The following is a 53,051-nucleotide window of genomic DNA, read 5'->3' on the forward strand; positions in this document are numbered from 1 at the left end:
ATCGGGGCCCCGACCTTCAGCGCCTGCTCCTGCACCTTGACGATCTTGCGGGCGTGGGCGTTCGACAGCGAGCCGCCGAACACCGTGAAGTCCTTCGAGAACACGAACACCAGCCGGCCGTTGATCCGGCCCCAGCCGGTCACCACCCCGTCGCCCGGCACGCGGTTGTCGGCCATGCCGAAGTCGGTCGCCCGGTGCTCGACGAACATGTCGAACTCCTCGAACGAGCCTTCGTCCAGCAGCAGGTCCAGCCGCTCGCGCGCCGTCAGCTTGCCCTTGCCGTGCTGGCTCGCGATCCGGCGCTCGCCCCCGCCCAGACGCGCCTCCCCACGGCGCTTCTCAAGCTCTTCAAGGATGTGCTTGGCGCCCGTCGGCGCGAGGTTTCGGACGATGGAATTCACGGGCCTGGCCTCAGGTCTGAGCGCCATCGAAAGCAGGCGCGACCCTGCGATAGGCGCCCTGGCAGGTGACGTCATGTGAATAGAGGCGCTATTGTGAAAAACACGCTTCACAAATTCACATTCTGCGAAGTTGCAAATGTCGCAAAAGCTGTTCGTCGGACCGAAGGTGCGCCGCCTGCGCGAGGCGCGGGGCTGGAAGCTGGAGCCTTGCGCGGCAAGGCTTGGCGTCTCGGTCAGCTATCTCTCGCAGATCGAGGCCAACCAGCGGCCGGTCACCGCGCGGGTGCTGATCTCGATGATGCGAGTGTTCGATGTGGACGCCGCTTCGCTCGACGCCGACGACGACCAGCGGATGATCGCGGACCTGCGCGAGGCGACGGCGGAATCGGCCGCGGAAGCCCCTGCGCCGTCGCTGGCCGAGCTGAAGCTGGTGGTGACCAACGCCCCGAGCTTCGCGCGGCACTATCTGGATCTGCACAGGGCGCACCGGCGAGCCGGCGAGCGGCTGAGCGCCACCGACGAGGCCCTATCTCTGGACGAGACCGTCGCGGCCAGCGCGCAGCTGCCATACGAGGAGGTGCGTGACTATTTCCACTACAAGAACAACTACATCCACGCCTTGGACGTGGCGGCCGAGCAGCTGCACGCCCAGTGCGGGCTGGCCCCCGAAATCCCGCTGGAGAGCGCGCTGGAGGCCTATCTGCGCGACAAGCTGCAAGTGACCGTGCGGCGGGTGGCGGAAGGCGACCTGATGCGGCGCTACGACCCCGGCAAGCGTGAGCTGACGCTGAACATGGCCCAGCCCGCCGAGACTCGAACCTTCCAGATGGCCTGCCATGTGGTCGCCGCCGAACTGGGCGAGATCATCGAGGCGGAGCTGGCGGCGTCCGAACTGCGCAGTCCGGCTGCGGTCGACATCTGCCGCATCAGCCTGACCAACTATGCGGCTGGGGCGCTGGTGCTGCCCTACGAGGCGTTTCGCCAGGCGGCGCAGGAACTGCGACACGATATCGACGGCCTGACCCTGCGGTTCCAGTCCAGCTTCGAGCAGACCTGCCACCGCTTAAGCACCCTGCAGCGGCCGAGCGCGCGGGGGGTGCCTTTCTACTTCGTACGGGTGGACCCGGCCGGGAACATCACCAAGCGCCACAGCGCCACCCGGTTCCAGTTCGCGCGGTTTGGCGGCACCTGTCCGCTGTGGAACGTGCATGAGGCCTTCGGGCGCGACGGCCGCATCCTGACCCAGGTGGCAGAGATGCCGGACGGCGCGCGCTATCTGTGTCTGGCCTGGAGCGTGCTGAAACGTTCGGGCGGCCATGGCACGCCGGACCGACGCTACGCCCTGGGGCTGGGCTGCGAGGTCGAGTACACCGAGGCCATCGTCTATTCCGACGGCGTCGACCTGAAGGGGCCGCCGGCGCGGATCGGGGTCAGCTGCCGGATCTGCGAGCGCGACGACTGCCTGCAGCGGGCGTTTCCGCCGGTGGACCGCAGCTTCCGGGTGTCGCGCACCGAGCGCTCGATCGTGCCTTTCTCGCTCAGCTAGCCGTGGCGGGCGAAGACCCGCGTCTTCCCGGACCGGTCGAGCAACAGCAGGGTGGCGTAGGCTTCGGTCGCGCCGTTCGGGCTTTCCATGCCGGGCGAGCCGATCGGCATGCCAGGGACGGTGAGGCCGATCGCCTTTGGGCGTTCCTTGAGCAGGCGCAGGACGTCGGCCGGCGGCACGTGGCCCTCAACGGCGTAGCCGCCGATCAGGCCAGTGTGGCAGGAGGACAGATTGAACGGGACGCCGTGTTTCTCGCGGATCGGCGTCAGGTCCTCCACCTCGTGCACCGTCGGCTTGAAGCCGGCGCGGGTCATGTGGGTGATCCAGCCCTTGCAGCAGCCGCACCAGGGGGTCTTGTAGACGACCAGATCGAGGGGCGGCGCGGCCTGGGCGCAGCCGGCCATCAGCAGCAGGGCAGGCGCCGCCAACAGCAGGCGCCGCCGATCGGGGGCCGGGTTCGACGAGCTCATCTACTCAACACCGTACTCAAAAGCGTGTCCCGGAAGGCGTAGGAGGTCCGCCTATAGGTGGATACGCACAGGGGCGGCCCGGCCCTCACAACAGCCAGCTGCGGATCAGGTAGCTGACGGCGCCGACGGTCAGAACGCCGGCCAGCCAGAGCCCGACAAACCAGGCCAGCCGCCGCCAGGACGAGGAGGGGGCGGCCATCAATGATAGCCCTCGTGCCCGACCTTGCCGCGGAAAACCCAGTAGGCGTAACCGGTGTAGGCCAGGATGATCGGGATCAGCACCGACGCACCGACCAGCATGAACAACAGGCTGGAGTCGGGGGCTGCAGCCTGCCAGATGGTCACCGCGCCCGGAACGACGTGCGGGAACATGCTGATCCCCAGGCCCACGAAGCTCAGTCCGAACAGGGCGAGGGCCAGCAGGAAGGGCCAGCGCTCGTGGCCCTTGCGCAGGCTGCGGAAGAACAACACCGCGCCGATGAGCACCAGCAACGGCACCTGGGCGGTCAGCAGGACGCTCGGCCAGGCGAACCAGTTCTCGTAGTAGGCGCCTTCAAGAAACGGGGTGGCGGCGCTGACCACGGCGATGAGCAGCACCGTGCCGGCGCCGAGCCAGGCCGACATGCGCCGCATGTGGGACTGCATGGCGCCTTCGGCTTTCATGACCAGCCAGGTGGCGCCGAGCAGGGCGTAGCCGACCACCAGGCTGACGCCGGTGAGCAGGCTGAAGGGTGTCAGCCAGTCCCACCAGCCGCCGGCGTACTGGCGGCCCTCGACGGTGATCCCTTGCAGCAGCGCGCCCAGGGTCACGCCTTGAGAGAACGCGGCGACCACCGAGCCGGCGGTGAAGGCGAAGTCCCAAAACTTGCGGTGGCCTGGGTCGCGCCAGCGGAACTCGAAGGCCACGCCGCGAAAGATCAGCGCCAGCAGCATGGCGATGATCGGGGCGTAGAGAGCGGGCAGCACGATCGCGTAGGCGAGCGGGAAGGCCGCCATCAATCCGCCGCCGCCCAGCACCAGCCAGGTCTCGTTGCCGTCCCAGACCGGGGCGACGGAGTTCATGGCCGAGTCCCGTTCCGGGCCCGGCTTGAAGGTCGGGAACAGGATGCCGATGCCAAGGTCGAAGCCGTCCATGACCACGTAGGCGAAGACCGCGAAGGCGATGACGAAGGCCCAGATGAGGGGGAGGTCGAGGCTCACGAGGCGTCTCCCTGGCTGGCGCGGTGAACGGCGATGCCTGGGGCAGGGGTGATGCCGGCGGTCCGCACCGGATGGTCGGGCGCGGGCTCAAGGCCCGGCTCGCCGGCGTGGGGCGCGTGGCTCATGAGCTTGAGGATGTAGCCAGTGCCGGCTGAGAACACGATGAAGTAGACGACCACAAAGGCCAGCAGCGAGGCGGCGACGGCCGGCGCGTCGAGCGGCGCGGCCGACTGCGAGGTGCGCAGCAGGCCATAGACCGTGAACGGCTGGCGCCCGACCTCGGTCGTCACCCATCCCGCCAGGACGGCGACGAAGCCGGACGGGCCCATGACCAGGGCGAAGCGGTGAAGCCAGGTCCAATCGTAGAGCTTGCGGCGGGCGCGGGCGAGCAGACTGACCGCGCCCAGGGTGAGCATCAGCATGCCCAGGCCGACCATAATCCGGAACGACCAGAAGACGATGGAGACGTGCGGCCAGTTCTCGCGCGGCACGGTGTCGAGACCCGCCAGCGGCGCGTTCGGGTCGTGCTTGAGGATCAGCGACGAGGCCTTCGGGATCGAGATCGCCGAGTGGACGGCGGCGGCCTTTTCGTCCGGGATGCCGAACAGGATCAGCGGCGCGCCGTCGGGATGGCTCTGGAAGTGGCCTTCCATCGCCATGACCTTGGCCGGCTGGTGCTCAAGCGTGTTCAGACCGTGCATGTCGCCGGCGAAGATCTGGATCGGGGCGGCCACGGCGATCATGCCCATAGCCATGTTGAACATCACCCGCGCGCCGGCGTTGCTCTTGTCCTTCAGCAGGTGCCAGGCCCCCACCGCGCCGACCACCAGGGCGGTGGTCAGGTAGGCGCCGAGCACCGTGTGCGCGAGCCGGTATGGGAAGGATGGATTGAAGATGATCGCCAACCAGTCGGCCGGCTCGAACTGGCCGGCGGCGTTCATGACGAAGCCCTGCGGCGTCTGCATCCAGCTGTTGGCCGATAGGATCCAGAAGGCCGAGATGAAGGTGCCGATGGCGACCGCCAGAGTGGCCACGTAGTGCAGCTTGGGGCCGACCCTGTTCATCCCGAACAGCATCACTCCGAGGAAGCCGGCTTCCAGGAAGAAGGCGGTCATCACCTCGTAGGCCATCAGCGGGCCGATCACCGGTCCGGTCTTGTCGGAGAACACCGACCAGTTGGTGCCGAACTGGTAGGACATGGTGATGCCGGAGACGACGCCCATGGCGAAGGCCAGGGCGAAGATCTTCAGCCAGTACTTGAAGAGGTTGAGATAGACTTCCTTGCCGGTCTTCAGCCACAGCCCCTCGAGCACGGCGAGATAGCTGGCAAGGCCGATCGAGAAGGCCGGGAAGATAAAGTGGAAGGAGACGGTGAAGGCGAATTGCGCCCGCGCCAGGGTGAGCGCGCTGATATCGTCAAACATCGGCCAGGCCCTCGGACTTGGGCCGGCGGCGCGACTTGCCGCCGGCGACGACCTTCAGACGGTCCTTGATTTCGAAAACCTTCTGCACCTTCGAGCCCACCTCGAGCAGTTGGATCAGGGTCTGCGTTTCGAGCTTCTGGATGTCCTCCGACCAGCGGGTGACCAGTTCGATGAGCCCGTGCATTTCGGCCATCCGCGCCTGGGCGTGGCGTTCGCCTTCGGTGGCCGGCGTCTCGACGAGCGCCTGACGCAGCATCGACAGGGTTGGATCGATCTCCCGCTTGCGCCGTTCCTCGGCCAGGATGCGCACGATCTCCCAGATGTCCTCCGGCGTCGAGAAATACTCGCGCCGATCGCCGGGCTTGTGCTGCAGCTTCACCAGCCGCCAGGACGAAAGCTCCTTAAGTCCCATGCTGACGTTCGAGCGTGAGAAGCCGAGCTTCTCGGTGATGTCGTCGGCGTTCAGAGGCTCTTCAGCGAGGAACAGCAGTGCGTAGATCTGGCCGACCGTGCGGCTGATGCCCCAGCGGCTGCCCATCTCGCCGAAATGGAGAACGAAGGCCTGAGTGAGCGGAGGGAGATTCATGTTCTCGAACTTTCAGGAATTCCTGAAAATTAGAAAATCAGTGACGCTGGGTCAATGGCCCGCGGGGCGGCTGAACGCCGCGGAGGTGGAAAGTCGCTGGACCAAGGCGGCGCGCGAACTCCGCCGCCTGAACGCATCCGTCAGGGCAGGGCGGTTTGTCGACGCCTATCGCTGGACTGTCCCTCAGCGGCACGCGGCGACGCGCCCAAGGCAAGAGGGCGTGCAGGAGCACGTTGGGAAAGCGATTGCGGGGTCCGCCGCCCGGCCTGCGCGGCGGACCGGCTCTCCAGATTCTAGCCGCGGCTAGTAGCCGCCGATGATGGGCAGAATTTCGCCTGTGATGTAGCTGGAGCAGTGCGGCGAGGCGAGGAACACGTAGGCTGGGGCGATCTCCTCCGGCTGCGCCGGGCGCTTCATCTTGCTCTTGGCGCCGAACTGGCTGACGTCCTGCGCCTGCTTGTCGGCCGGGTTCAGCGGGGTCCAGACCGGACCGGGAGCGACGGCGTTGACTCGGATGCCCTTGGGGATCAGGTGGCCGGCGAGCGCCCGCGTGAAGGCGTGGATGCCGCCCTTGGTCATCGAGTAGTCGAGCAGGTCTTTGCTGCCGTCGATGCCGGTGATCGAGCCGGTCATCAGGATCGCCGAACCAGGCGCCATGTGCGGGACCGCCGCCTTGGCCAAGTAAAAGTAACCGTAGAGATTGGTCTTCAGCGTCCGGTCGAAGTGTTCGTCGCTCAGATCTTCAAGGGCCGGCACGTGCTCCTGGAAGGCTGCGTTGTTGACCAGAACGTCCAGCCGTCCGAACGCCTCGAGCGTCTTGTCGACCGCGGTCTTAGCAAAGGCGGGTTCGGCGACGTCTCCGGCCAGCAGGATAGCGCGCCGACCTTCCTTTTCGACCGCCGCGCGGGTGGCCTCTGCGTCCTGGGTCTCGCTCAGATAGGCAATGGCCACGTCGCAGCCCTCGCGCGCGAACAGCACCGCCACGGCCCGGCCGATGCCGGAGTCCGCGCCGGTGATCAGCGCCACCTTGTCCTTCAACTTGCCCGACCCTTTGTAGAACGGCGCGTCGTACATCGGCGCCGGATCCAGCGCCGCCTCGACGCCGGGCTTCTTCTGGTGCTGCGCGGGGAAGGGGGGCGCGGGGTATTCGCGCGCGCCGGCCTGCATCGCGCCGTCGTCCTCGTCGTTCTGGAACGAGCGCGTCTCCTTCGCGTCGATCTTGCTCTGGATGTCGCGTTCGGCCTGCGCGGCGTGCTTGGCCTTATGCGCGAAAGGCTCTCCCGTGGAGGGTTGGGTCATGTCGTCTGGTCCTCCTCTTTGCGTGAGTGGGGGCAATGAGCGGGCGCAGACGCGGTTCCGCCGCCGGGTAGGCCCGCCCGAGGCGGAACCCTCGTCGCCGCGCCCCCGTTGCCTCGGGACGACAAGGAAGCGCTGATGACCAAGACCCCAGAGCCCCGCAAAGGAATGCCGAGCCCCGAGCTTTCCGAGAGCGAGTTCCGCGACCGCTATCTCCGGGCCTTCGCCGACCCGGCGTTCGAGCGGCTGGCCGTCGAACTCGACAAGATCATGACTGCGGCCTGGGACGCCTATTCGAACGCTCGCAAGGCGCCGCGCACCCGCAAGGCCGGCCCCGGCTACTCCGATCCCGAATACGACCTCTCGACCGACTGGCTGGCCGCCAAGGCCGAGATCGAGGCGGCCCAGGCCAGGCACGACGAGCAGGAAGGGCCATGCCGCATCCTGGTGATCAACTGCTCCTCTCGCAGCGAGCACACATGTCCCGGCGAGATGTCGAAGTCCTACCGGCTGGCGGACCTCTCGCGCGAGGAGATGGAGCGCGAAGGGGTCTCGGTGAATCTGCTCGACCTCTCGCGCCTAGCCTCGGAGTTCGGCCGCGAGATCCACCCCTGCAAGGCCTGCTTCTCGACCGCCGCGGCGCTCTGCCACTGGCCGTGCTCCTGCTATCCGAACTACGCGCTCGGCCAAGTCCACGACTGGATGAACGACATCTATCCGATGTGGGTCGAGGCGCATGGCGTGATGATCATCACGCCCGTCAACTGGTATCAGGTGTCCTCGCCGCTCAAGCTGATGATGGACCGGCTGGTATGCGCGGACGGCGGCAATCCCGATCCGACCCTCACTCACGGCAAGGACGCCAAAACGGCCAAGGAAGAGGAGTTGAAGGGCTGGCCCTATCCGAAGCACCTGGAAGGACGGGTGTTCTCGGTCGTTGTGCACGGCGACGTCGAGGGCGCCGAGAACGTCCGCCGCAGCGTCTCCGACTGGCTGCGCTTCATGGACCTGATCCCGGCTGGGGTGAACGCTGAACTGGACCGCTACATCGGCTACTGGGAGCCCTATGCGACGAGCCACGAGGCGCTGGACGCCGACCGCGCCATGCAGGAGGAGGTGCTCAACGCCGCCCGAACCCTGGTCGAAGCGGCCAAGGCCCGTCACGCCGGCAAGATGCTGGTCGCAGGCCGGCGGCTAAGGCCGGCGCGACAGAAATAGACTGTCGGCCTAGTGGATCGTGTCGACGCGATAACAGGTGAGCACCCTTCGCGCGCCGTGCCAGATCACGACCTTCACCGCGCTCTCGTGCTGCTCCAGCAGGAGCACGGCCTCGACAAGCGCCTCGGAGTCGTTGTCGAAGAATTCGACGGAGAACGTCGGCGAAATCCCGTCGGCGTTAGTGGGGTAAAATGTGTAATTTTCCAGCTATATGACTCCCATTTGGCGGGAGCACGTGGATTGTCACCCAAACTTCCAGTCGCGAAGCGCCATAATAAACCCTCATCGCGATGAGTTAATATTACGCGTCATCTGTCAGGCTGTCCATGAATTCATATTGCCTGCCATAACGATGTCGGCATTTCTCGAGAAGGGGCCTGTAAATATTGTGACGCGCGATGCGCCACTACGTTTAGGCGGCGATCGATTCCAGCAGGCCAAGTCCGGTCCTCAGGCAGGCGAGGCGCACTCGGGCCCGGCTGGCGTCTCCGAAGCGGCGCACCTCCACCACCGGGGCGGCGCCGCGCCGCTGCAGCCCAAAAAAGACCAGCCCCGCTTCCTCCTCCGGCGCCCCCGGCCCGGCGAAGCCGGTGACCGACAGCGCCAGATCGGCGTCCGACTGGGCGAGCGCCCCCTCGACCATCGCCGCCGCCACCGGCTCGGAGACTGCGCCGTGCCGCGCCAGCAGGTCGTCCGGGACGCCTAGCTGGCGGGCCTTGGCTGCGTCGGTGTAGGTGACGAAACCGCGGTCGAAGCCGTGCGCGCAGCCTTCGATGTCAGTCAGCACCGCCGCCAGCAGGCCGCCCGTACAGCTCTCGGCCAGCGCGACGGTCCAGCGTCGTCCGCAGACCCCCGCCATCACCTGCTCGGCAAGCCGATGGACGTCCGTCGGCAGGCCATTTTGGAACGTCTCGATCATATTGCTACGCCGCCCTAGCTGCTCCGTCCCGGCGGGATTTGACGATGAACCTAACCGCCGGCCTTCCCAGCGGTTCCGCTCCGCTCCGCACTGCGCCATGAGCGCCAGCGCCCCTCACGTGGAACCGACCCGCCGGCCTCGCGCTGATCCTCTTGGCCATATGGTTGCGCGTGCGCGGATCGCCTGAGAGCAAGGCCGTCGCTGACCCGCACACGAAGACTGGAAACGACTAGCAGGGCCAGAACGTCCGCCAGAGCGGTCGACGTCACGCCTGCGAATATCAAATGTTGATGCCGGCGACGGGCTGACGCGCCTAGCTTCTCCGGCGTCGGACCGACGACCCCTCCTCAATCCCTGGCGTCGTGCCGTGACCCGCTCCCTAACGGGGGCGGGTCTTTGCGCCGAATCCGATATCGGTCAGCCGGACATCGCCGAGCACCCGACGGCGACACCGCCTATTTCGGAGGCGGCGGTAGCCGCTTGCGGGCCCGATATGCCAACACTGTACTTCCCAAGCGTCGAGCGCGGGCTACGCGCGGGGAACGCAGGCGGGCCGCGGGAGTTTGAGACCGGTCGGGATGTCCCTTCCTGGCGACCCGTGAAAGCGCCCCGCTCCGCAGATTAGCCCCATTCGGAGCGGGGATATTTCAAAGGCAGGCTCATGTCCGAGGACAACGGCGATGAAGCCGCCCACCGCCCGGCGGCCAGCGAAGACAGCGGCGAACTGCAGTACCTGGCGAGCAAGCACAAGATCACGACGCAGCAGGCGCAGGATTTGATCCGCAAGCACGGCGACAATAGAGCGGCGCTGGATGAGGCCGCTGCGCGCCTGCGCAGCACCTGAAGCTCTCCCCCGCGGACCATAAGCCGCTTTGCCAGGCGGCGTTTTGGACCGGAAAGCGGACCCACTCCATCAAATGCGAACGCGCTCGCGCCGCGCCGAAACCATTCTTCGGCCGTGGCGTTCTCGGGGGCCATCTGGAGGCTGGAACGATGCGAGTGGAGTTTACGGTTTGCGAGTCGGCAGGCCGCTGGCGCGTAAAGTGGGGAGCGACGAGTCCTCTGATCTGCGGTGACTTCGACAAGGCCGTGCGGGCCGCCGAAAACTTGGCGCGCGCCGCCGCCGAGCGGGGTGAGAAGGGCGTCGTGACCATCTTGCGTGACGGTGATCGCCGGGACACCAGGATTTTCGCCCCGGAGGGGAGCCGCGGCCCGCCTCGGACCGTCTACGAACCCGAGCAAGACTGGAGAAACGTGCCCCAAGCGCGGCCGGCCTAGGCCTTGGGCGGGGGCGACGCGGTCGCCCCCGTTTCTAGAAGACGCCGGCGCGCTGGCCGATGAAGATGATCGCAAGGACGATCAACACGACCTGGATGATCCAGTTCAGGGGGGAGGGGATCGGCATCTTCTGCAAGGCGAAGAGCGCCAGGGCGAGGAGAACGACGACGACGAGGATCAGGATCAGAATGGACATGACACCCAAACCTGCACCGTGATCGGAGGTTCCATTCCACCGAGTTGGCGCGCGAACTGGCCGCAAAGTGCGACCAAACTCTCCGCCCCGCGTTTCCGGTCCATCACCTCACGCAAGGACCGGTTCCCATGGCGACTGCCAATGAACGCGCCGCGCGCGCGCCGACGACCGCTGTCGGCGCCGGCGGCGAAACACACCAGAGCGCAAGCGCGCCCGACGCCCGACTGACCACCAACCACGGCGTCCCGATCAGCGACAACCAGAACTCCCTGAAGGGCGGGCGGCGAGGCCCGACCCTGCTGGAAGACTTCGTATTGCGCGAAAAGATCCAGCATTTCGACCATGAGCGTATCCCCGAGCGGATCGTCCATGCCCGGGGGTCGGCGGCTCACGGCTTCTTCGAACTGACGGAGTCACTGGGCGACGTCACCCGCGCCAAGGTCCTGACAGAGGTGGGCGAGAAGACCGAGGTGTTCGTACGCTTCTCGACCGTCGCGGGCGGGGCCGGGTCGGTCGATACGCCGCGCGACGTGCGAGGCTTTGCGGTCAAGCTCTACACCAAGGAGGGCAACTGGGACCTCGTCGGCAACAACATCCCGGTGTTCTTCATCCAAGACGCCATGAAGTTCCCCGATCTGGTGCATTCGGTGAAGATGGAGGCCGACCGCGGCTATCCCCAGGCCGCGAGCGCTCACGACACCTTCTGGGACTTCGTCGGCCTGATGCCTGAGACCACCCACATGATCATGTGGGCGATGTCCGACCGCGCCATTCCGCGCTCGTTCCGGATGATGGAGGGGTTCGGCGTCAACACGTTCCGACTGCTCAACGACGCCGATGAGGCGACGTTCGTGAAGTTCCATTGGCGCCCCAAACTTGGGCTGCAGTCCACCTGCTGGGATGAGGCGGTGAAGATCGCTGGCGCGGATCCGGACTATCAGCGGCGCGATCTCCATGAGGCGATCGAGCGTGGCGACTTCCCAGAGTGGGAGTTCGGGGTCCAGCTGCTGTCGCAGCAGGAGGCGGACGCCTTGCCCTTCGACATCCTAGACGCGACCAAGGTCATCCCGGAGGAGTTGGTCCCGATCCGCGTGGTCGGCCGCCTCGTCCTCAACCGCAACCCCGACAACTTCTTCGCCGAGACCGAGCAGGCCGCGTTCCTGCCGACCAACGTGCCGCCCGGCATAGACTTTTCAGAGGACCCCCTGCTGCAAGGACGGCTGTTCTCGTACCAGGACACCCAGCTGTCGCGTCTCGGCACCGTCAACTTCCACCAGATCCCGATCAATCGCGCCAAGGGCTGCCCGTTCCAGAACCTGCAGCGCGACGGCAAGATGCAGACCCAGGTCCCGCAGGGGCGAGCGAACTACGAGCCCAACAGCCTGGCCGAGCACGGCGAGATCGGCGGTCCCCGCGAGGATCCGGAAGGAGGCTTCCGAAGCTTTGCGCTCCCGCTGGAGGAGACCAAGGTGCGCTTGCGCGCCGAGACGTTCGCCGACCACTACAGTCATGCGCGGCTGTTCTACCGCTCGCAGAGCGCCGTCGAACAGGCGCATCTGGCGAGCGCCATCGTCTTCGAGCTCTCGAAGGTGGAGATCGAAGCGATCCGGGTGCGGGTGATGGCCAACCTGCGCAACGTCGACGAAGACCTCGCAGCGCGGGTGGCGGCTGGGTTGAACATGGAGTTGCCGCCCAAGTCCAAGCCTGCGGCCGAACCGACCGACATGGCGCCATCGCCGGGACTGCGGCTGATCGACAAGTACCCGGCCACCCTCAAGGGGCGCGCGGTGGCGATCCTCGTCACCGACGGAGCGGACAGCGGCGTAGTGGACGACGTGCGCACGGCGGTCGAGGCGGCTGGCGGAGCGGTCAAGGTCATCGCCCCCAAGATCGGCGGCGTGACCCTGAGCGACGGCGTCGCCCTCAAGGCGGACGGCCAGTTGGCCGGCTCGCCGTCCGTGCTGTTCGACGCCGTCGCCCTGGCGCTCTCGGAGGAGGGCTGCGCGGAGTTGCTGAAGGAGAGCGCGGCGACCGACTTCGTGCAGAACGCCTTCGTCCATCTAAAGGCGATCGGCTTCACGCCCCAGGCTAAGCCGCTGCTCGACAAAGCCGGGGTCGAGCCGGACGCAGGCATAGTCGAACTCGGCGCGGCGAAGTCCTTCGTAGTGCCGGCCAGCACCCGGCAGTGGGATCGCGAGCCGAAGGTACGGTTGCTGGCCTAGGCGTTCTCATGCTGGCTCTCAAAGCGATAGGGGGAGAAATCAGCCAACATCGGGCTGGGCGCTCCCGCTATCGCGCCCGCGATCAGTTCGGCGGCCAGACGCGCGAAGCTGACGCCGTTGCCGCCGAACCCCGCGGCGAGCCAGATCCGCTCGAAGCCCCGCACCGACCCGATAGCCGGCAAGCCGTCGGGGGAAGACCCGAACGTCGCGCCCCAGGCGCAATCGGGTGAAAGCGGCGGACCGCCCACAAGGCCGGCGCCCCTTCGCGCAAGCGCGACGGCCTTGGCCTCGATCGCATGGTCGCGGGCCTCGGGATCGGCGGAGGGTTCATCCTCGCCGCCGATGACGAGGCGGCCGTCACGCGTCGTGCGCGCATAAAGATAAGGTTGAGCCGCCTCCCAGATCAGCGCGTTCTCCCGCCATCGCGGCAAGCTTCCAGGCGCTGTCGCGATCGCAAAGCTCGAGCTGAGCGTGAAACTGCTTGGGAGCGCGGGTCGGGCGGCCTCATAGCCCGTCGCCAACACCACGTGTCTGGCCCTCAGCGTGGCGTTCTCGGTGACGAGGCGGACCTCGTCGGCCGCCGATTCCAAGGCAAGAACATCGGCGGGGTAGGTCGCCGTCGCGCCGCGACGGCGGGCCGTGGCGAGCAGCCCGAGGGTCAGCGCCATGGGGTCCACCTCGAACGCGCCCTGCGAGAGGATCGCCGGTCGTTCGGGAATGCCGAAGCGTTCAGCCACCGGTTTGGCGGGGAGGTAAGTCGACGGCAGGCCGGCGCGGCGCCGGGCGGCGGCTTCCGCGCGCAGGCCGTCGTCATCGAGCAGGTCGCCGGCGAGGTAGAGCTCAGGGCGCTCGAGCCAACCACAGTCGATGCGAAGGGCCTTCAGATCGGCGCTCAGCGATTCTACCGCCGCCTTGACGCTGCGCCACCGGCGCACGGAGGGCGCCCAGCCGATCTGTTCCGCCAAGTGCGTCAGCGGGGTGTCGGCCCCCCACATCACCAAAGCTGTCGAGGCTGACGTGGCGCCGTGGCTGGGGGCGCGCCGATCGAGGATCGCAACGCTCAAGCCTTGGCGCGTCAGACGTTCCGCCAGCATCGCCCCCATGATCCCGGCGCCCACGATGGCGACGTCATGGACGCCGTCGTCGACCGCGTCGCTCGCGCCGGCGTCGGCGTCGGAGGTGTTCCAGCAGGGGCGCCCGCCGCGCAGGTCCAGTCGAGCCGTCAAACCCATCAAAGCCCGTCCTCGTTCACCACGAGGCCGTGTTGCGCCTCAGGAATCCCTCAACGCGCAGCGCCGCGAACGGTCGCAAGCGTCCGGTCGCACGCATGCGCCCCCGATCGCTGGGATCGGAGGCGCGCCTGTGCAGGCGGCTGAGCGCGGGAGAGGCGTTCGCCCACCTTCGCGGCAGGCGAAGGGTCAGTGAGCGCCAGGCCGACCGAGCTCGGCCATGAGCTCCTCTTTGCGAGCCTTCAGCTGCTCGCCCATTTGCTCAAGGTCCTCGTCGCCCTTCTTGGCCTGGGAGAACAGCCCGCCAGGCTGCTCCTCCTCCTTCACGTGGTGCTTGATGTACTCGCCCAGCACCTTGACCTTGGCGTCGTAAAACTCGTCGGACGGCTTCATCGCCTCGATTTCGGCGATCATCTTCTTGGCCGAGTCGTGCTCGACATAGGCCTCATCGAGCAGATCGTCCTCCACCTCTCCCCGCTCGGCAGGATAGAAGATCTCCTCTTCGATGCGGGTGTGGACCTTGAGCGCCAGGGCGATCTTGTTGAACAGCGCCAGGCGGTCCTTGTCGCTTTCCAACTGCTCGTACTCGTCGAACCACTCCTCCACCTCGCGGTGATCCTGCTTGAGCAGGCTGATCGCCAGGGGATCGCGCCGACCGGTGCGGCGCGTGCGGCGCGGGGCGGCGCGCGAAGCGGTTTTGGACTTTGCCGTGGATTTTGCAGCGGTGGCCATGACCTTCCTTTCGATAGGTTTGGACGGGGCGGGTGGCGGAACGGAAAAGCCGCTCCGCCGGAACTCCCTCAGCGCGGCCCTGCGCCGCGCTCAACGTCGTCGGCGCCGCGATCTTGGCGCTCGACCTGGGCGTCGCGGTCCTGGCGCGCGTCGTCCTGGCGCTCTTCCGGACGCTGTCCGTCCTGACGGAAGCTGCGTTCTTCGCCCTGCGACTGCTGACCGTCCTGGGGCCGCTGGCCGTCCTGTTGCGCGGTGACGTTGGCGGGATTGGTGTCCGGGTTCTGCTGGTTCATCGTTGTCTCCTTTTGGGTAGGAGCCCAACGGCCGCGGGCCGAGCGCGTTCCTGTTGCCAAGCTATAATGATAAATAAATACAGTGTACTATTATCATATGTTAATTCACGGGCGGTCGGGTGCGCGCGCGGCGCGGCGCATGGCTTGCGGCGGTGCCATGCGCGAGCCCGGCGCCTCGATCCGCGCGCGTGTCTTTCGGGTGCCGGGTTATCAAATGTGGAGATGTCCGCGCGCAAGGCGCGATAGAATGCGCCTGGTCGGCCGACCAGGCGCCGGAATGATGAGCGCAGGTCGGATTTGTCGCGCGCGACGCGCAATGGCTAGAGGGCTTGGGATTGCGTAGCAGCGCATTGAACGTAGCCAACGATTCCGTCGTGGCGGAGGCGCGGGCGGAATTGGCGATGGAAATCGCCGGACTGGGAACGTTCGAGCGCGATCTGCAATCTGGTTGGATGAGCTTTTCGGACCGGGCGAGCGAGATCTACGGGGTCGGTGCGGCCATGCCGTGGTCCGACTGGCTTCAAGGGGTGCATGTCGAAGACCGCGCTGGACTGCTGGCGCTGAAGGAACAGATCCTCGTCGACGCCAGCCTGATCGACTGCGAAGCCGCGTTCCGCTATCGGCGCCTGGACGGGGCCGAGCGCTACATCGTGAAAAGGTTCCGGGTTTTACGCGACGGCGCCGGAACGCCCGTGCTTGTCGTAGGCGTCATCGCTGACGAAACGCTCCGTAGGGCCGAGGAACTCCGCGGCGCCTGGCTTCTCGCCCAACTCCAGCATCGGATGAAGAACGTGATGGCGATGGTCCGGTCGCTCGCGCGACGGACGCTTGAGAACTCGAGCGATCTGGCCGGCTATTTCTCGCACTTCGATGGCCGCCTGAACGCGCTCGCGCGCGTCCAGAGTGCGCTGGTCCGCCGGGTCGACGAGGGATTGGACGTCGAGGAGATGGTCCGCGAGGAACTCCTTCAGGTCGCCGCGGAAGATGCTCAAGTCGATGTCAGCGGCCCAGCGGTCCGCTTGCATGGCCCGGCCGCCGAGTACATGGCGCTGACCCTTCACGAACTGGCCGTCAACGCCATGAAGTTCGGCGCGTTGGCGGTGCAGGGCGGCAAGGTGCTGGCCACCTGGGAGGTCTCACGCGAGGCGGATGGCGAACGTCTTCGGCTGAGCTGGTGCGAGAGCGGCGTCCCGGCCCTGGCGGCGAACCACACCCGCGTCGGCTTTGGCCGCCAGCTTGTGGAGCTGGGGCTTCCCTATCAGCTGGACGCCAGGACGGCCTTCAAGCTCGAGCGGGGCGGGTTGCGGTGCGAGCTGGACATCCCGCTCGCAACGGGGGAGGTGCGCGCGTGAGCCTCGTCCGGAGCCGTCCGCCCATCGCCCGCGCGGATATCGTCATCCGGCGTTTGAAGGCCATCGCCCACCTCGGCGACGACGCCGAAGCGTTGTTCGCAAGCCTTTCGGATGTCCATTCGCTCCCCGCCGGGGCCGAACTGGTCACCGAGCGCGATACGATGGAACGGCCCCGCTATCTGCTCAGCGGCTGGGCCGCCAAGGTGCGCTGGCTGCCCGACGGGCGCCGCCAAATCTTCAACTTCATGGTGCCGGGCGAGGGGCTCGGCGTCTGCATGCGTCCCAACCCGCTCGCGCTGTCGACGGTCGTGGCGCTGACGCCCCTGCAGTACGTCGACGCCGGTCCCGTGCAGCGAGCCCTTCTCAGTGACGACGACCGGTGGAACGACCTGCGCGAAGCCATTCACGTCGCTTCCAGCCTCGGCGAGGCCTACCTGCTTTCCCAGATCATGCGACTGGGCAGACAGACGGCCTATGAGCGACTGTGCCATCTGCTGCTGGAGATTCGCGACCGGCTGCTGCTCGTCGGCATGGCCAGCGAAACACATTTCGCGATGCCGATGACTCAGGAAACGCTAGCCGACGCGACGGGGCTCAGCATCGTCCATGTCAATCGCATCCTCCAGCAGCTGCGCCGCGAACGCCTCCTCGAATTGCAGGCCGGCAAGGCCCACCTTCGCGATCCCGCCGCTCTCGCGGCGATCGCCGATTACAAGGCGCCGCAGCCTTCCGAGGCGGCTCATCGATTCCGTCATTAACATGGGTGAATGCCGCCGTCCGGCTTAGGCGGCAAAGGTCCCGACGTGTGCACGGACGGCGGGGGAATTTGGCGGAATCGACAATCGGCGCTCGCCGGGCTGGCGGGGCGGCGCGTGCTCGTGGTCGAAGACGATTGGCTGTTGGCTAGCGAGATCGTCAGGCTCCTGGAATCCGCCAACTGTCGGGTGATCGGTCCGGCGCCCACTGTGGCGCTGGCGATCGCCCACATCGAGGGCGGCCAGCCTTTCGATGCGGCCCTTCTCGACATCAACCTGCAGGGCGAGCTGAGCTACGAGGTGGCCGACGTGCTGCTCGCGCGGGGCGTGCGTCTCGCCTTTGTGACCGGTTACCCCAAGACCGTGCTGCCGCGCCGATTTGACGGCATTCCGCTGTACGAGAAGCCGTTCGAGCCGCATCGCGTTCTGAGCGGCCTGCTGGCCGACGACGCCGAGCCGGCCTGAAAACGTCGTTGATCAGCCTGCGCAACCAGTTTTGAAGGCGCCGCCAACGCCTTAGCGGAACCGCCGGCGCTCGCTTAACATTGGTGAATGCGTGAGCCCTGCTCGGCGATGTCATGCTGCAGATCGGCCCTGGAGGTTTCGGTGAGCGCTCAGCAGATGGAGGGCGGCGGCGCAGCCGTCGCACCTGTTCTTCCCGCGCCCGCAGCCCGCGGTCTGGAGGCGCTTCAGGCGCTTTACGACCTGACCGACCGACTGCTGAGGGCCGTCAGCCAGGAAGACATCTTCGAGGCCGCGCTTGACGCCATGGAGCGGGGGTTAGGTTGCCCGCGGGCCTCGATCCTGCTGTTCGACGAACTGGGCGTCATGCGCTTCGTCGCGTGGCGCGGACTTTCCGACGAGTATCGCGCGGCGGTCGAGGGCCATACGCCGTGGCGGCCAGGCGAGGAGGGGGCCTTGCCGATTGCGATCGGCGACATCGAGACCTCGGGCGAAGCCGAGGAGCTCAAGGCGACGATCCGAGGCGAGGGGATCGGCTCGCTGGCCTTTGTTCCGTTGATCTCGGCAGGCGGGGTGATAGGCAAGTTCATGGTCTATCGTCCGACGCCGTACGCGTTTGGTGACGATGAAGTCCGGCTGGCCTTGACGATCGCGAGACAATTGGGCTTCGCGCTTGAGCGCTATCGGGCTCAGGAAGGCGCCCGGCGCAACGCCGAGCAGTTCGGAGCCGTCTTCGACAACATCCCGGTGATGATCAAGCTGTTCGAGCCGCAGACAGGTCGGTTGCGGCTGAACTGGGAGTTCACGCGAGCCCTTGGCTGGACAGGGTCGGAAGCCGCCTCGGTCGACCTGATGACGGAGCTCCTTCCCGACCCTGAGGTTCGCGCCCGGGTGCGCGACAACATGGACCGCTGCGAGCCGGGATGGTTCGATGTCGCCATGGTGGCGCGGGACGGGCGTCGTCTTGAGACCAGCTGGGCCAATATTCGGCTGTCCGATGGCAGTCAGGTCGGCATAGGCATCGACATCACCGAGCGAAAACAGGCCCTCGAGCGGCAACAGCTCCTCCTGCATGAGATGGACCATCGCGTCCGCAATCTCTTCAGCCTGACCAGCAGCATGGTCCGGCTCAGCGCACGCGAGCCTGGGGACCGCGCGGGGCTGGCGCGCGACTTGGAAGAGCGCCTCGCGGCCTTGGCGGCCGCCCATGCTCTGACGATGCGCAAGGACGGCGAGGGGGCGAGCGCCGCCAAGCTTCATCAGCTCATCCGCGCGATCCTCGCCCCCTATCACCGTGGGGATCAGGCGCAGCTCGAAATCGTCGGACAGGACGTGGCCCTGCGCGGCGAGGCGGGGACCTCGTTCGCCATCCTGATCTATGAGCTGGCGACCAATGCCGCGAAGTACGGGGCGCTGTCCAAAGCGGGCGGTAAGATCAGGATCGCGACCCGCCGCCGGCCTCACGTTCTGGAACTGGATTGGGAAGAGACCGGCGGGCCGCCCGTCGCCGCCACGTCCTCCGCCGGCTTCGGAAGCCGCCTCAGTCGCGCCGCTGTAGCCCAGCTGGGGGGCGATCTGCAGCAGATCTGGCGCCCCGAAGGCCTGCAGATCCGCATCTCGGTCTCGTTGGACCGGTGTCTGCCCGGCGACCGGCTCGGCGACACGGGGATCGCCGCCGCCAGTTAACCCCGTCGCGTCAGGTGCGCCGGCGCGTTCGCGCCATCTACGGCCCGGGTTCAGGCCCCCGCGCCTGGGCCCGAATCTCGTCGCCGGACGCAAATCCCAGCGCACGGGCGATCCTGGCGTTCCAGTTGTACGGGTCGGCCCGCACGATCGCCTGGCCGCTCTCGTTGAAGAGCACGGTCTGGTAGAGCAGGCGGACGGGGATGGGTTTGGGCAGGGCGACCGTCTGCTCCTCGCCTTTGGAACGCGCGCGACGCCATGCGTCGCTCACGCCTTCCTGGGCAGCGACGATGTCGGCGAAGCCCAGGGCGTCCTCGACCCGGACGCAACCATGGCTGCGCTGCCGCTGAACCTCGCTGAACAGCTGCTTGGCTGGCGTGTCGTGAAGGTAGATGGCGTGCTCGTTGGCCATGTCGAACTTCACCAGACCAAGCGAGTTGCCCGGCCCCGCGGCCTGAACGATCCAACCATCCTTCCAGGCCATGTTGTTTCGGCGAAGATAGTCTTCACCCTTGGACGCAAGTTCCCTACGCTCGATTGAGCGGGGGACGGTCCATGTCGGGTTGGCGACGAGGCGTTGGATGGGCGAGGCGAGTTGGGGCGTCGCCGTATCCGGCTCGCCGACAATGACCCTGCGGCTGTCGATGATCGCGCCGTCCCGCCAGTAGGTGAGCCGCGCCGCGGCGATGTTGACGTCGATGCGTGTGGCGGGCGGCTCGCGCTCCAGCCACCGCAGGCGTTCCATGTTGGCCGCAATTTGCCGGGCCCGCTGGCTATCGGTGAGGCTGAGCGCTTCCAGCGTCCGACCGCCGAGCACGCCGTCGGCTTCGAGGCCGTAGTCGGCCTGCATCCGGCGAACCGCTGCGACGATCGGGCCGCTATAGACAAGGCCTTGCGCCTGGCGGGGCTCCAGGTAGTCGAGGGCGACAAGTTGGGCGGCGACCGCCGGCAGACGTGGATCGGAGTTTCCCGGCTTGATCGACGCCGACGCCTGGGAGAGTTCCGGGCCGGGACCCGGCCCCTCGCGTTCCAATGCGAGATAGGCGTCAGAGAGTTTCCGGTAGTAGGCGTCCTGCGGCGCCAGGCCCTCCAACCATGCGTCGACCTTGCGCTCAGCCATGGCCTGCGCCAGTCCTCGCTTCAGGTCAGGCTCCGGGCGTGGCAGGGTGTAGACCTCGAAGAGCTTATGAGGATCGCTGGCCCCGCGCGCCAGGGCCGAGGCGTAGGCAAGAGCGGTCTTGGTCAGAGTCGCGTCGTCTTGTCCGCCCCCTGGGCTCGCGAAGGCCAGCCTGTCCAGGCCGTGCGCGCGGCGCTTGTCGATCGCGTCCGCAAGTTGCCGTGTAAGACCCGCGTCCCACGGCGGCGTCCCCAGCGTCTGGCCGCCAGATCGGTTTGGAGGCGCCTTGGCGTTGCAGCCTAAGAGGGCGAGCGACAAAACAAGCGGGGCGACGAACTGAGCTGGGCGCACGCAAAACTCCTACTGGACAGCGTCAACGCCCAAAGCGGCGCTTGTGCTCCATCTGCGGGGCGACTTGCAGACCTGGGGGCGGGGTCCCCATCTAGAGCTCAAGGAGCCGCCGATGATCTCGCCTGCCGTCTTGGGATATCTGCTTGGACTGTTCGCAGTGGGCGCAGTCGCGTTCATCGTCGGACTGCGCCTGGGCGTGCGGTCGACGGCCCGTCCCCAACCTTCCGAAGATGAGCAGGTCGCCGCAGCGTTTGGCGTGCTGCGCCGGCATTTCGAGCGGTGCGCTCTAGCCGAGCTGGAGTCCTCGGGGGCCCCGCTTTGGTCTCCTGACCCCGCGCGCGTCGCCGACCTCAGTCACGGCCTTGAGCGCGATGTCCCCGCGTTGGTGGGGCGCAATGCGGCCGTGGTGCGCCGTTCTCCAAAAGAACCGCGGACCTACCGCCGCTTACTGTAATCAGCTGAGCTTGATCTTTCGCTCGATTTCGGCGCTGGCCTTCTCAGCCTTCTTGCGTCGCTCGAAGACGCTCCGCATGTGCCTCAGGTCGCTGTCGCTCAGCTGCTCTTCGGCGGCCACGAACTGCTCCTGCTCCTCTTCGCGGATATGATGGAGGTACTCGGCCTTGAGGCCGGCGAACCGTCGCAGCCACCCGGGCGATGACATGTCGCGTGCGGCGAGATCGGCCAGCATGTCGTCGATCTCCTTGTGCTCGGCGATGGCGTGCCGCGCAAAGTCGGTCGTCTGAGGATCTCGCAGCACGCTCGACCACAGGGCCTGCTCCTCTGCCGCAGCATGAGCTTTCAGCTCTCGGACGAGCTCCTCGAAGAGTTTCTGACGCTGCTCAGATGCGCCCTGTGTTTCTTCTATCATCGCCAGCAGGGCGCGGTGACGGTCATGGTCTTCGACCAGGCGCCCGAAGACGTCCGGATCGCCGCGGAAAGTCGTCTTGGGGGTGCTGCCGAGGCGGGCGGGGATATCTGGCGCGAGGGCCTTGGCCTTGGCCACTGCGGAGGCCTTGGCCTGCGCATCCGTCATCCTGCTGTTCGCCTGCGCCATCCACGCGCCCTTTCCACATGCCGCCCGCCAGAGCCGGGCTGGTGGAGCTTACGCAGGCGGGGACCAAAGGTTCCGGCAGGCGAATGCGCTTCAGCCGGCGAGGCTTGGCGCCCGGTCCGCCGCCAGTGGCAGGACGAGCGTGAAGCGGGTCTCGTGCCCACAGGAGGACGCGCTCAGCTGGCCGCCGTGCGCCTTGGCGATTTCCGAAGCGATGTGCAGACCAAGCCCGAGCCCTCCCTGGCTCGGCTGAACCTCGCCGCGCACGAAGGGGTGGAAGAGGCGCTTCATCACCGCCGGCGGAATTGGTTCGCCGCTGTTGGCGACTGACAGCGTCAGCTGCTCCCCGGCGATCGCCGCGCGCAGCCGAACGGGCGAATGCTCGGCGCCATAGGCCAGGGCGTTCGCCAGCAGGTTCGAGACCAGCTGGCTGAGCCGGCCCGGGTCGACCGCCGCTCGGGCCGGAAGGTGAAAATCGCACTCGATCAGGCGGTCGGGATGGCTCGTTTCGAGCTCCGCGACGACTTGGCGTAGGATGGGTTCGAGATCGTGATCCTGGCGTTCGACGGCGATGCCGCCTCCAAGCCGCCCTCTTGCGAAATCCATGACGTCGTCAATCAGGCCCGCCATACGGTCGGTGCTCGCTTCCATGAGCCGGATGATGTTCTGCCCCTTGTCGCTCAGCGGCTCCTTGCGCAGCAGCCGAGCCGCGCCGCCGATCGAGGCGAGGGGATTGCGCAGGTCGTGACCGAGCACCGCAATGAATTGCTCGCGCAGCCGCGCCGTCTCCTGTTCGTGAACGAGTTGGCGGCGCGTCAGCTGCTCCATGGCCTCCAGCGCCTTGGCGTGCGCCTGGAGTTGATCGCGCTGTTCGGCCAGCTGCTGGCGCTGGCGGTGGAGTTCGAAGAATACGTTGGCCTTGCTGCGCAGGACGTCGGCTTCGATGGGCTTCTGGATGAAATCGACGGCCCCGGCCTCGTAGCCGCGAAAGCGCCGCCGTCCGTCAGCGCTGCCCGCCGTGAGGAAGATGATCGGGACATGGCGCGCGCGCGCAGCGCCGCGCATGAATTCGGCGAGTTGGAAGCCGTCCATGTGCGGCATCTGGACATCGACCAAGGCCAGGGCGAAGTCGTGGACGAGAAGAAGCTCCAGCGCCTCCTCGCCTGAGCGGGCCGAGAGACACTCGAGCCCGTCGCGCCGCAGCAGGGCTTCCAGCGAGATGAGGTTCTCGTCCAGGTCGTCGACCAGCAGGAACTTGACGGGCTGCATGAGCTATCTGCTCCCCATGGCGATCAGAATGGATGCAAGTTCGGCCAGCCTAGCCGATCGGGCGGACGGGCACGCCTTGAGCGCTGCGAGCGGCATGGTCGCCACATGGGCGTGGTCTGGGTCTTCCACAAACGCCACGCCGCCGGCCTCGGCGACAGCCTTGAGGCCGGCCGCGCCGTCGGAGCTGGCGCCGGTCAGAACCACCCCCGCAAGTCCTGGCCCGTACGCGTCCGCGGCGCTCTCGAAAAGGACGTCGATCGACGGGCGCGAATGCAGCACGGGCGGGTCGTCCGAGAGCCCGAGCGTGCGGTCCTGCTCAACCAGAAGGTGATAGTCGGCGGGGGCGAAGTAGATCGTTCCGCCCTCGACCGGTTCCTTGTCTTCGGCTTCACGCACCGGCAGGCGGCACTTGGCTTCGAACAGCGGCACCAGCGCGTTCGTGCGGGCCGGCGGAACGTGCACCACGATCAGGACCGGCAGCGCGAAGTCCTCCGGCAGCGCCGGCAGGATGGCCGAAAGCGCCTCCACGGCGCCCGCCGACGCGCCCATGACGATAGCCTGCGGGATCATGCGTCACGCCTCTGATAGATCTTCTCTTCGGGCACGAACGGCGCAAAGGCGTCGGCATGGGACGAGAACCGCAGGCTTTCCTTTGATCCCAGCCCGAGAAAGCCCTTGCGCGTCAACGCATCGCGAAAAAGGCCGGTAGCGCGGTCCTGGAACTCCCGATCGAAGTAGATCAGCACGTTGCGGCAGGAGATCAGCTGCATCTCGGCGAACACCGCATCGGTGACCAGGCTGTGGTCGGAGAAAACCACACGATCACGCAGCGACTGGTCGAGGACGGCGTTGCCGTAGTCGGCGCTGTAGTAGTCTGACAGCGACGACTTGCCGCCAGATTCCCGGTGGTTGGCGGTGAACGCCTTGATGCGCTCGAGGCTGTAGACGCCGCGCGAGGCGGTCGCGAGCGCCTCTGGGTTGATGTCCGTCGCATAAAAGAGCGTCCGCGCCTCAAGACCCTCCTCACGGAACAGGATGACGAAGGAATAGAGCTCCTCGCCGCCGCTGCAGCCGGCGATCCAGACCTTGAGCGACGGATAGGTGCGCAGATGCGGGATGACCTTCTCGCGCAGCGCTCGCCAGTAGCTCGGATCGCGGAACATCTCGCTCACCTGGACGGTCAGATAGTCCAGCAGCTGCGGCAGCACTGCAGGATCGTGCAGCGCGCCGTCCTGCAGAGCTGAAAAGCTGGGATATCCCAGCTGCTTCAGGGCCTGGCGCAGGCGGCGCTTGATGGAGGCGCGCGAATAGTGCCGGAAGTCGTAGTGGTACCGGCGGTAGAGCGCCTCGAGCAGCAGCTCGATCTCGATGTCCTCGACTCGGGTCACGCCTACCTCGGCATCCAGACGCGGACGAGCGAGAGCAGCTTGTCGACATCCAGCGGCTTGGCCATGTAGTCGCTCGCGCCGGCCTGCACGCAGCGCTCCTGGTCGTCGGGCATCGCCTTGGCGGTCAGCGCCACGATCGGCAGCTTGGCCCACCGCGGGTTCTTCCGGATTTCCCGGGTCGCGGTCAGCCCATCCATCACCGGCATCATGACGTCCATCAGCACGAGGTCGATGCCGCCCGGCCCGTCCTTTGACGCTTCGAGGGCGGCGATCGCTTCCTCGCCGTTGCGGGCGATCTCGATGACCGCGCCGCGCGGCTCGAGGATGTTCGAGAGCGAGTAGATGTTCCGCACATCGTCCTCGACGATCAGGATTCGGCGCCCTTCGAGCACTGCGTCGCGGTTGCGCGCCTTGCGCAGCATCTTGCGTTGCTCCGGCGGCAGCTTGGACACTACCTGGTGCAAGAACAGCGAGACCTCGTCCAGCAGCCGCTCCGGCGACTTGGCGCCCTTGATGATGATCGAGTGCGAATAGCGGCGCAGTTGCTGCTCGTCATCGGGCGACAGGTCGTGGCCCGTATAGACGATCACCGGCGGGAACGATCCGCCCTGGCTGCTCAGCGTCTCCAGCAGGGCGAAGCCCGACGCGTCCGGCAGCGACAGGTCCAGAACCATGCAGTCGAAGGTCTCCTGCTTGAGACGCTCCAGGCATTCGGCGGCGGTGCCGACGCCGACCGTCTCGACGTCGCCCGCGGCGAGCAGGCGGCTCACCGCCTCGCGCTGCACCTCGTCGTCTTCGACGATCAGCACCCGGCGCACCGTCCGCGTGAGCTGAGCTTCCAGTGACTGCAGAACCTGCGCCAGTTCCTCGCGCTTCACCGGCTTGACGAGGTAACCGACGGCGCCGAGCGACAGCGCGGTCTGGGCGTGGTCGGAGGCGGACACCACGTGAACCGGGATGTGACGAGTCTCGTCGTCGCGTTTGAGCTGGTCCAGAACCGTCAGGCCAGATTGGTCGGGCAGGCCGACGTCCAGCACCACGGCGCTAGGCTTGAAGCGCTTGGCGAGATCCAGCGCTTCCACCGCGGTGCGGGCGATCAGGGCCTGGAAGCCCAGATCACGAGACAGGTCGCGGACGATGGCGGCGAACGGGCCGTCGTCCTCGATGATCAGCAGGCTGCGCCGCCCCGGAACCAGTCCGTCGCGGTCGTCGATGGGCGCCTGCTGCGGCCTGGCTTGCGAGGGGACGGGGCGGGGCGCCGGCGCCGGCGCTGGGGCAGGGCTCGCCACAGGCGGAGCCGGGCGCGGCGCGACCAGGGACGGATCGTAGGCGACGGGGACCACCAGCGTGAAGGTGCTGCCTTGTCCTTCAGTGCTGGTCACCGAGATCGTGCCGCCCAGCAGCCTGGCCAGCTCGGTCGAGATCGATAGTCCGAGGCCCGTGCCGCCGTACCTGCGGCTGATGGTGCCGTCCGCCTGGTGGAAGGCCTGGAAGATGCTGGCCTGCTGGTCCTTGGCGATGCCGATCCCGGTGTCGGTCACCGAGAACGCCACCCGGTCGTCGTCGACCGGCGCGATCGTCAGGCTGACGGCGCCGGCCTCGGTGAACTTGAAGGCGTTCGACAGCAGGTTCTTGAGGATTTGCTCGAGCCGTTGGCGGTCGGTCTCCAGGCTGGCCGGACCACCGGCGTCGACGTCGATCTCGAAGGCGAGGCCCCGCTCGGCGGCGATCGGACTGAACAGCTGGTCCAGACCGGCGGCCAGGCTCGCCAGCGCCATGGGCTCGGGGCGGATCTGCAGGTGGCCGGCTTCGATCTTGGACAGGTCGAGGATGTCGTTGATCAGCGTCAGCAGGTCGTCGCCGGACGACTGTATGGTCCGCGCGAACTTGACTTGTTCCTCGGTGAGGTTGCCGTCGGGATTGTCGCCGAGCAGCTTCGAAAGGATCAGCAGCGAGTTGAGCGGCGTGCGCAGCTCGTGGGACATGTTGGCCAGGAAGTCGGATTTGTAGCGGCTGGCCTGTTCCAGTTCACGCGCCTTGAGCTCGACCGTGGCGTTGAACTGGGCGAGGTCGTCCCGCTGCGTCTCCAGCTGTTGGGCCTGCTCTTCGAGCTGGGTGTTGGTCTGCTCGAGCTCGACCTGCTGCTGCTCGAGCCGGACCTGCGATTCCTTCAGGGCTCGGCCCTGTTCCTCGAGCTCCTCGTTGGACACGCGGAGCTCCTCGCTCTGCACCTGCAGTTCTTCGGCCTGTCTCTGGGTCTCGGCGAGCAGGGCGCGGAGTTCGCTGCGGTACTGGGCCGAGCGCATGGCCACCCCGATCGCCGGGGCCGCCTTTTCGAGCAGTTCCAGGACCTGCGGGTCCACGGGATTGAGGAAGCCCAGCTCCATGACGCCGGCTACGGCTCCCTCGGCCAGCAGCGGCACGATCAGCAGGTGCGCAGGCTTCGATCGGCCCAGGGCCGAGCCGATGGTCAGGTAGCCGTCCGGAACGTCGCGGACCAGGACCGCCGCGCCGGTGTCGACGACGCGCCCGAGGAGGCCCTCGCGCGCGGCGAACCGCTCGGTTATCGCCGCGTCGGGCGGAACGCCGAACTTGGCGGCCAGCCGATAGTCGCCGTCGTCGCCGGCGAAGATGGCGCCGGCCTGGGCCCCGACGTAGCGGGCATAGAAGTCGAGCACCCCGTCGCCGAGTTCGGTCAGGGACAGGTCGCCCAGCATGGCGGTGGCGGCGCCGGCCTGGCCGGTCCGCTGCCAGTCTTCTCGTGCCCGGGCCTTGGTCGCGCGCCGGACCAGCATGCCGACCACCAGCGTCAGGACTAGCCCGAGCACGCACGACAGGATGCTGCTGATCCAGGCGGTGCGATAGGCGGCTTCCATTTCGGCAAGCCGCATCGACCGCTGACGGATCTCCTCCTGCTGCATGGCGTCGAGCTGCGCGCGGATGGCGTCCATGACCGCCTTGCCGCGGCCCGCTTCGACCACGGCGGCGGCTGCGTCGCGGCCCTCGCTGCGCCGCAGGGCGATCGTCTGTTCCAGCTCCAAGAGCTTGGCGTCGACGTTCCGGCGCAGCGAGCCGACCCGGCTTTGCTGGACGGGATTGTCCCGCGCTTCGTCCGCGATGGCTTCCAGGCGTGGGGGAATGGCCGCGACGGCGTCGTTGTAAGGGTCGAGATACCGCTCGTCGCCGGTCATGACGAAGCCGCGCTGGCCAGTCTCGGCGTCCTGCAACGCCAAGAGCAGCCGGCTGAACGACATGATGACGGTGTGGGTGCGCACCACCTGCTCGTTGTTGTCGCGCAGCATCTGGACGTTGAAGAACGCGACCGCACCGCTGATCAGGAAGAACATCAGCGCCGCGACGAGGCCGATGGTTGTCCAGACCTCCGCGCGTCGTGCGACGGGCGTGGAGTTAACGGGCAAGGACGCAGCCGCCATTCGTATTCCTTGTAGAAGATCCGGACGCCACGACCCCGAGGCTCAGCCGCAGTTACAGGTCACAGGCGCAATCCGATACCTCGTTTGTTAATGCGGGCGAGTTCGACGCACCGCCATGCTCGTCCCGGCCGTGAGTTCGCTGCGGCCGAACGAACGAAGCTTCGCTGATGCGGGCGAGGTGCGGGGGTGCCGTAGGCGGCTGTTGTCCGCCCGGGATCACATCACGGTGAACCTTTTTCGCCGACGCGGTTTCTCTACGGGCTTGGAACATGGAGAAGACTAGAATGCGCAATCTCACGATCATCGCCGCCGGGGCCGCCGCGCTGCTGGTGAGCGCCTGCAACAGTCCGCAGGACAAGGTGGCCGAGCAGAAGGCCGACGCCCTCGAGGCGCAGGCCGCGGCGACGCCTAACGAGGCCCAGGAAAAGGCGCTCAACGCCGAAGCCGACCGGATCGAGCAGCAAGCGGGCAACGCCGACGGCGGGGCGACCACCGCCAACACGCCCGACACCAGCCCGTCGAAGTAGGCACGGCAGTGGCGGCCAGTCCCTCGCGGGTTGGCCGTCATGTCTCTCTTGAGCACTTTGATCCTGCGCAACAGCTCCCCGACTCCGCCATGGCACGAATGTGCTCGGATTTGGAGGAGTCGCCATGCGCAAGGTCGTTATTCTCGTTTCCGCTTTGCTTCTCGCTGGGCCGGCTTTCGCCCAGACGGATCGCGCGCCTCAAGCTGCGCCCCCGAAGGCCGAGCGGCCGGACCCAACGCCAACGCCCGAAATGTGCAGCGCCCTGATGGGGCGGCACATGGTGGGACAGCCGCCGCACGGCCACAGCCATGGACACGACAGGATGGGTCCGATGACTTGGCAGAACGGCAAGCCGATGACCGCGGCCGAAATCGAGAAGATGCACCGGGAGTGCGCCGCAAGGATGCATAATCCGGCCGCGCCAGCGACGCCCAGGTAGCCCTTCAGCGTCGAGACCTCGCCAGTGTTTCGCGCCTCAAGAACGCGCGGCCGCAGGGTTGCGGCATCTGTTGAGCTAGTCGCGCTCAAACGCAGGCGCACGCCCTCAATTGACCCTGATCAAGGCCCGTCCTCGTGCGACCACCCATTGTCGCCGACAGAGCCGCATGGCTTCGGCTATTGCCGAGATTGGGCGGCATATCGTGAAGGGGCTATGCCGTGGCGTACGATGATCTGTTGGTCTGCTTTAGCAGTTACCCCGATCCAACCCCGCCAGATGTGATCAGCGAGGCGGCGCGCGTGACGGCCGCCCTCGGAGCCTCCGCCTGCGCGGTGGCAGGCCACATTAAGATACCCCTCAAGAGCAATCAGCTGGCTGAGATGCTCATGCACCTCTCCGATGTGGCGCGAGACGAAGAGGCCAAGAGCCTACGCAATGCGCAGTCGGTGATGAAGGGCTTCCAGAGCGCCGCAGAAAGCTTTGGTCTGACGGCGACGACCAAGATCATCCCCGCTGAACTTCACACAATGATAGATCGTCTCGTCCAGATGGCCCGCACGCGCAGCCTGACGATCCTGCCCATCGAGGCGTTCGCGACGGTCCCGGGCGGACTTGCCGAAGCGCTCATCTTCGGTTCCGGTCGACCGGTGGTGCTGTTCGCGCACGGCCAACGCATGCCCGCCCACCCGCGTTTCGAACGGATCGTCGTGGCTTGGGACGGTGGACGGGCCGCCGCGCGCGCGGTCGCCGACGCCATGCCGCTGCTGCGTCGCGCCGAGGAAGTGTCTGTCCTCGCCGTGACCGGCGACAAGCCCTCGGTAGCGAAGGGCGCCCTTGGCGAACTGATCCGACATCTTGCGGCCTGCGGCGTTGCTGCGGTGCCTCAAGAGGTCATGAAGACCAATCCCGACATCGGCCGCGTGATCAACGACAATGCCGTGGCGACCGGCGCTGACCTTTTGGTCATGGGAGCTTTCGGCCACTCCCGGGTCCGGGAATTCGTGCTGGGCGGCGCTACCCAGAGCCTCCTCGTCGAACCGAGCGTTCCCCTCTTCATGTCCCACTGACCGGTCGGCCGGGCCCGACGCCTAGGTGTCTCAACGCCTCATCCAGGACTGGCAGCAGACTTTTGTGGATCCGCGCCAGCGCGAGCTCGGCGTCGCAATACTCGTAGGCGTCGATCTCAGGCAGCGAGCGCGGCGCTCCCCGGCGATCCATGAGCTCAAAGGTATTGCTGCGAGCCTTGCTCAAATCGAGATCGGCCTCGGTCATCCAGCAGAACGTCAGGCCGCCGCCTGAGCGCCTGACCGGCGAGAGCGGGAGGAAGGGGCCATCGACTTCTAGGCCGGTCTCCTCCCCGAACTCGCGTCTGGCGGCCGCCAACGGCTGTTCCCATTGCCTGATACGGCCCTTTGGAAACGACCAGGCGCGGAGCTCTTTCCCGCGCCAGAATGGCCCGCCGGGATGCACCAAGAGGACTTGGGGGCCGTCAAGGCGCCGGCGATATACGAGCAGGCCGGCGCTCCCGGCATTGGCGCCGCTGCTCGCCTTTCCTGCGCTCACCTCGTCGGTCCCGGAAGCTCCGCGTCCATGATCTCCACCTCGCTCACAAGACGGTGGACGTCCTTGGGATGGCAAAGTTCCGTGCCGGAAGCGCGCACCGCGGCGGCTCCGCCGGCGATGCCGAAGCGGAAAGCCTCCAGGTCCGATCGGCCGGTGGCCATGGCCCATACCATCGCGCCAAGGAAGCTGTCGCCAGCGCCGACCGAGCTCACCGGATGGACGGGCAGCGCCGCAGCTCGCCAAGCGCCGTTTCCGGTCACGAGCATGGCCCCGTCTGCGCCGAGCGTGACGGCGACAGCCGCGACGCGGCGATGCTCTATGAGCCTGCGGCACGTGGCGATCAGCGCGCGCTCGCTGTCGAGCGCCTCGCCGGAGATTTCACGTAGTTCCCGCAGATTGGGTTTGATGAGATCGACCTTCGTTGCGAGCGCCTCGCGCAAGGGGACGCCAGAGGTGTCGAGAACGAAGCGCGCGCCGTGATTGGCGGCCACCTCCGCGAGGCGCGCGTAGAAATCGTCAGGCACGCCGGGGGGCAGGCTGCCGCTGGCGCAAACGATGTCGGGGCGCTCGCCCAAATTCGCCACGGCGCTGAGGCATTCCATCCACTCGGGCCCTCGAAGGCGCGGGCCGGGAAGGACGAACCGATACTGTTCGCCGGAGCCCTCATCTAACACCGTGAAGTCTTCCCGTGTCTCGTCGGTGATCGCGATCGGATGCGTGCGGACGAGTTCGCCCGCCATCAAATGATTGAGCAGTTGTCCGACAAGGCCTCCGGCGGGATAGACGGCGAGCGTTGGGAGGCCGAAGCGGTGAATGACCCGGGCCACGTTGACGCCGCCGCCGCCAGGATCACGGCGGGACGACCGGCAACGCAGTTTGTGGATGGGTTCGACCCGGGCGGTCGAGGCGCTGAGGTCGACGGCGGGATTCATGGTCAGCGTGACGACGAACGGCATCGGCAGGTCCTCAATTGGCCCGGCCAGCCTCGATCATCGGGGCGCAGGAGGGCTTGATCGAGATCAAGGTCGGGCAGCGCCGCTCGCGCAAAGTACGCCGACCCAAGCCGATGGCGGTTCAAGCTCCGATGAAGACCCATTCCCCCTTTGCTGTCCCGTCCGACCTTACGCCCGATCTGGCGCGCGTGCTGGCCTATTGGCGGGGCCTGCTGCGCGGCAGCGCCGAAATGCCGTTTGCCGATGATGTAAATCTCGCCGATCTGCCGGATCTGGCGGGTCGTCTCTTTCTGGTCGGCGTCTTCGCCCGTCCGGAGCGATTTCGTTTCGATCTCATCGGCGACGACCTCAAGTGCGACGGCTGGATGGGCCTGTTTCTCGACGAGGCGTCCCCGGTCACGCCGTTCGAATTCCTGAGCGCGCAGTGCGCCGCCGCACGCGAAGGCGCCGCCCCGACATACTACGAGCGTGGCGATCCTCATGGGTATGGACGGCTCTTGCTGCCGCTCTGGGCGGATGGTCGCATTTCGATGTTGCTGGGGGCCGTCCAATTCGCCTGACCGGCGTTGGAACACCGGCCAGGCGGCCTCCGCTTCAGGCGCCGATCTCGATGTTGTTCTCGACTTCGGTGACCCCGGTGGTCGACCATGCCGCCTGCTCGGCCATGTGTTGCTCGTGCCAGGTATGTGCCGTGCCGCTTAGAATGACCTTCGAGCCGTCGACCTTGATGTGAATGCGCGATCGCTCGACCTCTGCGTTTCGGTGCAGAGCGCGGGCTATGACCTTGCCCACATCTTCGGCCGCCATTTTTGGATCGAGGCGCAGTTCGTTGTTCACGCCCTTGACGCCCGCGAGCTGGCCGACGAGCCTTTCGGCCGTCTGGCGCTCATGTTGCCAGTCGACCTGGCCCCTGAGAGTGATGGTCCCCTCGCTGACGGTCACCTTCACATTTCGCAATCTGGGCGCGGCGTGCCACGCCAGGGCTTCGGAGGCTCGTTTGGCGATCGCCTCATCGGATTGCGTCTCCGCCTCCGGCACCCGTACGTCCAGTTCAAGCACCACGGCCCGCACGCCTCTGACCCGCTGGGCTCGCGCTTCCGCCAGCCTTTTGTGATCGAGTGATGGGACGTGGCCGCTGAGGGTCACCACGCCCGAATGGGCGGCGACGCCGATCGACGCGGCGTCGACGCCGGGTTCGTGTTCCAATTCCTCTTCGACGGCCCCGCGAAGGTCTTGATCGGTAATGGAAGCAGTCATTTTGCACCTATCGAGATTGCATTCCGCGAGGATGCGGCAGTCGACCAGGGCGGCGTGTGATCTGAGTCAATCGGCGGCCCCGCTCGGATTGATCGCGCTCAATGCCCGGCGCCGCGTCGCGCTCAAAGGCCCACTCGCCCAGGCGGGTGTGACCGTAGCCGCCCGCCACGATGATTTCCGCCCCCAGTTGGGAAGCGCGCGTCAATATCGCTTCTCCGGTACCGCTTGGCGGGCTTAGGACTTCCGTCCGCGCGGTGACATTGTGGCGGGCCAACGCGCGCGCGACGTCTTCAGTCCTGGCCGTCGCCGGTCCGGGATCGGTCTCGGATGAGCACTCCAAGATCAGAACGTCGCGGGCCCGCTGTATAAGCGGAAGCGCGTCCGCGAGCGCGCGACGCGCCTCACGTGTATCCTTCCAGGCCACGATGACCGGCGCGTTGCCAAGATGGCTGCCGCTGGACGGGCAGACCAAGACCGGGCGTCCAGCTTTAATCACCAGGGGGCCGACGTCGACTTCGGTGTAAGGGTCTGGGCGGCTGGAGCCGGGACGGCGAACAACAATCAGGTCCGCCCCGCGCGCGGCTGCGGTCAGGGCGAAGTTCGGCTCAGCCCAACCTGTTCGCCAGACCCTTGGGCGATCGCCCGTCGCCGCTTCGAACACCTGGCGGGCCGCCTCCATCGCCGTGTCGTGCTGTTCGCGCAGGATGGAAAGCCACTGACTGTCGACCGCGGCGTAGGCGCCGCCCGATCGGAGGGCGAAGGGCGGGGCGACCGCGGATCCAAGGCCGATGACGGTCGCTTCAAATTCGTCGGCCAAGTTGGCTGCGCAGCGCACGTGCTCGGCGAGGTCGTTTTGCGGCGGCACGTGACACAGAAGGCTCTTGAAAGTCATGGAACCTTCTCTTCGGCTAGGCGGCCACCAGACGCGAAAGCCCTGCTGGTCGAACGACCTGGAAGTTCCTGTAGCCGGCGAACCTTACGAGTCCGTCGGACTGAAGCTGGGTGAGGGTTCGAGAGACTGTTTCGATGGTCAGACCAAGGTAGTCGGCGATATCCTGTCGGCTCATCGCCAGCGGCGTAAGGTCAGATCTCGCCCGCTTGGCGGCGCTCATCAGGAAGCTTGCGACCTTTTCGCAGGCGCCCCTGCGGCCCAGAACAAAAAGATGCTCCTGAGTGCGGGCGAGTTCCTGCGTGGTGGCCTTCCAGATCAAGTCTTCCAACCTTTCGCGCTGGTCGCCGCAGTGGCGGACCGCCGAACGCTTGGCCGCCAATATGGTGCAATCACCCAAGGCGTCGGCCGAAAAGCTGTGCTTGTCCCCGGGTTCCATCCCGAACAACTCGCCGGGATAATAGAAGTCGCCGATCTGCCTTCGGCCATCGCTTAGCAGGCGGCTCGTTCGGACGGCGCCTTCCAGCACCTGATAGATCAGGTCGGCGTCTTCTTCCTGAGCGTAAATCTCTTCCTCGGCGGCGAAATGCATGCGCACGCCGATGGGGCCGAAGGCATCCATGCATCGCGAAGAAGGAAGCTCATTGAACGCCTGCTCGGACATCGTCGGTCTCCCTGTCGATATGCAGATCGTTAGGGGTGGTGAGCGAACGGCGATATTCGTGATCGGTGCTTAAGGATCGTCGCTTAAGTAGATTTACGGAGGCTAGCGGCGCGGCCGCGATCGGCGGCCCGTTTGATCGAGGTCAAGACCGTGACGTCCCCATCGTGGCGTTCTGCTGCGATAGGAGCAGACGATGACCAGAACCAAGTCTCAACAGCTCGCGCACGCTGCAGAAGGCATTCTGCAGGACGCTGGGCAGGACCTTCGAGCCGCCGCAGGGCGCTTCGTGGAAGAAGCCGGCGAAGCCGCCTCGGCTGGCGCCGTCGGCCTTGCTCATGCCGCCGAAGAGTTCGTCGAGGATGCAGCCGCGCGCTCTCGCGATCTCAAGGCCAAGGTCCGAAAGGAAGCTGCTCGTCGGCCCGGGGTTGTCGCTGTGTTGGCTGGCGTGGCCATAGCGCTTGTGGGCCTGGGCTTGCTGCGCCGGACTGGTCGCGTCTAGGGGCCAACAATGGGGGAAGTTTCGTGAACAAGGACACGCCAGGATCTCAAGGGATCAAGCTGACGTTCCACGGAGCGGCCGGGTGCGTGACCGGCTTCTGCGCGCTTATTGAAACGGGCGCCGACAGATTGCTCGTCGATTGCGGGATGTTTCAAGGATCCAAGACCCTGAAGGCCCTCAACTACGACGCATTTCCATTCGACGCCGCGAGGATCGACGCGGTTCTGCTGACCCATGCGCATATTGATCATTCGGGGCTGCTTCCCAAGCTGATGAAGGCCGGCTTCGAGGGGCCCATCTATGCGACGGCGGGCACCCGCGACCTCTGCGCAGTGATGTTGCCGGACGCCGGGGGCATCCAGGAGAGCGAGGTGCGGCATCTCAATCGCCGCAACCAGCGACGCGGCCGGCCGCCGGTCGAGCCGATCTATACCGAGCGCGACGCGGTGAGGACGCTCGAACTCTTTGAGCGAGTGAAGCTGGGCGAGGAGACCCCGATCATGCCCGGGGTCAGCGCGACCTACTGGGAGGCGGGGCATATACTGGGTTCGGCCTCCATCGAACTGAAGGTCGAGACCGCCGAAGGGCCGGTGTCGATGCTGTTTTCTGGAGACCTCGGGCCGGGGGGACGTGACTATTCCCCAGACCCGGAAGGCCCGACCGGCGTGGATCATCTGATCGTGGAGTCCACCTACGGAGACCGCCGCCGGCCGATGATCGATCCTGCCGAACGGCGTCGCATCCTGGCCGAAGAACTGGCCGCGGCTCATGCCGCCGGCGGGCCTCTGCTGATCCCGGCGTTCGCCGTCGAGCGCTCGCAGGAGCTCCTCGCCGACATCCTGACGATCATGAAGGATGGCCAAGCGCCCGAGGCCGACATCTTCTTGGACTCGCCGTTGGCGATCGAAGCGACGGAGGTGTTTCGTCACCGCGGGTGGAACAGGTCGACCGGGGTCAATCCATTCGAAGGCCTCTACGCCCGCGACAGGCTCAAGTTCCTTCGCGCGCCTGGCGAGAGCGACCGCCTCGATCGGCTAGCGGGCTGGCACATCATCCTCGCCGCGAGCGGCATGTGCGACGCGGGGCGGGTGCGCAAGCATCTTAAGCGTCTCCTGTGGCGCAAGCAGGCGACCGTGCTGCTTGCGGGATATCAGGCCGTCGGCACCCTCGGGAGATTTCTCCAGGAAGGCGCCGCGCGCGTGCGGATCGAGGGAGAGGATGTTCGGGTCCAGGCCCGGATCCGGTCGCTAGACATATATTCGGCGCACGCCGACGCCGATGGCCTGGTCGGCTGGGTGAAAGCCCGCGGCCCTGTGAAGGGCACGACCTTTCTAGCCCATGGCGAGCCCGACGCCCTGCAGGGCCTGAACTCGCGTTTGGCGGCGGCCGGCCTTGATCCGCAGTCTCTTGTCATCCCCGATCTGGATGAAAGTTTCGTCTTGCGGGGAGAGTCTGCGAGCAGCGAGGCAGGGCAGCAGCCGCGCTTGCCGGCGGCGGCCGTCGCCGCGCTGGATTGGCACAATGAACGCGCAGCGCTGCTTCTGCAGTTCGACGCCATGCTGGAAGGCGCGCGTTCCGACGCGGCAAGGGCTGCGCTGATCGAGCATATGCGCTCGGCGCTTGGTGAAATGCAGACCGGAGGCGGGCGCGGCGCCTCGCTCCCGACCAAGTAACGGGGGCGGCTGTGTCGCAAATTCACAAGGTGCTGTTCCTGATCGCCTCCAAGGGGCGATGGCGGCTGGTGCTGCCGGCGTCAGATGGCCGGTACGCGACGTGCGCGCGAGCGGGGCCGGAGACGGCGGCCGAGCAGCTGGCGCGGCAGGCCCGCCACATCGTGGCCGAGCACCACCTGGAAGGGCTCGTCGTCGTCGCGCCTGGAGATGAACTTGACACCCTGCGGGACGGGCTTGAACCCCTTCTGGTTGTCGTCGGAGCCCTTGCTGAAGATATCTACGACCTATCGGACGCCGAGCTCGGGCGCGTTCTGGACAAGGCGCTTCACGCCCCCTGGCCGGAGCGATGAGCACAGAGGCCGGGCCAGGCGGGTGACTTGACCGAAGTCAAAACCCGACGCGCCGCGGGATCTATTCTCAGGGGCGGAGGTGATTGAACCCTTCGGCTCACCGACGAGTTGGCGATGACGGAACAACCAACCTCGTGCGACGATTGCAGGCTGTGGCGAGAAGCTGATCATCGCATCGCCAATCACTTGGCCATGCTGGCTGCCTTCGTGCGGCTGAAGGAGATAGAGGTCGACCGCGAAAGCGTCACCCCCGAAGCCGTGCACCTGCTGCTGGAGACCATCAGGACGCAGACCGATGCGGTGGCCAGCCTGCACCGCATGCTGAGCGCTCAGGGGGCCAACGCCACCGCAGACCTTGCCCACCACTTGCAGGCGACCTGCACGCCGCTCGCCGCCCTGCTGGCCGGCCGTGTGGAGATTGGGGTCGAATGCGCAGCTGATTGTCGTGTGACGCCCGACAAGGTGCTTCCCGTCACCCAGATCGTGTCCGAGGCCGTCACGAACGCCGTCAAGTATGCCTATAGGGACGGCGGCGCAGGACGAATACAGGTGCTCGGCCGCCAGGACGGGGCGTCGATGGTCGTCGAGATCGCTGATGAAGGCCCAGGCTTGAGGGACGGGCTGGATCCGCGCTCCGGCGGTGGGCTCGGCTTGAGATTGATGCGTGCGCTCAGCAAGCAGCTTGGGGGCGAACTGGAGTTCATTTCGAAGCGGTCGGGGCTGGTCGTGCGATTGACGTTCCCGGCAGGCCCAACGAGAGGCGGTGGTCAATCGCCAGACCATTCAGTGACAGCCGGGGTATGAGGAGGCCGCCTCGCGACGGCCTCCTAGCGCCGCGCACGCGGCTCAGCGGCTCTATCTGGCGAGGCGCCCGGACCGACGCGCTAGCGCGGAGATAGTCTGGCGGCGGGGACGTCGCCGATCCATTGGTCAAGACGCTCGATCGGTGTTTTGGTGAGATCCTTACCAAGCGTTCCAGCGAGCGAGGCCTTGTCGCGAAGGCGCGCCTCAAGCGGGCCGATCAGGCGCGCTGGCGCGGCGATGAAGATTCCAGAGAAATTTTCGCGACGGCACGTCGCGGCGGCTCGTTCGGCGACGCGATCAAGAAAGGACTCCTTGGCCGCGCGAACCGTGTCCTCGCGCCCGATCGCGGAGCGTCGAGGCGTCGCGCTGGATTGCGTCCGGGCAAGCGTGCGCGAGCGGACCTTTTCGCGCACGCTGTCCAGATCCCTGAGGCCCTTGAGTTCGTCGATCGTCTCGAAGTGGCCAGTCGTGTCCGATTTTCTGACAAAGCGTGCGCGTCCACCATCGGTGAGGACGAACAGCAGCTGCGCAGAGGTTTTCATCTGCAATTCTCCATGCCGTCGAGAGTCGGGATCACGGGCTCAAGACCGAGCTGAATTCCTTTGGAAGCATTCGGGTCAATTTGCGGACTTCACCCGGGTCCAATTGTTCTCGCAGGACTTCGAAAACCGTCGCCACGACGTCCTGTGCAGGTCGGGGAAAGTCGTTCGGAAGCCGCTCTCCCACATGTCGTGCAAAGTCCGCGAGGCCGTGAATGTCGAATGCGGATTGCGGCTTCCATCCCTCCAGGAAGAGGCCGCGCATGAGCATCGGCAGCTGGGCCGACAATCCCAGCACGGCATCCTGGGGAAGCTTGTCGCGCAGCACTTGCAGCACCGTGCGCAACGCTTGATAGGCGTCCTGCTTACCGCATGGGGGCAGACGCGCTTCTATCTGGTTCAGCCAAGCGTTGGTTTCCTGAACGGTGGTGTCGAACACAGCAAGTCCGGTGGTCATCGGCGGTTCTCCCCGGCCAGACCGATAGGAAATTTCCCCTAGGCGGACGGCCGAATCTCGATTGTCCGCGGCTTAGCCTGGTCGTTCCTGGGCGCTTTCAGGGTCAGGACGCCGTCACGCATAGAGGCCTCGATCTTGTCCGCCGCGACGCTGCTGGGCAGTGCGATGCTGCGAGCGAACGCGCCGTAGCTGCGCTCGCTTACGCGATAGTCGGCCTGGTGGGTCTCGCTCTGGGTCTTCTTCTCGCCGCTGATCGTAAGAACGTCGTCCTCGACTGCGATCTTCACGTCATTGCGGTCGATCCCTGGCAGCTCGACCGTGATCTCCAGGCCCTGATCGGTGTCTCGGACATCCATCCGTGGAGTGTCTCCCCAACCTTCGCCGAGCCGGTCGAACAGGCGATCGAACTCGCGTTGGATAGGCGCAAGGACGCTGATCGCAGATCGATGGCTCCCGGCGGGCGCGGTCTTGGCAGGCGTTTGGGCGGTCATTTTCAGCTCCCTGGCTTCGGGCTAGTTGATGAAAACCATTTGACCACCGCCCCCGCCGCGCAGAGTTGACGCGGATCAATCTCGGAACGCTCCGCGCTGGATAGCCTGCTCTCGAAGGAGCGAGCGATGAGCGACAGGTTGACGGCCGAAGTGCTGGATCTGCTTGAGGCGTGCAGCGACATGACGCTCGCGAGTCTGGTGCCTGACGGCTCCCCGCACGCTGTGGTGGTCAGCTACGCATCGAGCGGCCTTTCGATCTACTTCGGCTGCGACCCATCCTCGCAAAAGGCAGGAAACGTCGCGCACGATCCGCGGGTCGCAATCACCATCACCGCGCCCTACTCGGATTGGTCTCAGATTCGCGGCTTGGCCACTTCCGGACGCGCAACGCGACTCGATGGCGAATCCGCCCAGGTAGCCGCTGAGTGCTTCATGAAGAAGTTCGACGAGATTGCGCAGTACATAACGGCCGGCGCCGACATCGCCTTATTCCACGTCACGATCGAGCGCGTCACCCTCTTGGACTATCGGCGCGGATTTGGGCATGCAGCCTACGGCCGGGTTTCATCTCACCGGGAAAGTCAAATCGCCTGGGACGCACCCCAATCGGCCTAGCGGGCCCCGCGGCGGGCGTTCAGGCCGTTCCAAACCAACGCGAACAGGGCGCGCGCGACAAAGCCGAGCAGGACTGTCACCCCGACAAGGGCGCCGGCGGTGGGCCAATCGAAGGCCGTGACCCGGAGCGGCAGGTCGATGAAGTGCAGTTTCAAGATGTAGTCCAAAAATCCCTGGCCCATGCCGAGCAGGACCAGAAGTACCCAAAGGGCGTGCCAGCCTCCCACCGCGGCTCCGACAGCCACTCCTGTCTTCGTGATGCTGAGAAACGACGTGACGAAGCTCCTTTATCATTCATCTTCGTCATGGCGCGCACTGAGCAGCCTTGATCGCGATCAACCCGTCGGGCGTGGGAACGAGGCCGGCGTAAGCCTCAAGACGCTATGGGTTCCAGGCGCCAGTCCTCGACCACACGCATCAATCGCTGCGCGCCTGGGGGCGTCGCGTAGTCGACTAAGGAAATGATTTCCGGCCTGGCTTCCATGATCGCGACAAGCGGCGAGCTTGGGTGAGGCGTAAAGGCTGCGGACTTGGATCGCGCCTGCGTGGCGCGATTCAGCTGCTTGATACGTTCGTCGTCCCGAACTTCCATCGCGCGCGCGGCGATCGAGAGACCACGGGCGTTTTGATTGCCGCCCAAAGCGATGGACACGCGATGGTCGCGGTCGATGTTCGCAAACTTCTGACTGTCGCGCGAGATCACAAAGTACAGCGCGTGACCCAGTCGGAGATAGTTGACCATCGTCACGTGCGGCCAGCCGTCGCTCCGGACTGTCCCAATCGACATCACGCGATTTTCGTCCAGGATCTCCAGGCACACGGCGCGAGGGTCAAGTCCCCCGACTGTTTCCGGCGCGACGGGTGTAGTGTGTGTTGAAGGCGCCATCCCAAGTCTCGCTACGGAGGATTAAACGGGAACGTCCTTTCAACCGCCAACGAAGCCCATTGGTTCTTGCAATGCGCGTCGCGGCGGTCGTCGGTCAGCCTTTGGAGGGCGGAGGCGGGCGCAACGCCGCTTCTGCTGCATCAAGCGCCTTCTTGGCTTCGGCGGCGGCTTGCTTTGCTTGCACTCGAGCGGCCTCCAACGCGGCCTTCGCAGCCGTCTTGTCGTTTGCGATCACGGTGTTGAGGGCGTCGGTCGCCTGCTTGGCCGCGGCCTTCGCCGATAGCGACGACTGCTCAAACGCCTTGCGGTTCTCAGATGAGGCCTCCTGGAAGGCCGCACGGCCCTCCTTGGCGGCCGTCTCCGCAGCAGCGGCGGCCTTCTGCGCGGCGTCGCGCGAAGCCATCGCCGCTTCCTTGCTCATCTGTTGAGCCGCCTTTTCAGCCTTGTCGACCGCCGCGTTCGCGGCGTTCAACGAAGCTTGTGCGCTATCGCGGGCCCGCTGCAGAGCAGCCTGGGCCTTCGCATCCAAGCTATTGATCTCGGCCTGCGCGCCAGCTGCGGGTTTTGGGGCGTCGGCGAGGGCGTGGCCAACCAAACAGAACGGCAGCGCTGCCACGACGAGGGTCAAGCGAAGCGACATGATCATCTCCTCAGGGTGTGAGGCCGGAGGATGACTAAGGGCGCCAGACTTGCTTTGCGCGCGATCAATTGATGACCTGCGTGAACGGCCGAACTGGCGGTTGACCTGCGTCAAACCTGAGTCTCGGCGGCGCGCTATGCTGTCTCCATGGAGGCGCATATGGATTACCGCGATATCCTCGTCCTGATGGATTCCACGCCGGCCGGGCGCTACCGCGCCAAATTTGGAGCCGACCTTGCCCAACGTTGGAAAGCCCATCTGACGGGCGTCTTTCTCACCTGCGAGTTCATACTGCAGTTCGGCTCTGGCGAATCTCTCTTCGGTCTTCCCGCCAGCGACATCGACGGGATCTTGAAAGACCACGCCAAAGGCGTCGAGGAGGCCAGCCAGATCGCCAGGCAAATGTTGAAAGACGCCGCTTCAGCGGCGGGCGTCGAAAGCGACTTCATGAAGGTCAGCGGCGACTATCCCGATGCGTTTATCGCCTGCGTCCGCAGGGCCGATCTGGTGATCATGCCGAGCATCATGCCGGTCCACATGGGGCAGAAGAAGATAGCAGCCGCGCATGTGGCGATGGCGAGCGGCGGACCAGTGCTGGTGACCCCCGCTGACGACTACGCCCCGCCAGCGGGCAAACGCGTGCTGATCGCCTGGAACGGATCGCGCGAAGCCGCACGCGCGCTTCGTGACGGCTGGCCGTTCATCCAAGGCGCTGACGAGGTTCATGTTCTGGTGGTCTCTCCTTCAGGCGAAGGGGGGCCTGACGGCATGCTGCAGCGTTTGCTGGAGCGACACGGCGTGCGCCCGAACCTCATCATCGACAACAGCAAGGACGAGCACGCGGCGGACGTCATCGAACGACAGATGGCCGAGCTCGATATCGACCTCCTGATCGCCGGCCTCTACGGCCATCCGAGGTTGCAAGAGATGGTGCTGGGAGGCGTCAGCCGCCAGCTCCTGCACGACGTACCGACGCCGCTGCTTCTGTCGCACTAGTGGTCCGCGGCGACGGTTCAGAGCTTCGCGATCACGGCCTGAAGCTTGCCGGCGACGGCGGCGGCCACCTCACGCAGTCGGGGATTGTCGACTGCGCTCATCGAGGCGACCGGGTCGACGGCCGCCACCTCCGCATCGCCGCTGGGCAGCAGCTGGACCACGACGTTGCATGGCAACATCGTCCCGACCTTATCCTCGAGCTGCAGCGCCTGGTGGGCCATCGCGGGATTGCATGCGCCAAGAATGAGATAGGGGCGGAAGTCTGCGCCGAGCTTGGCCTTCAGCGTGGCCTGGATGTCGATCTCACTGATCACGCCGAAACCCTCGGCGGCCAGTGCGCTCCGTGTTGCGGCGACGACAGCGTCGAAGTCGCCGGCGACCGTTTTGGCGAAGTAGTACATGGCGCGCTCCAGGATTCTGTCGAGAGCGACACTCTCGGCTCGGCGCAAGAGGCCGGCATTGAGCGAGGTCAATACCCACGGACGCCGAGCGCAGCGGCGATCGCTTCGAAGCCGACCGTCGGAAACGAGAACGTCTTGCGCCGCTGGAACGCTGCGGCCTTGACCCCGCGCAATGCCGGCGACGGCTTTACGCGTGAAAAGGGCGGGACCGGTCCGGAGGCGAATTGACATGTACGCCATGCGACTACGGCAGGTACGACATCCTTTGGTGGCTGAGACATGCCCCGATCCGGCGCCCGGCCCAGGCGAGGTGCGGCTTCGAGTTCGGGCGTGCGGCGTGTGTCGTACAGACCTCCATGTCGTCGATGGCGATCTCGCACCGATGCGGAGCTCGGTCAGCCCTGGCCACGAAATCGTCGGCGTCGTCGAGGCCGTCGGGTCAGGCGTGACGGAAGTCGGCCTTGGGGATCGCCTCGGCGTGTGCTGGTTGGCGGGGACGTGCGGCGTCTGCCGGTATTGTCGCGAGGGACGGGAAAACCTCTGCGATGCGGCCGAGTTCACGGGCTGGAGCCGCGATGGAGGTTATGCTGACCGCGTGATCGCCCGGGCCGACTTTTGCTGCCGGATACCCGCAGAGCTCAGCGATACTGACGCCGCTCCGCTTCTGTGCGCCGGACTGATCGGCTTTAGGGCTTGGCGGGCCGCCTGCGCGGGGGAGGCCGTTCGCCATCTCGGCCTCTATGGGTTCGGCGCCGCCGCGCACCTGCTGGCTCAACTCGCAATCTATGAGGGGCAGGCGGTATACGCCTTCACCCGAGACGACGATGAACAGGCGCAGGCTTTGGCGAGGGAATTGGGGTGCGCCTGGGCTGGTGGCTCGAGCGAACGGGCGCCCGTCCCCCTCGACGCAGCCATAATCTTCGCCCCTGTCGGCGACTTGGCGCCCATCGCCCTGGCGGCGGTGCGTAAGGGCGGGGCGGTCGTATGCGGCGGGATACACATGAGCGATATTCCGCGTTTCGAGTACGCATTGCTTTGGGGGGAGCGACGTCTGCTCTCGGTCGCCAACCTCACGCGGGAAGACGCGAGAGACTACTTGCCGCGTGCCGCCGCTGCGGGCGTTCGGCCGCGCACGGTTCTTTACCCACTCGCCGATGCGAACCAGGCGCTGAACGACCTGCGGGCCGGCGCCTTCGTCGGCGCCGCCGTCCTGACGCCAGACGCGCCGTAAACGAGGCGGTCCGCCCGCAGTCCGATCAGGCGGTCGGAACTCCGAAATGCCGAGCGGCGGCGGCTCGGACTTTGGCGAATACATCCGCCGCGGACTCTTCGGTGATGTCCGAAACAATGCCGCCGAAGTGAATATGGTCGATGACGGTCAGGCCGCAGGTTCCGGCCAAGTGATTGTCGAACAGCTGGCTCAAGGCCGTCATCGCGCCGGTGTCACGGACCCAGCGGTCGGGAGCGCCGGACGTCGTGAAACTGATCAGCTTGCGTCCCGTGAGGGACGGCTGGTTACCGCCCAGCCCAGGTTCAAAGCCAAATCCCATGCCGAAAATCCGGTCAACATAGCCCTTCAGAATCGCGGGCGGTGCGTTGAACCAGAGCGGATAGACGAAGGCGAACACGTCGATATCCGCCAAGCGCGCACGCTCGCGAAGCACATCGGCGCGGAACACGGGCGCCTTGGGCCCGGGGATCTCGGCGGCCTTCAGGCAAGGATCGAAGCGAATGGCGTAGAGATCGCGGACATCGACCCGATGACCCAATTCTTCGGCTGCGGCGCGATAGGTTTGGGCGATCGCGGCGTTGAGGCTTTTGTGCGAAGGATGAGCGAGGATGACGGCGTGCTTCACGGCGATTTCCGGAGTCTGCGATCGGGCTTGGTCGAGGCGCGCCGGGTCCGGGACTGCAGTCGCCAAACCGCCCATGGGACCAGGGCCATCGCCAGCAGTCCGATCGGCATCAGGCCGCCTTGGTTCAAATCGTAGTCGACCAACATTTGGCTCCAGTTCCGGCCCATGATCCCGCCGAGGCCGAATTCGAAGGCGAGGGTGAGCAAAGCCCACATGGCTCCCGTGGCCAGCGCCTGGCCCGTCGTGCGGATCCGCATCCACGGCAGGAGCGCCCAGGTGATCGCGGCGATGACGAGGACGCCGACAAGCACCGAGATCTGCCGAAGCGCTTGCTCCAGGGCCGGGGAAAGCAGCAGGCGGCGCGCGGCGCCCTGCAGGCTCTCGGCCGCCATGAGCAGGAGCCACACCAGAACCGCGCGGATGAGAGCGTTGAGAAACGCAGTCATGATGCTTCTCACCGCGCCGTGTAGCCGCCATCGATCACCAGCTCCGCGCCTGTGACGAACTTGGCTTCGTCCGAGGCGAGGTAGACGCAACCCCAGGCGATGTCGTCTGGCTCGCCCATGTGACCGAGTGGATGTAGCGCGCCGACCGCTAGGCGGCCCTCCGCCACGTCGCCGTGGGCTTTGAGATAGCCCTCCACCATCGGCGTCCAGATGAAGCCTGGGTGGATGGAGTTCACGCGGATCTTCTCAGGCGCATAAAGCAGGGCGTCCGTCTTGGTCATCATGCGCACCGCCCCCTTCGAGGCGTGATACGGCGGCACGTCAGGAGCGCTGACCAGGCCGTAGATCGAGCTGAGGTTGATGATGCTGCCGCCGCCTGCGTGGCGCATGTGGGGGATCACATGCTTGACGCCGAAGAACACGCCCTTGACGTTTACGGCCTGGACCGCGTCCCACTCGGCTTCGGTCAGCTCATCGGTCGGCTTATCGGCTCCTGCGACGCCCGCGTTGTTTACGAGGATGTCGATCTGGCCAAACCGCGCGGCGGCCTCGCCAAGCACCCTCTGGAACTCGGCTTCGTGCGAAACATCCAATCGCCACGCTGACGCCTGAAGGCCCCGCACGATAAGCTCGTCGACAAACACGTTGGCCTCGTCGAGCCGTAGGTCGCAGACTGCGATCGCTGCGCCTTCCTCGGCCATTCGCAACGCGGTGGCGCGTCCTAAGCCCAGGGCGCCTCCGGTGATCACTGCGACCTTTCCCTCCAGCCTGCGCATGGAGACCTCCTTCGTCGTCTCCCTTAGCCTAGGCGCCCGGAACTCATGGGCTTTGCGCCGGATCAATCGGGCCGCGCATCGGGCGGAAAGCTTCCCTGAAGTCCTTTCGAGTGCGAAACCGGTGCGGTGAGTTAGCGAAAGGGGGCGAATTCCGTCGTGGATTGGCGTAGAACCGCGCGCTCGGCGGCCCGCCTAATCTCTCAGGTTTCATGAAGAAATCGACGAAATTTCAACCGTATAGGCTGTCCGTTGCGCCTATGATGGACTGGACGGACCGGCATTGCCGGGGTTTGCACCGCACGCTTTCGGCGCGGGCGCTGCTCTACACTGAGATGCTGACCACGGGCGCGGTGCTGCACGGCGATCGGGAGCGGCTGCTGGCCTATGACCCAGCCGAGCATCCGGTGGCGCTGCAACTAGGCGGGTCGGAACCGGCCGATCTGGTCGCCGCCGCGAAGATCGGCGAGGCAGAGGGATATGACGAGATCAACCTCAACGTCGGATGCCCCTCCGACCGAGTGCAGAGCGGCCGCTTCGGCGCCTGCCTGATGCGCGAGCCCGAACTGGTGGCCGAGTGCATGTCGGCCATGGGTGCGGCGGTGAAGGTCCCGGTGACGGTGAAGTGCCGGATCGGCGTCGACGACCAGGATCCCGAGGAAAGCCTGTTCCGCCTGGTCGATCTATGCGCCCAGGCCGGGGTGTCCACCTTTGTCGTCCACGCCCGCAAGGCTTGGCTGAAGGGTCTGTCGCCGAAGGAAAATCGCGACGTTCCGCCGCTCGACTATCCCCTGGTGCACCGGCTGAAGCGCGAGCGGCCAGAGCTGACCATCGTGATCAACGGCGGGATCGGGACGCTCGACGAGGCCGAACAGCACCTGGGCGCGGTGGACGGCGTCATGCTTGGCCGCGCGGCCTACCACACGCCGGCGTTGCTGGGCGAAGTCGACCGGCGGGTGTTCGGGGTGGCCGGCGAGGACGTCGACAGCTTCCGAGCGGTCGAGCTCTATAGGCCCTATGTCGAGCGCGAGCTGGCGGCGGGCACTCATCTGGCGGCTATCACCCGGCACATGCTGGGGCTGTTTCATGGCATGCCCGGCGCGCGCGCCTGGCGCCGCATACTGACCGTCGAGGGCGTGAAGGCCGGCGCCGGGATGGCCGTGATCGACGCGGCCCTGGCCGAGGTTCTACGGGCGCAGGATGAGCGCCGAGCGCGTGGCCTCGAAGCTGGCCAGGCGGCCTAGATAGGTCATGCCGAGCAGCGAGCTTTCCAGCCCGCTCTCGATGACCAAGGCCTGCACATCGTTGAGCGCTGCGCCGGCGACCGAGACGCGGCCGAGGGTGACGGCGGCGGCGCGGGTCTCCCCAGAGGCGGTAACGACCTTGTAGTTGTAGTCGAGCTTGTCGGTGGCGATCCCCAGGCGCCGGGCGTCGGCCAGGGTCAGGGCGACAGCGCTGGCGCCGGTGTCGACGAGGAAGCGCACGCGCGAGCCGTTGACGTCCGCCTCGGCCCAATAGTGACCATCGTCGCCCTTGGCGATGGAGGCGGGCTGGGCGTGGGCCGCAGCCTGCGGCGTGATGGCGAGCGCCGCGCGCAATTCGGGTTTTGGATCGGTCAGGGTGTTCAGCGCTTCGGCTGCGCCCACTGCAGACACAGCGCCGAGCAGCGCCACTACCGCCAATTTGAGCATGTCCCGCACCCCGCCGCTTCGGCTCTACCGCGGGCCGTTCTCGGCCCTATTGGTGCGCAACTTACGCGGACGGGGTTTGCAAGGCGTGAATCGAATCTTGCCGAAAAGCTAACTACAGCAAAGGCTTAAGGTTAAAACATCGCCAACTTTTCGGGGCGGATCTGGCCGCGGCGGGTCGGCAGCTCGTCCATGATCCGGGCGCGATCCGCATCGCTCAGCTTGGCCCAACCAGCCACCTCGTTCAGCCGGCGATAGCAGCCGAGGCAGAGGCCGCTCTCACCATCGACGACGCAGACCTTGATGCAGGGAGTCTTGATCGGGGCGGGCGGCCTGGCTGGGGTGTCGGTCATGGCTCTCGGTGCGCAGTGGGTCAGGGGATAGCGTAGGTGACGGTGGCCTGGGCCGCTAGCCGATCGGGATGTTCGGTCCAGAGCCGAACGTCGCAGACCGCGCTGCGGCGACCAAGGCGGAGCATCAGGGCCTCGGCGTGCAGGTCGCCGGGCTGGGCGCCGCGCAGGAAATTCATCACCAGAGAACTGGTCACCGCCATCAACTGATCGCCGATGTGCGCGAGGATCAGTGCGTACGCTGCGGTGTCGGCCAGCGACATCAGGTTCGGGCCGGAGATCAGCCGCCCTGGGCGCAGCATGTTGTCGTGATAGGCCCGCACGAGCCGGACCCGTCCCGACGCGACCTCAGTCACCTCGGGGAAATGGGCGTCCGACCCGTCGGGAAACGCGCTTCGAAGCAGGGCGTTGACCTGTGCGGCGTCAAGCTTGAGCGAAAGTGTCATGACCCAGCTTCGCGTCGGGCTCCAAACATTACAAGATATTTATGATCGTTAGTAATTGTTTTCAATCATGACCTATATTTAATCTGCGAATACTAATCATTGCCGGGAATTCATTTGAGTCTTCCTGGCCTCGCGAGCAGTTTCCCTTCATCGTATTTCGAGGGAGTTACGCCATGAAACTGATCGCCATCGCCCTGACGTCTGCTGGTTTGCTGGCCGCGGCCGGTTCGGCCTCCGCCGCCGTCAGCGACGTGGAATACCTGAAGGCCAATCGCTGCCGCGGACTGGCCGCCTCCGGGATTGCCACCGTCGACACCGCCTCGATGGACGCTTTCATCAAGAGCGAAGGTCGCACCCGCAACGCCTTCGTCACCGACCGCGGCAAGTCAGAGTTCGACAAGGCCAAGCGCGAGGGCAAGACCGACAACACCGACCGCAAGGCGCGTCTCGTCGCCGAACTGAACGGCCCCTGCCAGGCCTACAAGGGCTAACGCCTGACCGCCCGCTGGTCCCCACCCGGCAGTCGCTTCCAGACTGAGCGCCCGAGTCCCCCGGCCGGGCGCTCTTTTCTTTTTGCTGCGGAACCAGGCTTGGCCGTACGCTTTGATGGGTGGAGGCCGTAGCTGGGCGATAGGGTCGGTGATGGATTTGTTGAGGCCCGGCGAGACGTGCTGGCGCAAAGAACGCGCGGGCCGAGCCGCCTTTCTGGTCGATACCGAGGCCTATTTCACCGCAGTCTTCGAGGCGCTACGCAAGGCGCGCCGATCGGTCTTGCTGCTGGGATGGGGGTTCGATCCGCGCGCGCGGCTGTTTCCAGACGGTTTCGATGGACCAGCCGATCCGGACGAGGTGGGCCGCATCCTGGTGGCGCTGTCGAAGGCGCGGCCGGACCTCGATATCCGCGTGCTGATCTGGAAGTCGGCGCTGCCCATCGCCGCCAGCCAGCAGTTCTTCCCGCACAGGGCGCGCAAATGGTTCCGCGGCACAGGCGTCAAGTTCTGGCTGGACGACCACGTGCCATTCGGCGCCTGTCACCATCAGAAGGTGCTGGTGGTCGACGACGCGCTGGCCTTTTGCGGCGGCGGCGACATCAGCGTCGATCGGTGGGACACGCCGGGCCACCTGGAGCACGATCCGCGCCGGATCATGCCCGACCAACACCATCACGCGCCCCGCCACGAGGTGATGATGATGGTGGATGGCGCAGCGGCGCAGGCCTTGGGCGACCTAGCCCGGGAACGCTGGCGGCGCGCCACCGGCGAGGCGCTGCCCAAGCCGGAGCCGACCGGCGAGGATCCCTGGCCCGTCTACGTCCCCGCGCACCTGAGCAATGTCGACGTCTCGATCCAGCGCACCGAGCCGGCCTGGGACGAGCGTCCCGCCGTCACTGAAATCCGCCGCCTGACCCTGGAGTCGATCCTGGAGGCGAAGTCGTTGATCTATCTGGAGAACCAGTACTTCGCATCACCGCTCTACGCCGCAGCGCTGGCCAAGCGGTTGGCCGAGCCGGATGGTCCCGAGGTGGTGCTGATCTCAACCGGCCAAAGTCCCAGTTGGTTCGACCAACTGACCATGGACCGCGCCCGATCGAACATGCTCTGGCGACTGCGTGCGGCCGACGTCTTCGGGCGGTTCCGGGCTTGGTATCCGACCACCCCGGCCGGAACCAAGATCATCGTGCACTCGAAAGTGACGATCATCGACGAGCAACTGGCGCGGGTGGGGTCGGCGAACCTCAACAACCGTTCGGGCGGCTTCGACACCGAGGTCGAACTGGGCGTGCAGGTCGACGACGGCGGCGAGGAACTGACTATCGGGGCGCTGCGCGACCGGCTGATCGGGCACTTCCTTGGCTGCACGGGCGATGCGGTGGCCAAGGCGCGGGCCGAGCGCCGCGGCATGATCTCGGCGATCGAGTTTCTCAACACCGAAGGGCGTTTGTCGCCGATCCTGCCGATGAAGCAGACGCCCCTCGGCGAGATCATCGCCACCTATCACCTCGGCGACCCCTACGGCGTGGGCGATTCGTGGCGGGCCGACAGGCGGCGGGGCCTGCTCTACACCGAGGATCCGCTCCACACCCGGTTCATGCCACGCTGAAGTCCATCACCAGCGGCAGGTGGTCGGAGGCCGCGCGAGTCAAGGGATCGAACGGCACGAAGACATTCTCCACCTTGATCTCCGGGCTGACGAATATGTGGTCGATGCGCAGCACCGGCAGGGCCGATGGAAAGGTCGAGGTCGGCGACCTATGCGGCGACAGTCGCCGTGCCGCGGCCAGCTTGGCCGCCAGGGTGCGGTAGACCACTGACGACCCGGTGGCGTTGAAGTCGCCGAGCAGGATCGTAGGCCCTTGGCGCATCGGATGGCCGAGCCAGGAAGGGCCAGCCAGCCAGGCCGCCTGGATCTGCTGCTCGCGCGGCACCAGGCCCAGGTGGGTGTTGATCACCTGCACCGGGCGTCCCTCGACCTCGACCGAAATCCAGACCGCGCCTCGCGGCTCCAGCCGCGGGATCGGCGCGTAGCCGGGCAGGGGGCCGGTCTGGATCATACGCTCCGGATATGTGGTGAGGATGGCGTCGCCATAGAGCTCCTCCTCGACCCGCAGCGCGGGGTGGAAGTGGAAGGCCATCTTCAGCCGGCGTGCGATCTGGTGGGCCTGATCGACGCCGCCTGTACGCGCCCGACCGACGTCCAGTTCCTGCAAGGCGACGATGTCGGGTTCGAGTTGCGCGATCACCTCGGCGACGCGGCCGACGTCCAGGCGCCGATCCGTGCCGACGCAGCGGTGTACGTTGTAGGTGAGGATGCGCGGCATGGGGCCCAGGGATGCACGCCGCGAGGGCGCGACGCAACGGCTCCAACGCTGGCGCACGGCGAAGGTTCGCGAGATACCTGAAGGTAAGGTGCAAGTTCCAAGGGGGAGTAATGCTGTTGCTGGTCAGTTTCCTGGCTCAGGCCGTTCAGTCGACCGACTTGGCGGACGCGCCCAAGCCGCCGGAGCCGTTCGTGATCACCGCGCCGCCCTGGCGCAGCCGCGCGACAGGCGACGACGTCGCGCGGGTGTATCCGCGTGATGCGCTTCGGAGGGGTATAGAGGCGAGGGCGACAGTGGAGTGCCGGGTCGCGGCGGACGGGCGCATGAGCGATTGCACGCTGGTGTCCGTGGAGCCGCCAGGGCTTGGCTTTGAGGAGGCGGCGCTCAAACTGACCCCGCGCTTCCGCATGCATCTCACGACTCCGGACGGGATGTCCGTCGTCGGCGGCACGATCCGGATGCCCCTGCGGTTCTCATTGCCTCGCTGAGCGGGAGCAACTGAACCGCGACAAGTTGATGTGACGTTGACGTAAGCGTCATCTTCACATCGTCACGCGACGCGCGTATGGTCCGCGGCCAACGACATACGCTGTAAATGCTCGCGCCTGGGAGCCGCCTATGAACCTCGACTTTTCGCCTGAAGACGCCGCATTCCGTGAGGAGGCCCGCACCTTCATCGCCCAGAACTATCCCAAGGAACTGCGCGAGAAGCAGGATCGCGGCGAGGAGTTGAGCAAGGAGGACTATCTCTCCTGGCACCGCATTCTGGCCAAGAAGGGCTGGGCGACGCCGTCGTGGCCGGTGGAGTTCGGCGGCACCGGCTGGACCCCGACCCAGAAGTACATATGGTCCGAAGAGCAAGCCCGCGCCGACACCCTGGGCATCCTGCCTTTCGGCGTCTCGATGCTGGCCCCGGTGATCTACACCTTCGGCACCCAGGAGCAGAAAGAGAAGTTCCTGCCGGGCATCCGCGACGGCCTCGTGTGGTGGTGCCAGGGCTATTCGGAGCCGGGCGCCGGTTCGGACCTGGCTTCGCTGAAGACCAAGGCCGAGCGCGTCACCGGAGACGACAGCAAGGAATATTATATCGTCAACGGCCAGAAGACGTGGACGACGCTGGGCCAGCACGCCGACTGGGGCTTCTTCCTGGTCCGCACCGACCCGGACGCCAAGCCGCAGTCGGGCATCTCGTTCCTGCTGATCGACATGAAGACCCCGGGTATCGAGGTGCGTCGCATCACGACCCTGGAAGGCGGCCATGAGGTCAACGACGTCTTCCTCGACAATGTGAAGGTGCCGGTCGAGAACCGCGTGTTCCACGAGAATCAGGGGTGGACCTGCGCCAAGGCGCTACTCGCCCACGAGCGCACCGGCATCGCCGGCGTCGCCCGCTCGAAGCGCGGCCTTGAGAAGGTCCGCGAGATCGCCGGGACCGAGCGTTCGGACGCCGGCGGCGCGCTGCTGGCCGACCCGTTCTTCAAGCGCAAGGTGGCCGAACTGGAGATCGACCTGACAGCGCTCGAGTTCACCGAACTGCGCACCCTGGCCGGCGAGAGCAGCGGCAAGGGCCCGGGTCCGGAAAGCTCGATCCTCAAGATCAAGGGCACCGAGATCCAGCAGCGCCTGACCGAACTGGTGCTGGAGGCGGTCGGCCACTACGGCGCGCCGTACCTGCGCGACCTGGGTCACAACGCCAACATCGGCCCCGACTACGCCGACGGCGTGGCCGGCGATTACTTCAACATGCGCAAGACCTCCATCTACGGCGGGTCGAACGAGATCCAGCGCAACATCATCGCCAAGATGGTGCTGGGCCTCTAAGCGCCGATCGTCATAAGTCACATAACAACGCCTATTTCCCGCCTGGGCCGGAGCGCCTGGGCGGGGTGCTGCACGGGGAAACCAGATGGATTTCAGCTTCACCGAAGAACAGTCGATGCTGCGCGACACCGTCGCGAGCTATCTGGCCGACCACTACAGCTTCGAGCAGCGCCGTGACGCGCTGAAGACCGAGCCGGGCTGGCGCCCGAACGTCTGGAAGGCCTTCGCCGAGGAACTCGGCATCCTGGGCGCGCCGTTCGCCGAGGAACTGGGCGGCCTGGGCGGCGGCTCGACCGAAAACATGGTCATCATGGAAGAGCTGGGCAAAGCCCTGGTGG

63 protein-coding genes (1 of these 63 running past the window's edge) are annotated in these 53,051 nt (G+C 66.1%); 26 read left to right on the forward strand and 37 right to left on the reverse strand.

The genetic code is table 11. The features are described from left to right. Positions 1-392, reverse strand: a 392-nt coding sequence (locus GGQ61_RS00005; RefSeq protein WP_343056047.1) for a carboxyl transferase domain-containing protein, incomplete at its 3' end; no start/stop codon positions are given. A gap of 145 nt (positions 393-537) precedes the next feature. Here GGQ61_RS00005 and GGQ61_RS00010 point away from each other — a divergent pair. Then, positions 538-1,947 carry a helix-turn-helix domain-containing protein gene (locus GGQ61_RS00010; protein ID WP_183769328.1) on the forward strand — a complete coding sequence of 470 codons (1,410 nt, stop codon included), beginning with the start codon at positions 538-540 and terminating at the stop codon, positions 1,945-1,947. Here the strand turns inward: GGQ61_RS00010 and GGQ61_RS00015 are convergent. The 6 genes from GGQ61_RS00015 to GGQ61_RS00040 all read right to left on the reverse strand — a co-directional run bounded on the left by GGQ61_RS00015 (position 1,944) and on the right by GGQ61_RS00040 (position 6,926). Beyond that, entirely contained in the window at positions 1,944-2,417 is a 474-nt protein-coding gene (locus GGQ61_RS00015; protein ID WP_183769329.1) for a DUF411 domain-containing protein, read from the reverse strand. The genes GGQ61_RS00010 and GGQ61_RS00015 overlap by 4 nt on opposite strands. 85 nt (positions 2,418-2,502) lie before the next feature. Then, positions 2,503-2,616, reverse strand: a complete 114-nt coding sequence (locus GGQ61_RS00020) for a DUF2474 family protein (protein WP_183769330.1) — start codon at positions 2,614-2,616, stop codon at positions 2,503-2,505. After that, positions 2,616-3,617 (reverse strand): cytochrome d ubiquinol oxidase subunit II, encoded by a 1,002-nt coding sequence (gene cydB, locus GGQ61_RS00025; protein WP_183769331.1) that lies wholly within the window; start codon positions 3,615-3,617, stop codon positions 2,616-2,618. The genes GGQ61_RS00020 and cydB overlap by 1 nt, the downstream gene beginning before the upstream one ends. Beyond that, entirely contained in the window at positions 3,614-5,041 is a 1,428-nt protein-coding gene (locus GGQ61_RS00030) for a cytochrome ubiquinol oxidase subunit I (protein ID WP_183769332.1), read from the reverse strand. The genes cydB and GGQ61_RS00030 overlap by 4 nt, the downstream gene beginning before the upstream one ends. Next, a complete protein-coding gene (locus GGQ61_RS00035) occupies positions 5,034-5,627 on the reverse strand; it encodes a GbsR/MarR family transcriptional regulator (RefSeq protein WP_183769333.1) in 594 nt (197 codons plus the stop codon). Before GGQ61_RS00035 ends, GGQ61_RS00030 begins: the two co-directional genes overlap by 8 nt. A 303-nt stretch (positions 5,628-5,930) precedes the next feature. Then, positions 5,931-6,926, reverse strand: coding sequence for an SDR family oxidoreductase (locus tag GGQ61_RS00040; protein WP_183769334.1), 996 nt, complete (start codon positions 6,924-6,926; stop codon positions 5,931-5,933). A gap of 135 nt (positions 6,927-7,061) precedes the next feature. On the opposite strand from GGQ61_RS00040, the gene GGQ61_RS00045 reads away from it, so the two are divergent. Next, positions 7,062-8,141, forward strand: a complete 1,080-nt coding sequence (locus tag GGQ61_RS00045) for a flavodoxin family protein (protein WP_183769335.1) — start codon at positions 7,062-7,064, stop codon at positions 8,139-8,141. A gap of 412 nt (positions 8,142-8,553) precedes the next feature. On the opposite strand, the gene GGQ61_RS00050 is transcribed toward GGQ61_RS00045, so the two are convergent. Beyond that, positions 8,554-9,060 carry a CinA family protein gene (locus GGQ61_RS00050; RefSeq protein WP_183769336.1) on the reverse strand — a complete coding sequence of 169 codons (507 nt, stop codon included), beginning with the start codon at positions 9,058-9,060 and terminating at the stop codon, positions 8,554-8,556. 146 nt (positions 9,061-9,206) lie between these two features. On the opposite strand from GGQ61_RS00050, the gene GGQ61_RS22670 reads away from it, so the two are divergent. Together GGQ61_RS22670 and GGQ61_RS00055 are read left to right on the forward strand one after the other, a co-directional pair. Continuing rightward, positions 9,207-9,293, forward strand: a complete 87-nt coding sequence (locus GGQ61_RS22670; protein ID WP_425500964.1) for a DUF6766 family protein — start codon at positions 9,207-9,209, stop codon at positions 9,291-9,293. A gap of 428 nt (positions 9,294-9,721) precedes the next feature. Further along, positions 9,722-9,904 (forward strand): DUF3606 domain-containing protein, encoded by a 183-nt coding sequence (locus tag GGQ61_RS00055; RefSeq protein ID WP_183769337.1) that lies wholly within the window; start codon positions 9,722-9,724, stop codon positions 9,902-9,904. Between the two features lie 468 nt (positions 9,905-10,372). Here GGQ61_RS00055 and GGQ61_RS00060 read toward each other — a convergent pair whose 3' ends face one another. Next, positions 10,373-10,534 (reverse strand): hypothetical protein, encoded by a 162-nt coding sequence (locus GGQ61_RS00060; protein WP_183769338.1) that lies wholly within the window; start codon positions 10,532-10,534, stop codon positions 10,373-10,375. A gap of 128 nt (positions 10,535-10,662) precedes the next feature. On the opposite strand from GGQ61_RS00060, the gene GGQ61_RS00065 reads away from it, so the two are divergent. Then, positions 10,663-12,756, forward strand: a complete 2,094-nt coding sequence (locus GGQ61_RS00065) for a catalase (RefSeq protein WP_183769339.1) — start codon at positions 10,663-10,665, stop codon at positions 12,754-12,756. Here GGQ61_RS00065 and GGQ61_RS00070 read toward each other — a convergent pair. From GGQ61_RS00070 to GGQ61_RS00080, 3 genes are all read right to left on the reverse strand, one after another. Then, positions 12,753-13,988: an NAD(P)/FAD-dependent oxidoreductase gene (locus GGQ61_RS00070; RefSeq protein ID WP_183769340.1), complete on the reverse strand. Its 1,236-nt coding sequence runs from the start codon at positions 13,986-13,988 to the stop codon at positions 12,753-12,755. The genes GGQ61_RS00065 and GGQ61_RS00070 overlap by 4 nt on opposite strands. A gap of 186 nt (positions 13,989-14,174) precedes the next feature. Further along, a complete protein-coding gene (locus GGQ61_RS00075) occupies positions 14,175-14,717 on the reverse strand; it encodes a hemerythrin domain-containing protein (protein WP_183769341.1) in 543 nt (180 codons plus the stop codon). 68 nt (positions 14,718-14,785) lie between these two features. Further along, positions 14,786-15,010: a hypothetical protein gene (locus GGQ61_RS00080; protein ID WP_183769342.1), complete on the reverse strand. Its 225-nt coding sequence runs from the start codon at positions 15,008-15,010 to the stop codon at positions 14,786-14,788. A gap of 350 nt (positions 15,011-15,360) precedes the next feature. Between GGQ61_RS00080 and GGQ61_RS00085 the strand changes: the two genes are divergently transcribed. From GGQ61_RS00085 to GGQ61_RS00100, 4 genes are all read left to right on the forward strand, one after another. Then, on the forward strand, positions 15,361-16,362 hold the full coding sequence (locus tag GGQ61_RS00085; protein WP_221220794.1) for a sensor histidine kinase: 1,002 nt from the start codon (positions 15,361-15,363) through the stop codon (positions 16,360-16,362). Continuing rightward, positions 16,359-17,120 (forward strand): helix-turn-helix domain-containing protein, encoded by a 762-nt coding sequence (locus tag GGQ61_RS22565; protein ID WP_183769344.1) that lies wholly within the window; start codon positions 16,359-16,361, stop codon positions 17,118-17,120. The genes GGQ61_RS00085 and GGQ61_RS22565 overlap by 4 nt, the downstream gene beginning before the upstream one ends. A gap of 114 nt (positions 17,121-17,234) precedes the next feature. Continuing rightward, positions 17,235-17,582 (forward strand): response regulator, encoded by a 348-nt coding sequence (locus GGQ61_RS00095; RefSeq protein WP_221220795.1) that lies wholly within the window; start codon positions 17,235-17,237, stop codon positions 17,580-17,582. A 156-nt stretch (positions 17,583-17,738) separates the two neighbouring features. After that, a complete protein-coding gene (locus GGQ61_RS00100; protein WP_183769345.1) occupies positions 17,739-19,265 on the forward strand; it encodes a sensor histidine kinase in 1,527 nt (508 codons plus the stop codon). Positions 19,266-19,302: 37 nt separating this feature from the next. On the opposite strand, the gene GGQ61_RS00105 is transcribed toward GGQ61_RS00100, so the two are convergent. Then, positions 19,303-20,730, reverse strand: coding sequence for a L,D-transpeptidase family protein (locus tag GGQ61_RS00105; RefSeq protein ID WP_183769346.1), 1,428 nt, complete (start codon positions 20,728-20,730; stop codon positions 19,303-19,305). Positions 20,731-20,842: 112 nt separating this feature from the next. Here GGQ61_RS00105 and GGQ61_RS00110 point away from each other — a divergent pair, with 112 nt between their 5' ends. Continuing rightward, positions 20,843-21,184 carry a hypothetical protein gene (locus tag GGQ61_RS00110; protein ID WP_183769347.1) on the forward strand — a complete coding sequence of 114 codons (342 nt, stop codon included), beginning with the start codon at positions 20,843-20,845 and terminating at the stop codon, positions 21,182-21,184. Here GGQ61_RS00110 and GGQ61_RS00115 read toward each other — a convergent pair whose 3' ends face one another. From GGQ61_RS00115 to GGQ61_RS00135, 5 genes are all read right to left on the reverse strand, one after another. Beyond that, entirely contained in the window at positions 21,185-21,784 is a 600-nt protein-coding gene (locus GGQ61_RS00115; RefSeq protein WP_221220796.1) for a hemerythrin domain-containing protein, read from the reverse strand. Positions 21,785-21,874: 90 nt separating this feature from the next. Further along, entirely contained in the window at positions 21,875-23,050 is a 1,176-nt protein-coding gene (locus tag GGQ61_RS00120) for a hybrid sensor histidine kinase/response regulator (RefSeq protein WP_183769348.1), read from the reverse strand. 3 nt (positions 23,051-23,053) lie between these two features. After that, positions 23,054-23,620 (reverse strand): chemotaxis protein CheB, encoded by a 567-nt coding sequence (locus GGQ61_RS00125; RefSeq protein WP_183769349.1) that lies wholly within the window; start codon positions 23,618-23,620, stop codon positions 23,054-23,056. Further along, positions 23,617-24,438 carry a CheR family methyltransferase gene (locus GGQ61_RS00130; RefSeq protein WP_343055957.1) on the reverse strand — a complete coding sequence of 274 codons (822 nt, stop codon included), beginning with the start codon at positions 24,436-24,438 and terminating at the stop codon, positions 23,617-23,619. The genes GGQ61_RS00125 and GGQ61_RS00130 overlap by 4 nt, the downstream gene beginning before the upstream one ends. A gap of 2 nt (positions 24,439-24,440) precedes the next feature. Next, the gene (locus tag GGQ61_RS00135; RefSeq protein WP_183769350.1) at positions 24,441-27,872 is read right to left on the reverse strand and encodes a response regulator; all 3,432 of its coding nucleotides are present in this window, start codon (positions 27,870-27,872) and stop codon (positions 24,441-24,443) included. A gap of 284 nt (positions 27,873-28,156) precedes the next feature. Here GGQ61_RS00135 and GGQ61_RS00140 point away from each other — a divergent pair, with 284 nt between their 5' ends. Further along, positions 28,157-28,399, forward strand: a complete 243-nt coding sequence (locus tag GGQ61_RS00140) for a hypothetical protein (RefSeq protein ID WP_183769351.1) — start codon at positions 28,157-28,159, stop codon at positions 28,397-28,399. A gap of 657 nt (positions 28,400-29,056) precedes the next feature. Next, a complete protein-coding gene (locus GGQ61_RS22570; protein WP_183769352.1) occupies positions 29,057-29,905 on the forward strand; it encodes a universal stress protein in 849 nt (282 codons plus the stop codon). Here the strand turns inward: GGQ61_RS22570 and GGQ61_RS00150 are convergent. Further along, positions 29,892-30,401 (reverse strand): NUDIX domain-containing protein, encoded by a 510-nt coding sequence (locus tag GGQ61_RS00150; RefSeq protein WP_183769353.1) that lies wholly within the window; start codon positions 30,399-30,401, stop codon positions 29,892-29,894. The genes GGQ61_RS22570 and GGQ61_RS00150 overlap by 14 nt on opposite strands. Then, on the reverse strand, positions 30,398-31,357 hold the full coding sequence (locus GGQ61_RS00155) for a 1-phosphofructokinase family hexose kinase (protein WP_183769354.1): 960 nt from the start codon (positions 31,355-31,357) through the stop codon (positions 30,398-30,400). Before GGQ61_RS00155 ends, GGQ61_RS00150 begins: the two co-directional genes overlap by 4 nt. A gap of 53 nt (positions 31,358-31,410) precedes the next feature. Here GGQ61_RS00155 and GGQ61_RS00160 point away from each other — a divergent pair, with 53 nt between their 5' ends. After that, positions 31,411-31,914 (forward strand): PAS domain-containing protein, encoded by a 504-nt coding sequence (locus GGQ61_RS00160; RefSeq protein WP_183769355.1) that lies wholly within the window; start codon positions 31,411-31,413, stop codon positions 31,912-31,914. A gap of 34 nt (positions 31,915-31,948) precedes the next feature. Here GGQ61_RS00160 and GGQ61_RS00165 read toward each other — a convergent pair whose 3' ends face one another. From GGQ61_RS00165 to GGQ61_RS00175, 3 genes are read right to left on the reverse strand one after another with little or no spacing between them, the layout of a single operon-like run. Continuing rightward, positions 31,949-32,611 carry a BON domain-containing protein gene (locus GGQ61_RS00165; protein WP_183769356.1) on the reverse strand — a complete coding sequence of 221 codons (663 nt, stop codon included), beginning with the start codon at positions 32,609-32,611 and terminating at the stop codon, positions 31,949-31,951. A 7-nt stretch (positions 32,612-32,618) separates the two neighbouring features. Further along, positions 32,619-33,503, reverse strand: a complete 885-nt coding sequence (locus GGQ61_RS00170; protein ID WP_183769357.1) for a universal stress protein — start codon at positions 33,501-33,503, stop codon at positions 32,619-32,621. A 16-nt stretch (positions 33,504-33,519) separates the two neighbouring features. Then, positions 33,520-34,164, reverse strand: a complete 645-nt coding sequence (locus GGQ61_RS00175; protein WP_246370404.1) for a helix-turn-helix domain-containing protein — start codon at positions 34,162-34,164, stop codon at positions 33,520-33,522. Between the two features lie 193 nt (positions 34,165-34,357). On the opposite strand from GGQ61_RS00175, the gene GGQ61_RS00180 reads away from it, so the two are divergent. The 4 genes from GGQ61_RS00180 to GGQ61_RS00195 all read left to right on the forward strand — a co-directional run bounded on the left by GGQ61_RS00180 (position 34,358) and on the right by GGQ61_RS00195 (position 37,490). Continuing rightward, a complete protein-coding gene (locus GGQ61_RS00180; RefSeq protein ID WP_183769358.1) occupies positions 34,358-34,663 on the forward strand; it encodes a hypothetical protein in 306 nt (101 codons plus the stop codon). Positions 34,664-34,749: 86 nt separating this feature from the next. Further along, entirely contained in the window at positions 34,750-36,336 is a 1,587-nt protein-coding gene (locus tag GGQ61_RS00185; protein WP_343056048.1) for an MBL fold metallo-hydrolase, read from the forward strand. An 11-nt stretch (positions 36,337-36,347) separates the two neighbouring features. Further along, on the forward strand, positions 36,348-36,686 hold the full coding sequence (locus GGQ61_RS00190) for a hypothetical protein (RefSeq protein ID WP_183769359.1): 339 nt from the start codon (positions 36,348-36,350) through the stop codon (positions 36,684-36,686). A gap of 114 nt (positions 36,687-36,800) precedes the next feature. Then, positions 36,801-37,490, forward strand: a complete 690-nt coding sequence (locus GGQ61_RS00195) for a sensor histidine kinase (protein WP_183769360.1) — start codon at positions 36,801-36,803, stop codon at positions 37,488-37,490. Positions 37,491-37,570: 80 nt separating this feature from the next. Here the strand turns inward: GGQ61_RS00195 and GGQ61_RS00200 are convergent, their stop codons facing one another. From GGQ61_RS00200 to GGQ61_RS00210, 3 genes are read right to left on the reverse strand one after another with little or no spacing between them, the layout of a single operon-like run. Next, entirely contained in the window at positions 37,571-38,032 is a 462-nt protein-coding gene (locus GGQ61_RS00200; RefSeq protein WP_183769361.1) for a host attachment protein, read from the reverse strand. Positions 38,033-38,063: 31 nt separating this feature from the next. Continuing rightward, complete coding sequence (locus tag GGQ61_RS00205; RefSeq protein ID WP_183769362.1) at positions 38,064-38,486, reverse strand: DUF2267 domain-containing protein; 423 nt, start codon at positions 38,484-38,486, stop codon at positions 38,064-38,066. Positions 38,487-38,524: 38 nt separating this feature from the next. Next, a complete protein-coding gene (locus tag GGQ61_RS00210) occupies positions 38,525-38,977 on the reverse strand; it encodes an Hsp20/alpha crystallin family protein (RefSeq protein WP_183769363.1) in 453 nt (150 codons plus the stop codon). 126 nt (positions 38,978-39,103) lie between these two features. On the opposite strand from GGQ61_RS00210, the gene GGQ61_RS00215 reads away from it, so the two are divergent. After that, positions 39,104-39,592: a pyridoxamine 5'-phosphate oxidase family protein gene (locus GGQ61_RS00215; protein WP_183769364.1), complete on the forward strand. Its 489-nt coding sequence runs from the start codon at positions 39,104-39,106 to the stop codon at positions 39,590-39,592. On the opposite strand, the gene GGQ61_RS00220 is transcribed toward GGQ61_RS00215, so the two are convergent. From GGQ61_RS00220 to GGQ61_RS00230, 3 genes are all read right to left on the reverse strand, one after another. Beyond that, positions 39,589-39,837 carry a hypothetical protein gene (locus GGQ61_RS00220; RefSeq protein ID WP_183769365.1) on the reverse strand — a complete coding sequence of 83 codons (249 nt, stop codon included), beginning with the start codon at positions 39,835-39,837 and terminating at the stop codon, positions 39,589-39,591. The genes GGQ61_RS00215 and GGQ61_RS00220 overlap by 4 nt on opposite strands. 128 nt (positions 39,838-39,965) lie before the next feature. Further along, positions 39,966-40,412 carry a pyridoxamine 5'-phosphate oxidase family protein gene (locus GGQ61_RS00225; RefSeq protein WP_183769366.1) on the reverse strand — a complete coding sequence of 149 codons (447 nt, stop codon included), beginning with the start codon at positions 40,410-40,412 and terminating at the stop codon, positions 39,966-39,968. A gap of 160 nt (positions 40,413-40,572) precedes the next feature. After that, entirely contained in the window at positions 40,573-41,124 is a 552-nt protein-coding gene (locus GGQ61_RS00230) for a hypothetical protein (RefSeq protein ID WP_183769367.1), read from the reverse strand. Positions 41,125-41,277: 153 nt separating this feature from the next. On the opposite strand from GGQ61_RS00230, the gene GGQ61_RS00235 reads away from it, so the two are divergent. Continuing rightward, positions 41,278-42,114, forward strand: coding sequence for a universal stress protein (locus GGQ61_RS00235; protein WP_183769368.1), 837 nt, complete (start codon positions 41,278-41,280; stop codon positions 42,112-42,114). A 17-nt stretch (positions 42,115-42,131) separates the two neighbouring features. Here GGQ61_RS00235 and GGQ61_RS00240 read toward each other — a convergent pair whose 3' ends face one another. After that, entirely contained in the window at positions 42,132-42,515 is a 384-nt protein-coding gene (locus tag GGQ61_RS00240; RefSeq protein ID WP_183769369.1) for a DUF302 domain-containing protein, read from the reverse strand. 229 nt (positions 42,516-42,744) lie between these two features. Here GGQ61_RS00240 and GGQ61_RS00245 point away from each other — a divergent pair, with 229 nt between their 5' ends. Next, positions 42,745-43,746 carry a zinc-dependent alcohol dehydrogenase family protein gene (locus tag GGQ61_RS00245; RefSeq protein WP_183769370.1) on the forward strand — a complete coding sequence of 334 codons (1,002 nt, stop codon included), beginning with the start codon at positions 42,745-42,747 and terminating at the stop codon, positions 43,744-43,746. 25 nt (positions 43,747-43,771) lie between these two features. Here the strand turns inward: GGQ61_RS00245 and GGQ61_RS00250 are convergent, their stop codons facing one another. The 3 genes from GGQ61_RS00250 to GGQ61_RS00260 are packed head-to-tail and all read right to left on the reverse strand — an operon-like array spanning position 43,772 to position 45,593. Then, positions 43,772-44,371 (reverse strand): NAD(P)H-dependent oxidoreductase, encoded by a 600-nt coding sequence (locus tag GGQ61_RS00250; protein ID WP_183769371.1) that lies wholly within the window; start codon positions 44,369-44,371, stop codon positions 43,772-43,774. Further along, positions 44,368-44,817 (reverse strand): hypothetical protein, encoded by a 450-nt coding sequence (locus GGQ61_RS00255; RefSeq protein WP_183769372.1) that lies wholly within the window; start codon positions 44,815-44,817, stop codon positions 44,368-44,370. Before GGQ61_RS00255 ends, GGQ61_RS00250 begins: the two co-directional genes overlap by 4 nt. A gap of 8 nt (positions 44,818-44,825) precedes the next feature. After that, entirely contained in the window at positions 44,826-45,593 is a 768-nt protein-coding gene (locus GGQ61_RS00260) for an SDR family NAD(P)-dependent oxidoreductase (protein WP_183769373.1), read from the reverse strand. A gap of 209 nt (positions 45,594-45,802) precedes the next feature. On the opposite strand from GGQ61_RS00260, the gene dusA reads away from it, so the two are divergent. Beyond that, entirely contained in the window at positions 45,803-46,834 is a 1,032-nt protein-coding gene (gene dusA / locus GGQ61_RS00265) for a tRNA dihydrouridine(20/20a) synthase DusA (RefSeq protein WP_183769374.1), read from the forward strand. Here the strand turns inward: dusA and GGQ61_RS00270 are convergent. The 3 genes from GGQ61_RS00270 to GGQ61_RS00280 form a co-directional block, all read right to left on the reverse strand. Continuing rightward, positions 46,778-47,281 (reverse strand): TIGR02281 family clan AA aspartic protease, encoded by a 504-nt coding sequence (locus GGQ61_RS00270; RefSeq protein WP_183769375.1) that lies wholly within the window; start codon positions 47,279-47,281, stop codon positions 46,778-46,780. The two genes, dusA and GGQ61_RS00270, sit on opposite strands and share 57 nt — an antisense overlap. 131 nt (positions 47,282-47,412) lie before the next feature. After that, positions 47,413-47,631: a DUF1289 domain-containing protein gene (locus GGQ61_RS00275; RefSeq protein WP_183769376.1), complete on the reverse strand. Its 219-nt coding sequence runs from the start codon at positions 47,629-47,631 to the stop codon at positions 47,413-47,415. A gap of 20 nt (positions 47,632-47,651) precedes the next feature. Then, a complete protein-coding gene (locus GGQ61_RS00280) occupies positions 47,652-48,074 on the reverse strand; it encodes a PaaI family thioesterase (protein ID WP_183769377.1) in 423 nt (140 codons plus the stop codon). A gap of 173 nt (positions 48,075-48,247) precedes the next feature. On the opposite strand from GGQ61_RS00280, the gene GGQ61_RS00285 reads away from it, so the two are divergent. Next, positions 48,248-48,565 (forward strand): hypothetical protein, encoded by a 318-nt coding sequence (locus GGQ61_RS00285; protein ID WP_183769378.1) that lies wholly within the window; start codon positions 48,248-48,250, stop codon positions 48,563-48,565. A gap of 151 nt (positions 48,566-48,716) precedes the next feature. Continuing rightward, on the forward strand, positions 48,717-50,174 hold the full coding sequence (locus GGQ61_RS00290; RefSeq protein WP_183769379.1) for a phospholipase D-like domain-containing protein: 1,458 nt from the start codon (positions 48,717-48,719) through the stop codon (positions 50,172-50,174). Here the strand turns inward: GGQ61_RS00290 and GGQ61_RS00295 are convergent. Next, a complete protein-coding gene (locus tag GGQ61_RS00295; protein ID WP_183769380.1) occupies positions 50,161-50,892 on the reverse strand; it encodes an endonuclease/exonuclease/phosphatase family protein in 732 nt (243 codons plus the stop codon). The genes GGQ61_RS00290 and GGQ61_RS00295 overlap by 14 nt on opposite strands. Positions 50,893-51,002: 110 nt before the next feature. Here GGQ61_RS00295 and GGQ61_RS00300 point away from each other — a divergent pair, with 110 nt between their 5' ends. The 3 genes from GGQ61_RS00300 to GGQ61_RS00310 all read left to right on the forward strand — a co-directional run. Next, on the forward strand, positions 51,003-51,380 hold the full coding sequence (locus tag GGQ61_RS00300) for a TonB family protein (RefSeq protein ID WP_183769381.1): 378 nt from the start codon (positions 51,003-51,005) through the stop codon (positions 51,378-51,380). Positions 51,381-51,510: 130 nt separating this feature from the next. Further along, positions 51,511-52,713: an acyl-CoA dehydrogenase family protein gene (locus GGQ61_RS00305; RefSeq protein ID WP_183769382.1), complete on the forward strand. Its 1,203-nt coding sequence runs from the start codon at positions 51,511-51,513 to the stop codon at positions 52,711-52,713. A gap of 85 nt (positions 52,714-52,798) precedes the next feature. Beyond that, on the forward strand, positions 52,799-53,051 hold the start of the coding sequence (locus tag GGQ61_RS00310) for an acyl-CoA dehydrogenase family protein (protein WP_183769383.1). Its footprint extends 893 nt past the window's final position; only the first 253 of its 1,146 coding nucleotides appear in the window; its start codon is at positions 52,799-52,801; its stop codon lies off the right edge, out of view.

This window comes from Phenylobacterium haematophilum (assembly GCF_014196295.1).
In the GTDB taxonomy this organism is placed as follows: domain Bacteria; phylum Pseudomonadota; class Alphaproteobacteria; order Caulobacterales; family Caulobacteraceae; genus Phenylobacterium; species Phenylobacterium haematophilum.

Coding starts and splice junctions, on each gene's coding strand:
- GGQ61_RS00010 (WP_183769328.1), top strand. CDS start 538: ATGTCGCAAAAGCTGTTCGTCGGACCGAAGGTGCGCCGCCTGCGCGAG.
- GGQ61_RS00015 (WP_183769329.1), bottom strand. CDS start 2,417: ATGAGCTCGTCGAACCCGGCCCCCGATCGGCGGCGCCTGCTGTTGGCG.
- GGQ61_RS00020 (WP_183769330.1), bottom strand. CDS start 2,616: ATGGCCGCCCCCTCCTCGTCCTGGCGGCGGCTGGCCTGGTTTGTCGGG.
- GGQ61_RS00030 (WP_183769332.1), bottom strand. CDS start 5,041: ATGTTTGACGATATCAGCGCGCTCACCCTGGCGCGGGCGCAATTCGCC.
- GGQ61_RS00035 (WP_183769333.1), bottom strand. CDS start 5,627: ATGAATCTCCCTCCGCTCACTCAGGCCTTCGTTCTCCATTTCGGCGAG.
- GGQ61_RS00040 (WP_183769334.1), bottom strand. CDS start 6,926: ATGACCCAACCCTCCACGGGAGAGCCTTTCGCGCATAAGGCCAAGCAC.
- GGQ61_RS00045 (WP_183769335.1), top strand. CDS start 7,062: ATGACCAAGACCCCAGAGCCCCGCAAAGGAATGCCGAGCCCCGAGCTT.
- GGQ61_RS00050 (WP_183769336.1), bottom strand. CDS start 9,060: ATGATCGAGACGTTCCAAAATGGCCTGCCGACGGACGTCCATCGGCTT.
- GGQ61_RS00055 (WP_183769337.1), top strand. CDS start 9,722: ATGTCCGAGGACAACGGCGATGAAGCCGCCCACCGCCCGGCGGCCAGC.
- GGQ61_RS00060 (WP_183769338.1), bottom strand. CDS start 10,534: ATGTCCATTCTGATCCTGATCCTCGTCGTCGTCGTTCTCCTCGCCCTG.
- GGQ61_RS00065 (WP_183769339.1), top strand. CDS start 10,663: ATGGCGACTGCCAATGAACGCGCCGCGCGCGCGCCGACGACCGCTGTC.
- GGQ61_RS00070 (WP_183769340.1), bottom strand. CDS start 13,988: ATGGGTTTGACGGCTCGACTGGACCTGCGCGGCGGGCGCCCCTGCTGG.
- GGQ61_RS00075 (WP_183769341.1), bottom strand. CDS start 14,717: ATGGCCACCGCTGCAAAATCCACGGCAAAGTCCAAAACCGCTTCGCGC.
- GGQ61_RS00080 (WP_183769342.1), bottom strand. CDS start 15,010: ATGAACCAGCAGAACCCGGACACCAATCCCGCCAACGTCACCGCGCAA.
- GGQ61_RS00100 (WP_183769345.1), top strand. CDS start 17,739: ATGGAGGGCGGCGGCGCAGCCGTCGCACCTGTTCTTCCCGCGCCCGCA.
- GGQ61_RS00110 (WP_183769347.1), top strand. CDS start 20,843: ATGATCTCGCCTGCCGTCTTGGGATATCTGCTTGGACTGTTCGCAGTG.
- GGQ61_RS00115 (WP_221220796.1), bottom strand. CDS start 21,784: ATGGCGCAGGCGAACAGCAGGATGACGGATGCGCAGGCCAAGGCCTCC.
- GGQ61_RS00120 (WP_183769348.1), bottom strand. CDS start 23,050: ATGCAGCCCGTCAAGTTCCTGCTGGTCGACGACCTGGACGAGAACCTC.
- GGQ61_RS00125 (WP_183769349.1), bottom strand. CDS start 23,620: ATGATCCCGCAGGCTATCGTCATGGGCGCGTCGGCGGGCGCCGTGGAG.
- GGQ61_RS00135 (WP_183769350.1), bottom strand. CDS start 27,872: ATGGCGGCTGCGTCCTTGCCCGTTAACTCCACGCCCGTCGCACGACGC.
- GGQ61_RS00140 (WP_183769351.1), top strand. CDS start 28,157: ATGCGCAATCTCACGATCATCGCCGCCGGGGCCGCCGCGCTGCTGGTG.
- GGQ61_RS00155 (WP_183769354.1), bottom strand. CDS start 31,357: ATGCCGTTCGTCGTCACGCTGACCATGAATCCCGCCGTCGACCTCAGC.
- GGQ61_RS00165 (WP_183769356.1), bottom strand. CDS start 32,611: ATGACTGCTTCCATTACCGATCAAGACCTTCGCGGGGCCGTCGAAGAG.
- GGQ61_RS00170 (WP_183769357.1), bottom strand. CDS start 33,503: ATGACTTTCAAGAGCCTTCTGTGTCACGTGCCGCCGCAAAACGACCTC.
- GGQ61_RS00175 (WP_246370404.1), bottom strand. CDS start 34,164: ATGTCCGAGCAGGCGTTCAATGAGCTTCCTTCTTCGCGATGCATGGAT.
- GGQ61_RS00180 (WP_183769358.1), top strand. CDS start 34,358: ATGACCAGAACCAAGTCTCAACAGCTCGCGCACGCTGCAGAAGGCATT.
- GGQ61_RS00195 (WP_183769360.1), top strand. CDS start 36,801: ATGACGGAACAACCAACCTCGTGCGACGATTGCAGGCTGTGGCGAGAA.
- GGQ61_RS00200 (WP_183769361.1), bottom strand. CDS start 38,032: ATGAAAACCTCTGCGCAGCTGCTGTTCGTCCTCACCGATGGTGGACGC.
- GGQ61_RS00205 (WP_183769362.1), bottom strand. CDS start 38,486: ATGACCACCGGACTTGCTGTGTTCGACACCACCGTTCAGGAAACCAAC.
- GGQ61_RS00210 (WP_183769363.1), bottom strand. CDS start 38,977: ATGACCGCCCAAACGCCTGCCAAGACCGCGCCCGCCGGGAGCCATCGA.
- GGQ61_RS00215 (WP_183769364.1), top strand. CDS start 39,104: ATGAGCGACAGGTTGACGGCCGAAGTGCTGGATCTGCTTGAGGCGTGC.
- GGQ61_RS00230 (WP_183769367.1), bottom strand. CDS start 41,124: ATGATCATGTCGCTTCGCTTGACCCTCGTCGTGGCAGCGCTGCCGTTC.
- GGQ61_RS00235 (WP_183769368.1), top strand. CDS start 41,278: ATGGATTACCGCGATATCCTCGTCCTGATGGATTCCACGCCGGCCGGG.
- GGQ61_RS00240 (WP_183769369.1), bottom strand. CDS start 42,515: ATGTACTACTTCGCCAAAACGGTCGCCGGCGACTTCGACGCTGTCGTC.
- GGQ61_RS00245 (WP_183769370.1), top strand. CDS start 42,745: ATGTACGCCATGCGACTACGGCAGGTACGACATCCTTTGGTGGCTGAG.
- GGQ61_RS00255 (WP_183769372.1), bottom strand. CDS start 44,817: ATGACTGCGTTTCTCAACGCTCTCATCCGCGCGGTTCTGGTGTGGCTC.
- GGQ61_RS00260 (WP_183769373.1), bottom strand. CDS start 45,593: ATGCGCAGGCTGGAGGGAAAGGTCGCAGTGATCACCGGAGGCGCCCTG.
- dusA (WP_183769374.1), top strand. CDS start 45,803: ATGAAGAAATCGACGAAATTTCAACCGTATAGGCTGTCCGTTGCGCCT.
- GGQ61_RS00270 (WP_183769375.1), bottom strand. CDS start 47,281: ATGCTCAAATTGGCGGTAGTGGCGCTGCTCGGCGCTGTGTCTGCAGTG.
- GGQ61_RS00275 (WP_183769376.1), bottom strand. CDS start 47,631: ATGACCGACACCCCAGCCAGGCCGCCCGCCCCGATCAAGACTCCCTGC.
- GGQ61_RS00280 (WP_183769377.1), bottom strand. CDS start 48,074: ATGACACTTTCGCTCAAGCTTGACGCCGCACAGGTCAACGCCCTGCTT.
- GGQ61_RS00285 (WP_183769378.1), top strand. CDS start 48,248: ATGAAACTGATCGCCATCGCCCTGACGTCTGCTGGTTTGCTGGCCGCG.
- GGQ61_RS00290 (WP_183769379.1), top strand. CDS start 48,717: ATGGATTTGTTGAGGCCCGGCGAGACGTGCTGGCGCAAAGAACGCGCG.
- GGQ61_RS00295 (WP_183769380.1), bottom strand. CDS start 50,892: ATGCCGCGCATCCTCACCTACAACGTACACCGCTGCGTCGGCACGGAT.
- GGQ61_RS00300 (WP_183769381.1), top strand. CDS start 51,003: ATGCTGTTGCTGGTCAGTTTCCTGGCTCAGGCCGTTCAGTCGACCGAC.
- GGQ61_RS00305 (WP_183769382.1), top strand. CDS start 51,511: ATGAACCTCGACTTTTCGCCTGAAGACGCCGCATTCCGTGAGGAGGCC.